The sequence below is a fragment of the Kribbella ginsengisoli genome, assembly GCF_039537185.1.
Classification (GTDB): Bacteria; Actinomycetota; Actinomycetes; order Propionibacteriales; family Kribbellaceae; genus Kribbella; species Kribbella koreensis.
The window spans coordinates 1-43,620 of record NZ_BAABAA010000025.1; the positions used below are offsets into that span (position 1 = coordinate 1).

Annotated in this window: 41 protein-coding genes; 16 read left to right on the plus strand and 25 right to left on the minus strand. The window is 67.7% G+C overall.

Annotated elements, in window-relative coordinates; genetic code table 11:
* Window positions 1-541: 541 nt before the first annotated feature.
* Together ABD768_RS41730 and ABD768_RS41735 are read right to left on the minus strand one after the other, a co-directional pair.
* Window positions 542-1,858, minus strand: coding sequence for a serine hydrolase domain-containing protein (locus tag ABD768_RS41730; protein ID WP_344850399.1), 1,317 nt, complete (start codon window positions 1,856-1,858; stop codon window positions 542-544).
* A 104-nt stretch (window positions 1,859-1,962) separates the two neighbouring features.
* Window positions 1,963-2,190, minus strand: a complete 228-nt coding sequence (locus tag ABD768_RS41735; RefSeq protein ID WP_343983874.1) for a hypothetical protein — start codon at window positions 2,188-2,190, stop codon at window positions 1,963-1,965.
* Between the two features lie 178 nt (window positions 2,191-2,368).
* On the opposite strand from ABD768_RS41735, the gene ABD768_RS41740 reads away from it, so the two are divergent.
* Window positions 2,369-2,692: a YciI family protein gene (locus tag ABD768_RS41740; RefSeq protein WP_343983877.1), complete on the plus strand. Its 324-nt coding sequence runs from the start codon at window positions 2,369-2,371 to the stop codon at window positions 2,690-2,692.
* A gap of 6 nt (window positions 2,693-2,698) precedes the next feature.
* Here ABD768_RS41740 and ABD768_RS41745 read toward each other — a convergent pair whose 3' ends face one another.
* Complete coding sequence (locus ABD768_RS41745; protein WP_343983880.1) at window positions 2,699-2,908, minus strand: KTSC domain-containing protein; 210 nt, start codon at window positions 2,906-2,908, stop codon at window positions 2,699-2,701.
* Window positions 2,905-3,255 (minus strand): helix-turn-helix domain-containing protein, encoded by a 351-nt coding sequence (locus ABD768_RS41750; protein WP_344850351.1) that lies wholly within the window; start codon window positions 3,253-3,255, stop codon window positions 2,905-2,907. Before ABD768_RS41750 ends, ABD768_RS41745 begins: the two co-directional genes overlap by 4 nt.
* 144 nt (window positions 3,256-3,399) lie before the next feature.
* On the opposite strand from ABD768_RS41750, the gene ABD768_RS41755 reads away from it, so the two are divergent.
* Window positions 3,400-3,696, plus strand: a complete 297-nt coding sequence (locus ABD768_RS41755) for a hypothetical protein (RefSeq protein ID WP_343983887.1) — start codon at window positions 3,400-3,402, stop codon at window positions 3,694-3,696.
* A 71-nt stretch (window positions 3,697-3,767) separates the two neighbouring features.
* Here the strand turns inward: ABD768_RS41755 and ABD768_RS41760 are convergent, their stop codons facing one another.
* Window positions 3,768-4,652 carry a hypothetical protein gene (locus ABD768_RS41760; protein WP_343983890.1) on the minus strand — a complete coding sequence of 295 codons (885 nt, stop codon included), beginning with the start codon at window positions 4,650-4,652 and terminating at the stop codon, window positions 3,768-3,770.
* Window positions 4,653-4,842: 190 nt separating this feature from the next.
* Window positions 4,843-5,472 (minus strand): hypothetical protein, encoded by a 630-nt coding sequence (locus ABD768_RS41765; protein WP_328326117.1) that lies wholly within the window; start codon window positions 5,470-5,472, stop codon window positions 4,843-4,845.
* A 189-nt stretch (window positions 5,473-5,661) separates the two neighbouring features.
* Here ABD768_RS41765 and ABD768_RS41770 point away from each other — a divergent pair, with 189 nt between their 5' ends.
* Window positions 5,662-6,492, plus strand: coding sequence for an aldo/keto reductase (locus ABD768_RS41770; protein WP_344850355.1), 831 nt, complete (start codon window positions 5,662-5,664; stop codon window positions 6,490-6,492).
* A gap of 36 nt (window positions 6,493-6,528) precedes the next feature.
* Here the strand turns inward: ABD768_RS41770 and ABD768_RS41775 are convergent, their stop codons facing one another.
* The 4 genes from ABD768_RS41775 to nrdR all read right to left on the minus strand — a co-directional run bounded on the left by ABD768_RS41775 (window position 6,529) and on the right by nrdR (window position 11,051).
* Window positions 6,529-6,954, minus strand: a complete 426-nt coding sequence (locus ABD768_RS41775) for a hypothetical protein (protein WP_343983896.1) — start codon at window positions 6,952-6,954, stop codon at window positions 6,529-6,531.
* A 204-nt stretch (window positions 6,955-7,158) separates the two neighbouring features.
* Window positions 7,159-7,539, minus strand: coding sequence for a DUF2188 domain-containing protein (locus ABD768_RS41780; RefSeq protein WP_343983898.1), 381 nt, complete (start codon window positions 7,537-7,539; stop codon window positions 7,159-7,161).
* A 3-nt stretch (window positions 7,540-7,542) separates the two neighbouring features.
* A complete protein-coding gene (locus ABD768_RS41785) occupies window positions 7,543-10,449 on the minus strand; it encodes a vitamin B12-dependent ribonucleotide reductase (protein ID WP_343983900.1) in 2,907 nt (968 codons plus the stop codon).
* Window positions 10,450-10,571: 122 nt separating this feature from the next.
* On the minus strand, window positions 10,572-11,051 hold the full coding sequence (nrdR, locus tag ABD768_RS41790; protein WP_328326125.1) for a transcriptional regulator NrdR: 480 nt from the start codon (window positions 11,049-11,051) through the stop codon (window positions 10,572-10,574).
* 326 nt (window positions 11,052-11,377) lie between these two features.
* Here nrdR and ABD768_RS41795 point away from each other — a divergent pair, with 326 nt between their 5' ends.
* The 3 genes from ABD768_RS41795 (at window position 11,378) to ABD768_RS41805 (ending at window position 15,012) form a co-directional block, all read left to right on the plus strand.
* A complete protein-coding gene (locus ABD768_RS41795) occupies window positions 11,378-12,328 on the plus strand; it encodes a nucleoside hydrolase (protein WP_344850359.1) in 951 nt (316 codons plus the stop codon).
* Between the two features lie 91 nt (window positions 12,329-12,419).
* Window positions 12,420-13,745: a Gfo/Idh/MocA family protein gene (locus ABD768_RS41800; RefSeq protein ID WP_344850361.1), complete on the plus strand. Its 1,326-nt coding sequence runs from the start codon at window positions 12,420-12,422 to the stop codon at window positions 13,743-13,745.
* 109 nt (window positions 13,746-13,854) lie between these two features.
* Window positions 13,855-15,012, plus strand: coding sequence for a serine hydrolase domain-containing protein (locus ABD768_RS41805; protein WP_344850363.1), 1,158 nt, complete (start codon window positions 13,855-13,857; stop codon window positions 15,010-15,012).
* Between the two features lie 12 nt (window positions 15,013-15,024).
* Here ABD768_RS41805 and ABD768_RS41810 read toward each other — a convergent pair whose 3' ends face one another.
* Together ABD768_RS41810 and ABD768_RS41815 are read right to left on the minus strand one after the other, a co-directional pair.
* Complete coding sequence (locus tag ABD768_RS41810) at window positions 15,025-15,480, minus strand: SMI1/KNR4 family protein (protein WP_344850365.1); 456 nt, start codon at window positions 15,478-15,480, stop codon at window positions 15,025-15,027.
* 73 nt (window positions 15,481-15,553) lie between these two features.
* On the minus strand, window positions 15,554-16,072 hold the full coding sequence (locus tag ABD768_RS41815; RefSeq protein WP_344850367.1) for a LysM peptidoglycan-binding domain-containing protein: 519 nt from the start codon (window positions 16,070-16,072) through the stop codon (window positions 15,554-15,556).
* Window positions 16,073-16,440: 368 nt separating this feature from the next.
* On the opposite strand from ABD768_RS41815, the gene lexA reads away from it, so the two are divergent.
* The 3 genes from lexA to ABD768_RS41830 all read left to right on the plus strand — a co-directional run bounded on the left by lexA (window position 16,441) and on the right by ABD768_RS41830 (window position 20,309).
* The gene (lexA, locus tag ABD768_RS41820) at window positions 16,441-17,214 is read left to right on the plus strand and encodes a transcriptional repressor LexA (RefSeq protein WP_343983910.1); all 774 of its coding nucleotides are present in this window, start codon (window positions 16,441-16,443) and stop codon (window positions 17,212-17,214) included.
* Between the two features lie 48 nt (window positions 17,215-17,262).
* Window positions 17,263-17,775 carry a glutathione peroxidase gene (locus ABD768_RS41825; RefSeq protein WP_343983912.1) on the plus strand — a complete coding sequence of 171 codons (513 nt, stop codon included), beginning with the start codon at window positions 17,263-17,265 and terminating at the stop codon, window positions 17,773-17,775.
* Between the two features lie 245 nt (window positions 17,776-18,020).
* Window positions 18,021-20,309 carry a hypothetical protein gene (locus ABD768_RS41830; protein WP_344850368.1) on the plus strand — a complete coding sequence of 763 codons (2,289 nt, stop codon included), beginning with the start codon at window positions 18,021-18,023 and terminating at the stop codon, window positions 20,307-20,309.
* Here the strand turns inward: ABD768_RS41830 and ligD are convergent.
* The 3 genes from ligD to secD form a co-directional block, all read right to left on the minus strand.
* Window positions 20,306-21,244: a non-homologous end-joining DNA ligase gene (gene ligD / locus ABD768_RS41835; protein WP_343983954.1), complete on the minus strand. Its 939-nt coding sequence runs from the start codon at window positions 21,242-21,244 to the stop codon at window positions 20,306-20,308. The genes ABD768_RS41830 and ligD overlap by 4 nt on opposite strands.
* Before the next feature lie 36 nt (window positions 21,245-21,280).
* Window positions 21,281-23,257: an ATP-dependent DNA helicase gene (locus ABD768_RS41840; RefSeq protein WP_343983956.1), complete on the minus strand. Its 1,977-nt coding sequence runs from the start codon at window positions 23,255-23,257 to the stop codon at window positions 21,281-21,283.
* A gap of 77 nt (window positions 23,258-23,334) precedes the next feature.
* Entirely contained in the window at window positions 23,335-25,632 is a 2,298-nt protein-coding gene (secD, locus tag ABD768_RS41845; RefSeq protein ID WP_343983916.1) for a protein translocase subunit SecD, read from the minus strand.
* A gap of 260 nt (window positions 25,633-25,892) precedes the next feature.
* Between secD and ABD768_RS41850 the strand changes: the two genes are divergently transcribed.
* Window positions 25,893-27,080, plus strand: coding sequence for a S8 family peptidase (locus tag ABD768_RS41850; RefSeq protein ID WP_344850371.1), 1,188 nt, complete (start codon window positions 25,893-25,895; stop codon window positions 27,078-27,080).
* Between the two features lie 49 nt (window positions 27,081-27,129).
* Here the strand turns inward: ABD768_RS41850 and ABD768_RS41855 are convergent, their stop codons facing one another.
* Entirely contained in the window at window positions 27,130-27,765 is a 636-nt protein-coding gene (locus tag ABD768_RS41855; protein ID WP_344850373.1) for a response regulator, read from the minus strand.
* Window positions 27,762-28,919, minus strand: a complete 1,158-nt coding sequence (gene macS, locus ABD768_RS41860) for a MacS family sensor histidine kinase (RefSeq protein WP_344850374.1) — start codon at window positions 28,917-28,919, stop codon at window positions 27,762-27,764. The genes ABD768_RS41855 and macS overlap by 4 nt, the downstream gene beginning before the upstream one ends.
* 237 nt (window positions 28,920-29,156) lie before the next feature.
* On the opposite strand from macS, the gene ABD768_RS41865 reads away from it, so the two are divergent.
* Window positions 29,157-31,550 (plus strand): immune inhibitor A domain-containing protein, encoded by a 2,394-nt coding sequence (locus ABD768_RS41865; protein WP_344850376.1) that lies wholly within the window; start codon window positions 29,157-29,159, stop codon window positions 31,548-31,550.
* A gap of 86 nt (window positions 31,551-31,636) precedes the next feature.
* On the opposite strand, the gene hflX is transcribed toward ABD768_RS41865, so the two are convergent.
* The 4 genes from hflX to ABD768_RS41885 form a co-directional block, all read right to left on the minus strand.
* On the minus strand, window positions 31,637-33,142 hold the full coding sequence (hflX, locus tag ABD768_RS41870; protein ID WP_343983926.1) for a GTPase HflX: 1,506 nt from the start codon (window positions 33,140-33,142) through the stop codon (window positions 31,637-31,639).
* Between the two features lie 82 nt (window positions 33,143-33,224).
* On the minus strand, window positions 33,225-34,067 hold the full coding sequence (gene dapF / locus ABD768_RS41875; RefSeq protein ID WP_344850379.1) for a diaminopimelate epimerase: 843 nt from the start codon (window positions 34,065-34,067) through the stop codon (window positions 33,225-33,227).
* A 19-nt stretch (window positions 34,068-34,086) separates the two neighbouring features.
* Window positions 34,087-34,863, minus strand: a complete 777-nt coding sequence (locus tag ABD768_RS41880) for a hypothetical protein (RefSeq protein WP_344850381.1) — start codon at window positions 34,861-34,863, stop codon at window positions 34,087-34,089.
* Window positions 34,860-35,375, minus strand: a complete 516-nt coding sequence (locus tag ABD768_RS41885) for a SigE family RNA polymerase sigma factor (protein WP_343983932.1) — start codon at window positions 35,373-35,375, stop codon at window positions 34,860-34,862. Before ABD768_RS41885 ends, ABD768_RS41880 begins: the two co-directional genes overlap by 4 nt.
* A gap of 87 nt (window positions 35,376-35,462) precedes the next feature.
* Here ABD768_RS41885 and ABD768_RS41890 point away from each other — a divergent pair, with 87 nt between their 5' ends.
* Window positions 35,463-35,741, plus strand: a complete 279-nt coding sequence (locus tag ABD768_RS41890) for a hypothetical protein (RefSeq protein WP_344850383.1) — start codon at window positions 35,463-35,465, stop codon at window positions 35,739-35,741.
* On the opposite strand, the gene ggt is transcribed toward ABD768_RS41890, so the two are convergent.
* From ggt to miaA, 4 genes are all read right to left on the minus strand, one after another.
* Window positions 35,738-37,624, minus strand: a complete 1,887-nt coding sequence (ggt, locus tag ABD768_RS41895) for a gamma-glutamyltransferase (protein WP_344850385.1) — start codon at window positions 37,622-37,624, stop codon at window positions 35,738-35,740. The two genes, ABD768_RS41890 and ggt, sit on opposite strands and share 4 nt — an antisense overlap.
* 86 nt (window positions 37,625-37,710) lie before the next feature.
* Window positions 37,711-38,418, minus strand: a complete 708-nt coding sequence (locus tag ABD768_RS41900; RefSeq protein WP_344850387.1) for a hypothetical protein — start codon at window positions 38,416-38,418, stop codon at window positions 37,711-37,713.
* Window positions 38,406-38,942, minus strand: coding sequence for a SigE family RNA polymerase sigma factor (locus ABD768_RS41905; RefSeq protein ID WP_343983940.1), 537 nt, complete (start codon window positions 38,940-38,942; stop codon window positions 38,406-38,408). Before ABD768_RS41905 ends, ABD768_RS41900 begins: the two co-directional genes overlap by 13 nt.
* Window positions 38,929-39,918, minus strand: a complete 990-nt coding sequence (gene miaA, locus ABD768_RS41910) for a tRNA (adenosine(37)-N6)-dimethylallyltransferase MiaA (RefSeq protein ID WP_344850390.1) — start codon at window positions 39,916-39,918, stop codon at window positions 38,929-38,931. The genes ABD768_RS41905 and miaA overlap by 14 nt, the downstream gene beginning before the upstream one ends.
* Window positions 39,919-40,107: 189 nt before the next feature.
* Between miaA and ABD768_RS41915 the strand changes: the two genes are divergently transcribed.
* The 4 genes from ABD768_RS41915 to ABD768_RS41930 all read left to right on the plus strand — a co-directional run bounded on the left by ABD768_RS41915 (window position 40,108) and on the right by ABD768_RS41930 (window position 43,133).
* A complete protein-coding gene (locus ABD768_RS41915) occupies window positions 40,108-40,332 on the plus strand; it encodes a hypothetical protein (protein WP_344850392.1) in 225 nt (74 codons plus the stop codon).
* Window positions 40,333-40,408: 76 nt separating this feature from the next.
* The gene (locus tag ABD768_RS41920; RefSeq protein WP_343983946.1) at window positions 40,409-40,657 is read left to right on the plus strand and encodes an antitoxin; all 249 of its coding nucleotides are present in this window, start codon (window positions 40,409-40,411) and stop codon (window positions 40,655-40,657) included.
* Between the two features lie 75 nt (window positions 40,658-40,732).
* The gene (locus tag ABD768_RS41925; protein ID WP_344850395.1) at window positions 40,733-41,185 is read left to right on the plus strand and encodes an NUDIX hydrolase; all 453 of its coding nucleotides are present in this window, start codon (window positions 40,733-40,735) and stop codon (window positions 41,183-41,185) included.
* A 97-nt stretch (window positions 41,186-41,282) separates the two neighbouring features.
* Window positions 41,283-43,133: a LamG-like jellyroll fold domain-containing protein gene (locus ABD768_RS41930; protein WP_344850397.1), complete on the plus strand. Its 1,851-nt coding sequence runs from the start codon at window positions 41,283-41,285 to the stop codon at window positions 43,131-43,133.
* Window positions 43,134-43,620: the final 487 nt, after the last annotated feature.

Consider the following 43,620-nt stretch of genomic DNA (forward strand, 5'->3'; position numbering starts at 1 on the left):
CGGGATAAAACAAATTCGGCATTGACTTTCGGCACGCTGTTGAGTTCTCAAGAATCGGACGCACACCGCGCTTCACTCTTCCAAGTTCAGCTCCGGGGCAACCCGCCAAACATTACTGTTTCGTCCGCGGCCGGTCAAATCGGCCTCTTTCGTCCCAGCCTCTCCGTGACTCAGCGACTGAAGACCCGCCAGAGGCGTGCTTCAGCTGCTAGGAAGTTCCGGGGAGTTCGGAGCGACCGGCCGCTTTCGCGTCCCGCACTCGCTCCAACAAGAAGAACATTACTGAGATTCACGGTGAAGATGCAAATCGGGGGCCGGTCCTTGGCCGAACCCTTGCAAACCATGATGCCGCAGCCGTTCAAGGCGGTGACAGCGAACGGTTGGGAGCCGGCGTACCGGCTCCCAACCGTCGAGTACTGCATCGTCCAGTAGACGCCTCTCGGCGAGTGGCCGCTCGAAGCGGCGAAGTGTGAGGCCCGGGGGTCTTGCACTGAACGACATCAGATGTAACCCACTCCCCCACGAACCTATTCCCGGGTCTTCACCCAACCCGCGAGCACTCGATCTCCGCGCCCTCCTGGACGAAGATCAGCCGGCCGTCAGTCAGCCGCAACTCGCTCGCGACCCAGCGTGCGGCGTACCGGCCGTCTCCCCTCGCGGCGAATCTCAGTGCCGGCTGTCGCCCGAACACGGCCTCGAGTCCACCGTCCGCCACGGTCACCTTCAACGACAGGCCGTCCCCCAAGCGATATGTCCCCGCGACTGATTGGAGCTCCTCGTCGCTGACCTCACTCCGGTCACTGACCTCGAGCGGGTAGTCCTCCCATCCGTACGACTCCGCGATCCGTGCGATCGCCCGGTCCACCAGGTAGCTCCCGTTGTCCCCATTGGTCATGACGGCAGCGCCTTGACCTGTATCCCGGTACGCGACCAGGTAGCACTTGAAGCCCTTGTTCGATCCCCCGTGCCCGAAGCGCCTGCCGCCATCGCCCAGGAACGCTCCGAGCCCCAGCGCCTCCATCGCGTCCCATGGGTCGGCGATGGTGATCTGCGGGGTGAGCATGTCCCGCGCCCGCTCCTGCGAGATGAGAGCGCCTGGTGCACCCAGATACGCGTCGCGTACCCCGTGCGCGAAGGCGGCGAGATCGTTCGAAGTGGTCCAGAGACCGGCGGCGGCCAGCTCGGGATACGAGTGCCATCGGCCAGGTACCGGACGTCCGAGCTCGTCATGCGCCGTCGCCGCGCGGTGGTGGAGCTCCTCGGGCAGTGGTTGCGCGTAGTCGCTACTCGACATGCCCAGCGGTTCCAGGACGAGTTCGCGCAGGAGCTGGCGGAACGGCGTACCGGTGACGTCTTCGAGGAGTTGCTGCAAGACGACGGTTCCGCCACCGGAGTACCGGAACTGGGTGCCGGGGACGAGGTCCACGTGGACGCCGAAGGTGTTCGACGGGCGTACCCCGTCGAGGATCTGTACCGGCGTCGGCAGCTCGGCGCCTTGGCGGTACCCCGGGAAACCGGGCACCGTCAGGCCGGCGCTGTGACTCGCCAGCTGCCGCAAGGTGACGATCGGCCGCCACTCGCCCGTCGACGGAATCTGCCAGGACGTGAGTCGCTGATTGACGTCCTCGTCGAGGTCGAGCAGACCTTGATCGACCAGCTGCAGCAGCGCGAAGACGGCGACGGGCTTGCTGATCGAGCACGCCTGGAACAACGTGTCGCCGGTGACAGGATCGTCACCGCCGGCCTCGATGACGCCCGCGCTGCCCTGGTCGACGATCTCGCCGTCGTCGATCACCGCCCAGCTGACGCCTGGAACCTTGAACTCTTCCAGGTCCTTCTCGATCTCAGCCCTCAGCACGTCCGCCAACGCCGTCGCCTCCCCAGTCGGTTGCTTCGGAGCCTAGCGGGGCGGCGTACACAGCGCGGCCGCGGATGCCGGAGCATCCGCAGCCGCGGCGTGGGTCAGCGGGACGGCTGTGGTGCGTCGCAATCGATCTTCGGATTGGCACCGATGTAGTTCAGCGGGCCGGCGAGGATCGTGACGACGATCGTGCCGACCTTCGCGCAGCTGGCGTTGTCGTTCTTGAAGTAACTTCGCTGGCCGGCCGCGGCCAGACCGATCAACAACCACACGATCACAACGATCGTGATGACGCGAGAACCAGTCGTAGAGGCTCTACGAGTGCGCATGTCCACCTCCTGGCAAGAGCACACCCCCGTGGATCCACCCTCTGGTGCCCTCCGGTGACACAGCGAAAACGTCGGCCGGCGCTGTCGATTCCGGCGCGGGCCGCTCGTCAGTCAGATACACGCTCACCACGGGCGTTCCGCCGGCACGGCAGTACCGGCCGGAGAGAAGGGAAGCACCATGAGCAAGTACCTGTACCTGTACCGCGGCCCGGCCACCCCGATGGAGGACTTCACCGCGGAGCAGGGCGAGGAGCAGATGAAGTTGTGGACCGAGTGGATGGGCAAGGCCGCTGGGGCGATCGTCGACCAGGGCAATCCACTGGCTCCCCGGGCTTCCGTGCGAGACGACGGCTCGGCCGCCGAACCGAGTGACCAGAACGGCTACACGATCGTCGAGGCCGACAGCTTGGAGGCCGCCCGGTCGCTGCTCGACGGGCACCCGTTCCTGACCGAGGGCAAGGGGCGGTTCGCGGTCGAGATCTTCGAGATCCTGCCGATGTAGCCGGGGTCAGACCTCGGCGAACTCGAAGTACGGCTTGATCTGGGTGTTGACGTAGTTGCCGATGCTGGGGGCGGCGAGCAGGCCGGCGTACGTCGGCTGCGGCACTTCGTAGTACTGGTAGATGCTGCCGTTCACATACTCCAGCTCGAGCGTGCCGCTGGACAGGTCGTACCCCACCGACTTCACGCTCGCCGAGGTCACCGCTCGACGCCTCATCCACTCTGCCCCTTCTCCGCTGTCTGCAGCGTCGCGAGGATCCGCGACAGCTTCCCCGCGACGGCGTGCAACTGGTCGACCATCGAGTCGTCCAGCGCAGCTTGCTCAGTCTGCGGTACGCCGACGCTCGCGGCGAATCTCGTCTGGGCCTCCGGTGAGGCGAGGCGCAGCGACGTGTCCAGCGCCTCCTGGAGTTGAGCGCTCGGGACGATGTCCGGACGCCTTCGCCATTTGGCCACTGTGCGTGGCGAGATGCCGAGGTGTTCGGCGAATGCCTCGCTGGTCAATCGCATCGCCGCCTGCAGGGCGCGTGCGTGCCGACCCGTCCACTGGTCGATGACTGTCATCGGCCCGCTCCTCCCAGCTTGTGTTCGATCACTCTGTGCAACCAGATTACGTCGATCGAGTGAGCTCGTGGGTGCACGTTCGGTGGCCTGTGGATACAGGTTCGGTTCATGGTGGGGCGCTGCCCGGAAGCGTTGACTGTCGCCATGGACGAGATCAGCGGCAGACCCGCGACGATGCTCCGGCCACCGCCGCCACGAAGGCACTTGAAGGTCGCGGCGGCGGGCGGGCCGCGACGATTCCACCTCTTCCGGCACCGCGATGTCTCAGGTGTGAGTGGCACCGGCGTCGTCGCCGAGGGTGTGGAGTGGTCCGACGGCACCGTCACCCTGCACTGGGGTGGTCGCTATCCGACCACCACCGTCTGGCAGGACGGAATCGACGCCCTGCTGACCATCCACGGGCACGACGGAGCGACGGAGATCCGATGGATGGACGACTGATGAGCTCGGTAGGGCCGGCGTCTCCCCTGTACTGGCGCCGGTCCTACCGACCAGACGGATCGGCCTCAGCCCTAGCCTTGGCCGGACGGCTGATCGCCTTGATCCTCAGCCTGCTCGGACGCCTTGTCGCTGAGCCCGGGCAGTTCCGGTACTACGAGCGCCAGCGGGCCGTGCTCGCTGTCCCAGCGGCGCTCGAGGGTCTCGATCGGGACGTCGTTGGCTGCCGCGGACAACCGGGTGAGTGTGCCCAGCAGGTCCACGCACTGAGCGACCTCGCCGGGATTGTTCGCCAGCCACCAGACGACGGCCGAGCCCGGCGTAGCCAGCACGTCGTCGCGCAGATAGGCGCGTTTGTCCTGCTCCAGTTGACGTTCCAGGAGCAGGGTCTGCGCTCGGCGCTGAAGGGCGGTGATGTTCTGGAGGTGCTTGAAGTCGGCGTCCGGCAGCTTGAGCCGGATCTCGGTGGCCCAGGTGCGGACCTGGCCTTTCTCGTCGATATCCGGTTCGCCGAGCAGCGATGCGAGACGGTGCTGGTTCAACGTCTCCTCGGACGGTTGCTGGGTTGCCGTCAACGCCTTCGCCCTACTGAGCAAGGCATCGACGGCGACACTGCCGAGATCCGCGTGCCGCAGTCCGGTGATCACCGGCGACCACTGGACGATCGCGGAGAACTGGAACTGGTAGTCAGGCGACGCCGACGGAAGCCGCACTCCGGCGATGGTGCGAGTGGGCGGCGAGGTGAAGACAGGTTCGCGATCCACCGGTTTCGGGGCGGGTGGAGCAGGAGCCGCCACCGGCGTCGGCTTCTTCTCTTTCCACACGACCGCCAGGCCGACCAGCACCACCGTAGAAACCGGCGCGTCCACCCAGGCCGGCAGATCCAGAATCATCGCAAGGAGGAAGGAAACAGCAACCACAGCAGCCGCTGTCAGCAGAGCACGCTGAGTAGACGTCATCGAGGATCGCCTTGTTTGAGCGGATTACCTTGACCGAACTGCCGCAGGTGCCCGATTCTCGCCACGGCTACGCGCCTTTCACCCCCGCGCTGATCACCTCACATCACCAGAGCCACAAAGAGTCTGCCACGCATCACACACCGTAGCCACGCAAAGCGTGTCGCCACCAAGGGCGGTATCGGTGGGTGGGTCAGCCGGCCAGGGAGCGGAGGGCTCGGCGGCTGGGGGTCAGGAGGACCGGTTTGTAGGGGCAGCGGGCGTCGGTGAGGGTTTCGTAGGCGCTGATGGCTCGGTTGGCGGCGTCCCAGCCTTGCTCGGCGGGGCTTTTGCCGAGGCCTCGGTTGCGGATCAGGGCGCCGTAGAAGGCGGAGCAGAAGACGGTGGCTTCGTACCAGCCGATGACCGTGCTGGTGCCGATGTAGGTGATGTCGTCCTGGAGGCAGTCGCGGATGGCGCGTTGCCACTTGCCGATACCGGTTTTGCAGCCGTCGGCGATGACGACGCCGCTGGCGATGCCCCAGGAGCGGTCCAGGAACCAGTCGGCCAGCGCGGTCAGGGAGACCTGGGTCTGGCCGTCGGTGGACAGGAACGACGGTTCGTCACTGTGGTCACCGTGTGCCATCACGTGCAGCACCGTCGACGGGGTGGTGAGCGCCGAGAAGGCGGTCTCGTGATCGCGGGTGCGGACGAAGTTCACGTCGATCACCGGACTGTTCCAGCCGGCGTTGATGTTGCTGGTGATGCCCTGGACGAACGTCATCGAGGCGTCGAAGGAGCTGTCCAGGCCGAGGTCCACCAGCGTGATCAGTCTGTTCTTCATCGCCCACCCCTCACATGCTTTCCGGTCCCGCCGAACCCCATGATGACCCAGCCCACCGACAATCCGCTGCCCGCGTCTCGGCTCTCAGTCGCGGCCGCCCGAACTGCCCGGATCCGGGCCTGGGAAAGGGGTTGCTGACGGCCTTGGATACGGTGTTCACGAGATAGCCGCGGCCTGTCAGGAGGATCGATGATCAGCGTTCCAACCGTCACTCTGAGCAACGGAGCGGTGCTGCCGCGGGTCGGGCTGGGGACCTCCCCGATGAACGACGCCGACGCGGAACGCGCCGTAGTACAGGCGCTCGAGGTCGGGTACCGGCTGATCGACACCGCGGAGAACTACCGCAACGAGGTCGGCGTCGGACGCGCGCTGAAGTCGTCCGGGGTGGCGCGGGAGGAACTCTTCGTCACCTCCAAGTTCAACAAGCGCTGGCACAGCGTGGAGGGTGCCCGGACCGCGTTCGAGGCGAGTGCGGACAAGCTCGGACTCGAGTACCTCGACCTGCTCCTGATCCACTGGCCGAACCCGGACCAGGACCAGTACGTCGACGCCTGGCGCGGCCTGATCGAGCTGCGTGAAGCCGGGCTGGTACGAGCCATCGGAACGTCGAACTTCAAGCCGGCCCACCTGCAGCGACTGATCGACGAGACCGGCGTTGCCCCCGAGGTCAACCAGATCCAGCTGAGCCCGATGTGGGCCAAGCAGGCTGAGCGGGAGTTCCACGCGACGCACAACATCGTCACCGAGGCCTGGAGCCCACTCGGCAAGGGCACCGACCTCCTGGACCACCCCGCCGTCACGGCAGCCGCCAAGGCCCACGACAAGACGCCCGGCCAGGTCGTACTCCGGTGGGAAACGCAGCAGAACGTAGTACCGATCCCTAAGTCGGCCAACCGCGAACGCCTCGAGCAAAACCTCGCCGTCTTCGACTTCGAACTCACCGACGCCGAACTGGCCGCCTTGGCAGCCCTGGACGGTACCGGCAGCACCGCGGCCGACAGCGACCGATTCGGCCACTGATCGGCTACGGCCTGCGCTACAGCCGGAAGAGCCGGCTCAGGTGGTGAAAGAGCCGGTGACGACCGGGTACGACTCGACGCCGTTCTTCGAAGACCAGAGCCGGATGCGGACCAGGGTGCCGTCGGGGACGGAGAAGTTGCAGAAGGACCAGCCCTGGTAGTCGGCGACCGAGGTGTCGTCGAAGCATTCGTGCGCGTCGTACCAGAAGCCGACCTGGCTCTGGTACAGCTGAATCGCCGCGCGGGCGCTGTAACCGTCGGCCTGATCGTCGTGCACGCCGAGCCACTCGCCGTCGGTGCAGTAGATCGCGCCGCTGAGCCGCGAGTTCACCAGCTCCTTGGACGGATGGGCGTAGCAGTTGGCCATGGTGTTGGCGTACGCCGGCGCAGCGGTGAGCGCTGCTGCGACCAGCACCCCAGCGGCGGCGAGCGCAGCCGACGTACGTCGAAGAGTTGTGGACATCGAGGCGGCTCCTGAGGACGACGGTCTGGATCGACCGCGATCCTAGGCACCAAACAGCCCCGAACAACCAGAATCCACTGGCCAGAACCGGAACCTGCCCACTACCTGCCACCGGACGCGCTGCGGCCCCCGGGGGAAGTGGGAAGTTCCCGGGGGCCGTGGCGCTCTCAACTGGGGGCAGCCCGCAGCGGCTGCAGCACCAAATCAGCCTTTGCTGCTCCTAGGGTCGTTACCTGGGTCGATCGTGTCTTGACGACGGATCTGACCGTTCCGTCCGCGAACCTGCATTTCGCCACCACCGTCGCCGGACAGAATCTCGCGAGCCCGATCGATCCCCTGCCCTTGAGTACTGGTCACCGCGCTAGCGCGGTCAGCGCCAGGCTTCCTAACCTCCCACTGCCCGTCAGGCCGTGGCTGCACAATCCGCTTGTTTGGCTTCGTCATTACCACTCCTTGTGCCAACCGGTCGCCCGGCACACCAACTCTGTATCCAGCTTCCGAGCCGTCCATCGAATGTTTCAGGCGTTCTTTTCGGTCTTCGATGGACGGCTGGCAAGCCTCAGAGCCGCCGACGAGGCGGCACATTGGTCAGCTGCAACCCGAGGTGGAGCCGCAGCCTTCGCAGACGTAGCAGGAGCCGGAGGGGCGCATCTTGGTGCCGCAGGTGAAGCACAGGGGTGCGTCCACCGAGGTGCCGGTGATCAGTTCGAACATCTCGGCGGTGGTGCGGACCTCGGCCGAGGCGGGCTTGGCTGCCGCGGCGTCGATCGAGGCGTCGTGGAGCTCGACCTTCTCGGTGGCGGCCTCGACCTCCGCGACCGGCTCGACGGACTTCAGCGACTCGGGCTCCGACACCTCGACCGGGGTCGGCTCGTAGGAGCCGGTGTCGAGCTGGCGGGAGCGCTCCTCGGCGGAGTAGATGCCGAGGGCCGAGCGCTCGTCGAAGGACAGGTGGTCCAGCGCCAGCCGGCGGAAGATGTAGTCCATGATCGACTGCGCCATCCGGACGTCCGGGTCGTCGGTCAGACCGGCCGGCTCGAACTTCAGGTTGGTGAACTTCTGGACGTACGTCTCCAGCGGCACCCCGTGCTGCAGGGCGATCGAGATCGCGATCGAGAAGGCGTCCATCACACCGGCAAGCGTCGAGCCCTGCTTGCCCATCTTCAGGAACACCTCGCCCAGACCGTCGTCGGGGTACGAGCCGGCCGTCATGTAGCCCTCGGCGCCGCCGACGCTGAAGGAGGTGGTGCGCGACGGACGCGACTTCGGCAGACGCTTGCGGATCGGCCGGTACTCGACGATCTTCTCGACGACAGGCTCGGCCGCGGCGGCGTCGGCGGTGGCCTTGGCGGACTTGGAGTCCGACAGCGGCTGGCCGACCTTGCAGTTGTCGCGGTAGACGGCCAGCGCCTTCAGGCCGAGCTTCCAGCCCTGGAAGTAGACGTCGGCGATCTCCTCGACCGTCGCGGTCTCCGGCAGGTTGACCGTCTTCGAGATCGCGCCGGACAGGAACGGCTGGGCCGCCGCCATCATCCGCACGTGGCCCATCGGCTTGATCGCGCGCTCGCCCATCGCGGTGTCGAAGATCGAGTAGTGCTCGGTCTTCAGGCCCGGCGCGTCGACGACGTGACCGTGCTCCGAGATGTACTCGACGATCGCCTCGATCGTCTCCTCGGTGTAGCCGTGCAGCCGCAGCGCCCGCGGCACCGTCTGGTTGACGATCTGCATCGAGCCGCCGCCGACCAGCTTCTTGAACTTGACCAGCGAGAAGTCCGGCTCGATGCCGGTCGTGTCGCAGTCCATCATGAAGCCGATCGTGCCGGTCGGCGCGAGCACCGAGGCCTGCGCGTTGCGCCAGCCGTTACGGGTGCCGACCTTCAGCACGCCCTCCCAGGCGGCCGTCGCGTGCTTGTGCACGTCGGCGTCGATCTCGTGCACGGTGCGGATCGCGTCGTTGGCCGCGGCGTGCTTGCGCATCACCCGGGTGTGCGCGTCCTTGTTCCGCTCGAAGCCGTCGTACGGGCCGACGATGCCGGCCAGCTCGGCGGAGCGCTTGTACGACGTACCGGTCATCAGCGAGGTGATAGCGCCCGCCAGTGCGCGACCACCGTCGGAGTCGTAGGCGTGCCCGGTCGCCATCAGCAGCGCGCCGAGGTTGGCGTAGCCGATGCCGAGCTGGCGGTAGGCGCGGGTGGTGTCGCCGATCGCCTCGGTCGGGAAGTCGGCGAAGCAGATCGAGATGTCCATCGCGGTGATGATCAGCTCGACGGCCTTGACGAAGTTGGCCGAGTCGAAGGTGTCGTCGTCCTTGAGGAACTTCATCAGGTTCAGCGACGCCAGGTTGCAGGACGAGTTGTCCAGGTGCATGTACTCCGAGCAGGGGTTGGACGCGGTGATCCGGCCCGTCTCGGGAGTGGTGTGCCAGTCGTTGATGGTGTCGTCGTACTGGATGCCCGGGTCGGCGCAGGCCCACGCGGCGTGGCTGATCTTGTCGAACAGCTCACGCGCGTCGACGGTCTCGATGATCGAGTTGTCGATCCGCGCCCGCAGCCCGAACTCGCCCTTCTCCTCGACCGCGCGCATGAACTCGTCCGTCACCCGGACCGAGTTGTTCGCGTTCTGGTACTGCACCGAGGTGATGTCGCGGCCGCCGAGGTCCATGTCGTAGCCGGCGTCGCGGAGGACGCGGATCTTGTCCTCCTCGCGCATCTTGGTCTCGACGAACTCCTCGATGTCGGGGTGGTCGACATCGAGCACGACCATCTTGGCCGCGCGGCGGGTGGCGCCACCGGACTTGATCGTGCCTGCCGACGCGTCCGCGCCGCGCATGAAGCTGACCGGGCCGGAGGCGGTCCCGCCGGAGGACTGCAGCAGCTCCTTCGACGAGCGGATCCGGGACAGGTTCAGGCCGGCGCCGGAGCCGCCCTTGAAGATCAGGCCCTCTTCCTTGTACCAGTTCAGGATCGAGTCCATCGAGTCGTCGACGGCGAGGATGAAGCAGGCCGACACCTGCTGCGGGGAGGTGGTCCCGACGTTGAACCAGACCGGCGAGTTGAAGCTGAAGTACTGGTGCAGCAGCATCCAGGTGAGCTCGTGCTCGAACACCTCGGCGTCGGCCGGGGTGGCGAAGTAGCCGTGGTCCTCACCGGCCTTGCGGTAGGTCTTCACGACCCGGTCGAGCAGCTGCTTGAGGCTCCACTCCCGGTTGTCGTGGCCGACGGCGCCACGGAAGTACTTGGTGGTGACGATGGTGGAGGCGTTCACGCTCCAGTAGTCGGGGAACTCGACCCCGCGCTGCTCGAAGACGGTCTCGCCGGTCTTCCAGTTCTGCTGTACGACGTCGCGGCGCTCCCACGTCACGTCGTCGTACGGGTGCACACCCTCGGTGGTGAAGATGCGATCGATGGTGAGTCCCGCGGGCGCGTTCTTGGCCCTGCGGAACCCGGCCGTCGACCTCTTGGTCGACCCCGAATGGCCGGTCACCGTCTCTGTCATGTTGGCTCCTCGCCTGTCAATGTCGCGGTCTGTCGGGACCGCCCCGTTGATACCGCTTCGTGCTGCTGTGTACTTCGGTGTCGCTGTACTGCGGGTGCCGCTGGTACTGCTGATTCCCCGATTTATGTCTGTATCGACGGCTCGGTGCCCTCGGGCTCCTTCTCGGCCCTCAGCAACGCGATCTCCGTCTCGAAGTCGTCGGCGGACTCGAACTGCCGGTAGACGCTGGCGAAGCGCAGGTACGCGACCTCGTCCAGCTCTCGCAGCGGCCCGAGGATGGCCAGCCCGACCTCGTTGGCCGGCACCTCCGGCGAGCCACTGCCCTTCAACGTGTCCTCGACCTGCTGGCCCAGCCGGGCCAGGGCGTCCACGGTGACGGGCCGGCCCTTGCAGGCCTTGCCGACTCCTCTGATCACTTTCTCCCGGCTGAACGGTTCGGTGGCGCCGGAGCGCTTCACGACCGTGAGCTGCATCTGCTCGACGGTGGTGAACCGCTTCTCGCAGACCGGGCACTGCCGCCGGCGGCGGATCGCTCCGCCGTCCTCGGCGACCCGGCTGTCGACCACCCGGGAGTCCACGTGCCGGCAGTAGGGACAATGCATGGCGAACCACTCCTCCCGTGAGCGTTCACCCCCTGCCTGGGGATGAAACTGTGGATCAGCTGGGGACAACTTGTGTACGACCTGTGGGTAACCAACCACTACCTGTGGATGACTTACAGGGGTGTAACTACTACATCTAGGGATGCTACGTCCGGCCTCCGACAGTTTGCAAGAACGTCCGGATCTCGCGCGCGTCTCCTTGTTCCAACACCCGCACGGGCCCGTGTACTCCCGCGTGGCGCCGCCGTGAAGACCCTTTCGAGGAGCAAAATGCGCCGCCCGGACCGGCTGCGATCCGGCCGGCGGGATGGGTGAGGATGGAGCGCATGAGACCCGTCATCCTCGATGTCGACACCGGACTGGACGACGCCTGCGCGCTCCTCCTCGCCGCCCGCCACCCGGAGCTCGACCTCAAAGCGGTGACCTGCGTCGGCGGCAACGTCGGGCTCGACCAGGTCGTCGTCAACACGCTGACGGTGCTCGACGCGGCGGGCCGCCCGGACGTACCGGTCGGTCGCGGGGCCGCGCTCCCCCTGTTGCAACCGGTCCGGACCGCACCGCATGTCCATGGCGCCGACGGGCTCGGCGACCTCGACTGGCCTCGATCGGTCCGTACTCCGGACGCGCGGCACGCTGTGGAGCTTCTTCGCGACGCGCTGCTGGAGGGCGCCCGGACGGGCGAGTTGGTGACTTTGATTCCGCTGGCGCCGATGACGAACATCGCCTTGCTGCTGCGGACCTATCCGGAAGCGGCCGCGGGATTGCGCGAGATCGTGTTCATGGGTGGCGCCGCGGGGATCGGTAATGCGACCGCGTCGGCGGAGTTCAACATCTGGACCGACCCCGAGGCCGCGGCGATCACACTGGCCGCGGCCGGCGAGCTGGGCATTCCGCTGACCATGTACGGGCTGGACGTCTTTTACGACGTGGTGATCGCGTTGGACGAGGCGAAAGCGCTGGGTGGGTCGCAATCGGCCGAGTTGGCGCGGCGGCTGATCGAGAAGCGGAGTGAGTTGTACAAGTCGGACGGCGCGAGCATTGGCGACGGCGGTGCGGTTTGTGCGGTGATCGATCCTGAGGGGCTCACGACTCAGGCATTTCCGGTGCGGGTCGAGCTATCCGGTAGTTGGTCCCGGGGGCGCACGGTCGTCGATACGCGGGATTGGTCGGGTGATTTGACCATCGACCCGTTCGGGGCGGCGCCACCGGTGGTACAGGTTGCCACTGCGGTGGATGGCCGGCGGTATGCCGACCTGTGGCTGGCGACGGTGCGTTAGCCGTCCGGTTTCGGACAGCAGGTTGTACTGACAAAGCGGCCGTGATTGCATGGCAAGCGTTTGCCAGCGCCGATCTCACGAGGAGTCTTTCGTGTCCGCAGCCGCTCAGGAACGTCGCCGGTACGCCGTGGTCGGATTGGGGGCCCGGGCGCAGACCTTCGTGAACGCGCTGGCCGGGCCGTACGCCGACCGCGCTCAATTGGTCGGATTCTGTGACGTGAACCAGACCCGGATGGCGGTGCACAACCGGTGGCTGGCGGAGAAGTTCGGGGCGGCGGCGGTTCCGCAGTACGAGGCCGGTGATTTCGCGCGGATGCTGACCGAGCAGCGGGTCGGCACCGTTGTGGTGACGTCGATGGATCGGACTCACGACGACTACATCGTGACCGCCCTCGAGGCGGGGTTGGATGTGATCACCGAGAAGCCGATGACGATGGATCCGGAGCGTTGCCGGCGGATTCTCGCGGCCGCGGAGATTGCGCCGGGATCCGTCCGGGTGGCGTTCAACTATCGCTACAACCCGGTGCACGAGAAGGTCCGCGAGGTGCTCGCGTCGGGGGCGATCGGCGAGATCGGGTCGGTCCATTTCGAATGGTTGCTGGATGTTCGGCACGGGGCCGACTACTTCCGGCGCTGGCATCGCGACAAGGCGAACGCCGGTGGATTGATGGTGCACAAGGCGACGCATCACTTCGACCTGGTGAACTGGTGGATCGGCGCGGAACCGGTGACGGTGTTCGCGGACGGGAAGCTGTTCTTCTACGGGGACGTGAACGGGAAGAAGCGTGGGCTGGCGCGGGATTACGAGCGGGCCGCTGGGGCGGCGGCTGCGGCGGACGATCCGTTTGCGATCAAGCTCGCTGATTCGGCGCAGTTGCGGGAGCTTTATCTGGAGGCCGAGCATGAGGACGGCTATCACCGGGATCAGAACGTTTTCGCGCCCGGGATCACGATCGAGGACGACATGGCGGTGCTGGTCAGGTACTCGACCGGTGCTTCTTTGAGCTATCACCTGACGGCTTATTCGCCGTGGGAGGGTTACCGGATCGGGTTCAACGGGAGCGCCGGGCGGTTGGAGTTGCTGGTCCGGGAGAACACGTTTGCGACTCCGCCGGAGGGGCAGCAGTACGCGACTGCCGTACAGCACGGCGACGCGAAGCCTGGCGAGACCGAGGCGCTGTTGACGCTCCATCCTTTGTGGGAGCCACCGCAGACCTTGCTGCACGGCGAGCTTGGCCAAGGGCACGGCGGTGGCGACGCCCGACTCCTCGAATCGCTCTTCGGCGACCCGGTTGAGGATCCGCTCGGCCGCGGCGCGGACCACCACGACGGCGCCCGGTCGCTGCTCGTCGGCCTGGCCGCCAACCGATCTTTTGAAACCGGCCAGGTAGTACAGGTGTCGTCGCTGCTGGGCTGATTGGTACCGCCTGCTCTACCTGTGAACGTGCAGGCTGCGGGATCGTTCGAGCCGGTCACACTGACCAAGCTGTTGGGGCACGCAATTCGGCCCAACAGAAAGTGACGCTATGTCTTTCTCTCGCACTACGCTCGCCGCCACGGTCACAGTCAGCCTGCTGACGGCCGCCGTCGTCACCGCCTCACCGCCGGCCGTTGCCGATAGCAACCTTGTCGCGTCGAGGTCCGGTGATGTCGTGCAGCAGGGGCTGAACCGGTTGGTCAAGGACGACAAGTTCCCCGGTGTGCTGGCCGCCGTACGGGATCGTGATGGCCGGAGCCGCAATTACACGGCGGGTGTCGCGGATCTGAAGACCCAGGCGAAGATGCCTGTCGATGGTCAGGTCAGGATTGCCAGCAACACCAAGACCTTCGTCGCCACCGTTGTGCTGCAGCTGGTCGGCGAAGGCGAGGTCGAGCTCGATCAGCCGATCGAGAAGTACCTGCCCGGCCTGGTTCGCGGCAAGGGGATCGATGGTCACAACATCACCGTGCGCCAGTTGCTGCAGCACACCAGCGGTCTCCCCGACTACGACCAGGATGTCGCCGCCGACTATCTGCCGGTCCAGCACACGTACTTCGAGCCGCGGCAACTCCTCGATCTGGCGCTGGCCCATGGAGCTGCCTCCGCACCCGGCACCGAGTGGAGTTACAGCAACACCAACTACATCATCTTGGGCCTGATGGTGCAGAAGGTCACCGGACGGCCGCTCGGCGAGGAGATCACCAAGCGGGTGATCGACCGGATCGGTCTCAAGCACACGTACTGGCCGGCCACCGGCGATCAGACGATCCGCGAACGCCACCCCAAGGGCTACTGGCTGACCGCGCCCGGCAGACCTCTCGTCGACGTCACGGAACAAGAGCCGTCGATGGCGTGGGCCGCCGGCGCGCTGATCTCCACCCCGAGCGACCTGAACCGCTTCTTCGCCGCCCTCATCGGCGGCAAGCTCCTCCCGCCCGCACAACTCGACCAGATGCTCACCACGGTCGAGGCCCCCGACGCCGGCCCTCGCGGCGCTTCCCGCTACGGCCTGGGAATCCAGACCTTCACACTCTCCTGCGGCGGCTTCGCCTGGAGCCACGGCGGCGACGCCCCCGGCTACGAAACCCGCAACGCCATCACCCCCGACGGCCGCCAGGCAACCATCGCAGTAACCACCCTCCCCACCACCCTGCAAACAGCCACCCACGTAGAAGACGCAGTAGACACCGCCCTCTGCCAGTAGCGGATCGCAGTTCTACGAGTTCCACGACAGTAGGTATTGGCGCAGGAAGGTTGGCAGGTCCGAGGCGACTGCGTGGTCGAGGGCGTCGTAGTCGGACTGATCGACGAAGAAGATGACATCGCCGGGGAAATGTGAGCGGCTGGCGTCGAGGATGTAGTAGTCGCCGCAGCCGTCTCCTGCTACCGGGATCCAGCGGTGGTGGCGCCAACTGGGTCTCAGGGCGACATACGAGGAGATATCGAGGAATTCCCGGGGGCCGGCGAGGTTGGCGCCGAACAGGCCGCCCTGGCCGGCGAAGCTGCCGTTGCAGGTGGAGAGCCAGCGAGTGAGGGACTCGGGGAGGTCGAAACCGAGGTCGTCGCGGAGGTGCCGCAAGTCGGTGGGCGTGGCTCCGGTGGGCGGTCGGCCGTCGTCCAGCGGAGGATCTTGCTCGGCGATGAGCCGCAGGACCTCGTCGAATTCGCTCACCCCAAGAGCGTCGCCGATGGCCGGGTCAAACGGTGGCGCTAGCCGGCCACCGCCGTCGTGGCGGTGGGCGAGGTCAGCGGACCGGGATCTGCAGGGTTTGGCCGGGGATTACGTCGGCGGCGTTGTTCAAGTTGTTGAGGTCGGCGATCTTTTCGACCATCAGGGCCGGGTCTTCGGTGGGGTTGGTTTCTTGGGCTATGGACCAGAGGGACTGGCCGGCGCCTACCTGGACCTGGATGGTGTGGTCGAAAGTCGGGTGGGGGTCCAGGACGCCGGCTACGCGGAGGCCCAGGACTGCTACTGCGGCGCCGAAGATCAGGACCGAGAGCGTGGTCAGGAGGAGTCTGCCTCGGCGGGTCAGTTGCAGGGCCGAGGGCTCGATGTCTTCTGACCAGGTGGTGCGGCGCGTGGTGCGGGCGGCCGGGCGGGGCTCGCGGAGGAGGTCGGGGCCGGAGCAGGCTCGGACGGGCAGGGGCTCGGTGGTGGTGCCGGGGATCCGGCGGCGCCTGCGGGGTTCGCCGGGCGCCTGGGTCACCTCAGGCGTCGTCACCTCTGTTGTCAGGGCTCCTGACGCCAGTGCCGCAGTGCTCATCGGATCCTCCAGACCCTCGTTCAGACCTCGTGTCCTGCTGTCGATCTCTGTCTACCGGCCACCGCCGACAGTTTTCGCCGGGCGGTCCGCCGGACCGCCCCGTTCGATCAACCCGAACACCTGTTCGATCGAACGCCTGTACGAATGATTAACCGAACCACCCGGGGTTCGCAACTATTTCCAACCAGGACACGCCGGAGAAATTCCCGCCCCGGCAGGCCCTATAACCTGACACGCGAACAAACGTGCGAACCGACACGCCTTCGAACAGATGTTTGAAGAATCTCAGGATTCGGTCTACGGTCTTCTCAATCGACAAAGCCTGGCCGGTGCCCGACCGCCGGCCCGACCCGAGGAGAAGCCTGACCATGGCCAGGACGCCGAGCGGTTCCAGCAAGGACGATCGACCTGTCGCGGGAGCAGCCGCCAAGACGGTCTCCGAGCTGCCCGACGGCCCCGCCGACTCCACCGGTCTGACCCCGCGCCAACGCCGGGTGCTGGACGTGATCCGCGATTCGGTCGACAGCCGTGGTTACCCGCCGTCGATGCGCGAGATCGGCGAGAAGGTCGGCCTGACCAGTTCGTCGTCGGTCTCCCACCAGCTGAAGGTGCTCGAGCAGAAGGGCCTGCTGCGCCGCGACCCGAACCGGCCGCGCGCGATCGAGGTCCGCTACCCCAACGAGGTCGCCGACGTGGCCCGCCGCGGCTCGGTCGGTGCCGTCCGGCAGACGTCGTACGACGAGACCGGGGCCGGCGACGCGCACCCGGACGCGGTCTACGTCCCGGTGGTCGGCCAGATCGCCGCCGGTAACCCGATCCTCGCCGAGCAGGACATCGAGGAGGTCTTCCCGTTGCCCAGGGCAATGGTTGGCGAGGGCACCTTGTTCATGCTGAAGGTCAAGGGTGAGTCGATGATCGACGCGGCCATCTGCGACGGCGACTGGGTCGTCGTCCGGCAGGAGCAGACCGCGGAGAACGGTGACATCGTCGCCGCGATGATCGACGGTGAGGCGACCGTGAAGACGTTCAAGAAGACCGCGACCGAGATCCTGCTGCTGCCGCACAACCCGGCCTTCGAGCCGATCGACGGCAAGGACGCGGTCATCCTCGGAAAGGTCGTAACAGTTCTGCGGCGTGTCTGACATCTCAGACGGCGCGCGGAGTCGCGCGTGTCGTGTCAGGATTGAGTTATGACGACTGTCTATGACTTCAGCGCCACCCGGATCGAAGGCAATGAACAGTCTCTTTCCGACTTCCGCGACCAGGTGCTCCTGGTGGTGAACACGGCCTCGCAATGCAGTCAGACGCCGCAGTACACCGGTCTCCAGAAGCTCTACAAGACCTACCGCAGACAAGGGTTCTCGGTGCTGGGATTCCCCTGTGACCAGTTCGGTCACCAAGAACCCGGTGACGAGAACGAGATCGCGAACTTCTGTTCGACGATCTACCACGTCACCTTCCCGATGTTCGCCAAGATCGACGTGAACGGTTCCAAGACGCTTGAGCTGTACAACTGGCTGAAGCGTGAGCAGGGCGGCCTGCTCGGGGGCCGGATCAAGTGGAACTTCACCAAGTTCCTGATCGGCCGCGACGGTGGAGTGATCGCGCGCTACGCGCCGACCGCCACGCCGGAGAAGCTGGCCGACAAGATCGAGGCCGCGCTCGCGGTGCCGGCTCCGAGCCGGCGCGAATCAGGCGACTGATTCACCGGCGGTAGCTGGCATCGATTCCGGACCACGTCTGGAATCGATGCCGTTCTTTTGTCTGCGACAGTGAGTCATTCCCCGTCGCACTGCAAACCAAAAGCTGACACACAACAGCTGGCGGCGGGGCCCGGCTGACCCTTCGGGCAACCTTACGGTCATGTCCGAAATAGGTGGCTGCAGCCTGTAGACGTTCCGGTCAAGACCGCTTTATGGTCGATGGAACCGTCGCAGGGAGAACCGCCATGATTCCGCGCCGCCGCCCCCTTCAGCGCGCCCTCGAACTGTTCGCAACACTGGCCATCCTCAGCACCGCCGCCGCCATCCCCCTCACTGCGCGGGCGGCGCCGACCGATCCCGTCAAGAACCTCGGCGCCCCGCTCAGCTCGCTGACCGTGATGGAGGGCGCGTTCGGCCACGAACCCGACGGCCGCGACGTCGTGTACGCCGTACCGGCCGGTGAGAACGCGGCCCTCAACGTCGTCGACATCCACAGCCGCGAACTGCTCCGGGCCATCCCGCTACCTGGCGCGGCCGGCGCGTGGGCGATCACCGTCGCGACCGACGGCAGCGTGTACGTCGGCAGCTACACCAACGCGCACCTCTACCGGTACCGCCCCGACACGCACACCGTCACCGATCTCGGCCAGCCGATCCGCGGCGAGACGTTCATCTACGGCCTCACCTCGGGTCGCGACGGCGCGGTCTACGCCGGGACGTTCCCGAACGCCCACGCCTTCAAGTACGACCCGGCGACCAACCGGTTCACCGACTACGGCTCGCTCGACCCGGTGCAGCAGTACGTCCGGGCCGCCGTCTACGACCCGGACCACAACGCCCTGTACGCCGGCCTGATGACCCCGGTCGCCAAGCTGATCCGCATCGACCTCACCACCGGCGCCAAGCAGGACGTCACTCCCCCGGACCTGGTGGCGAAGGACTTCCAGGACCTCGACTACGTGGACGGCAAGGTCTTCGGCAACGCCAGCAATCGCTTGATCGTCATCGACGCGGCGACCCAGCAGCGGATCACCTTCACCGACGCCGCGACCGGCAGCCAAGTCACCGACTACCCGCTCAGCGCTCGCGGCGTCTCCAACGTCGGCCCGGGTGGCGTCTACTTCACCAACAACATGGCGCTCATCCGCTACGACACGGCGACCAACACGGTCGGGCCTGTCCCGTCCGGTGTCCGGCTGGCTCGCGGTGCCGCGATCGGCTACGGCTGGTTCACCGACAACGGCAAGCCGATGCTCTACGGCTTGGGCGGCAACTACTCCGGCGGGACCTGGCGGTACGACCCGCAGACCGGAGTACTGGATCAGTGGACGTCGCCGTTCCAGTACGTCGGCGCGCCGCTGATGCACACGATCGCGGACCCGGTCACCGGCAAGATCCTGGTCAACGCGTTCCTCAACGGCTCCACGACCAGCTACGACCCGAAGACCGGGCGGGCGACGCTGACCGCACGGCAGGGACAGGTCGAGGGGTGGAACTGGCATTCGACCAAGAACCTGTACGTCGGTGTCTATCCCTACGGCCAGTTGTCGGCCTGGAATCCGAACGCCCCAGAGAGCCCGACCAATCCACGCATCCTCTTCCAACTGGTCGACAGTGATCTGCAGAACCGTCCCGTAGCAGTCGTTCCGCAAGGCGATCGCGTCTACCTCGGCACCACTCCCGGGTACGGCGAGTACGGCGGCGCGCTGTCCGTCTACACCATCTCGACCGGCCACCTGTCCGTCTTCCGCAACGTCGTCCACGACGAGACGATCGCTTCGGTACTGCCGCTCGGCTCAATCGTCTGGGCCGGCTCAAGCATCGACAGCGGGCAAGGCACGGACCCGCGAACCACCGAGGCGCACCTGGTCAAGGTCGACCCGACGAGCGGTGCGGTGAGCGTGGACGTCGTACCGGTCGCGGGCGCGGCCAGCATCACCGAGCTGAGCATCGGGCCTGACGGCAACATCTGGGGTCTGGCCGATGGCACGGTCTTCGTCGCAGATCCGACGACAGGTGTGGTCATCCGCCGGATCCCCGTCTTCAACGGCAGCACCGGATCCGCGGATGGCGCGATGTCCTGGCGGGACGGCTACCTGTACGCCGTAACGGGAAGCCGACTCTTCATGATCGACAGCCTGAGCGGCACCGCGACAGTCATCCGCGATCGTGGCCTGTACCGGCTGACCCAGGCGCCGACCGGCATCTACTACATGCTGCTCCGACCGGACGGCTACACGAACCAGACCAACCTGGCGTCCTACACGCCGCCGGCAGATCCCTGTCCCCATTCGGATCTGAGGCCGACCGTGTGGACCGGCAACGTCGACAGTGGAGTCGTCAACCGCAACCTGCGCTACGGCTGCACCCTCATCGACGACCTACCCGATGCCGAGGCCGACTGGCCGACCCACAAGGCGTATGTCACCGCAGTCGGCAGCAAGGCAAGCCAGCTGGTGGAAGCAGGCTCAATCACCTACGGCGAGGGCTACGACATACTCACAGCCGCCAACCGCTCGGACGTCGGGCGCTAACGAACGACGGAGTCCGGGTCGATGTCGAGGCGGAGGCCTCGCCAGACCGGGTGGCGGAGGCGGCCGTCGGCGGCCCAGCCGGAGTAGGTGACCTCGGCGACCAGGAGCGGGTCGAGCCAGTGCGCGGCCCGCCGGTCGCCGGCCGGGATGGTGGAGGTGTCAAAGGGCGGGGTGTCGATCTCGAGGGCGGCGAGTTCGGCACCCAGCACCTCCAGCATCGCGAAGTCGAGGCCGGAGCCGACCTTGCCGATCAGCACGAGCTCCCCACCCGGCGCGTCGTAGGCGCCGCAGTACAGGGATCCGATCTTGCCCTCGCGGTTGCCTTCGCCGGGATGCCAACCGCAGAGAATGACGTCGCGGGTGTGCACGGGCTTGATCTTGATCCAGTCGGAGCTGCGTTTGCCGGGCAGGTACCGCGACTTGCGCCGCTTGGCCACGACTCCCTCGAGCCCTTGCGAGGCCGACAGGTCCAGCGCCTGCTCCGGATCGTCGTACGCCGGCGGGATCTCCCAGAACGGGTCGCCGAGGTCGAGCGAGTCGAGCAGCCCGCGCCGCTCGTCATACGTTGCCTCCAGCAACGACTCGCCCGCATAGCGCAGCACGTCGAAGACCCGGACCGACACCGGCACCTGATTGATCAGCTGAGCCAGCTGACGCGGATCGCGCACATGCATCCGCCGCTGCAGCAACCCGAACGACGGCGCCCCCGACTCGTCGAGGGTGACGATCTCACCGTCCAGTACCGCGGGCAGCTCCAACCCCGGCGCCTGCGCCAGCCCGAGCAGTTCCGGGTACCCCGCCGACACGTCGCGGCTGTTGCGCGACCACAACCGGCAGCCGGTCTCGTCGACCTCGGCGATCACCCGGATGCCATCCCACTTCATCTCGTACGACCAGCCCGCCCCGGACGGCATCGTCCCCAGCGCCGCCATCATCGGCAGCACAGGGGGAACCGTCCCGGCCATACGGCCTCAGTCCTGGAGTCTCTTCAAGGCGCCGAGCACCTTCTCACGATCGGCGGTCGGCCACATCGGGGGCAAGGAGGCGCGCAGATAGCCACCGTATCGAGCGGTAACGATGCGCGGATCGAGAATCGCGACCACCCCTCGGTCAGAAGTACGCCGGATCAGCCGGCCGGTCCCCTGCGCGAGCAACAAGGCGGCATGCGTCGCCGCGACTGCCATGAAGCCGTTGCCACCCGCCTCGTCGACAGCGCGTTGCCGCGCCGCCATCAGCGGCTCGTCGGGTCGCGGGAAGGGCACCCGGTCGATGATCACCAGGTTGCAGGTCGATCCCGGCACGTCGATCCCCTGCCACAGCGACAGCGTGCCGAACAGCGACGTCTCCGGGTCGTCCACGAACTCCCGCGACAACTCCCCCAGCTGCGCGTCGCCCTGGCAGAGCACCTTCAGATCGGTCGCCTCGCGCACCGCGGCCGTCGCCGCCTCGGCCGCGCGACGGGAGGAGAACAGCCCGAGCGTCCGTCCGCCCGCGGCGGTGATCAGGTCGATGATCTCCTCGAACTGCTTCTTGCCCAGCCCGTCGCGATGCGGCGGCGGCAGGTGCTTGGCGACGTACAGAATGCCTTGTTTCTCGTACTCGAAGGGCGAGCCGACGTCGAGCCCGCGCCACGGCAGCGGCCCGGTCTCCGAGTCCGTGTCCACCGACGGCATCTCGTCATCGTCGGCGAGCTTGTCCGAAGGCCGCAGCCCCACCTGCCGGGCGATCGCGTCGAAGTCGCCGCCGAGGGTGAGCGTCGCCGACGTCAGCACGACGGTCCGGTCCTTCAGCACCAGCTCACGCAACAGACCCGCCACGGTGAGCGGGGCGATCTGCAGCTGGCGGCCGAATCGTTCCCGATCGACCATCCAGACGACGTCCATGTCGCTCAACGCCGCGACCCGCTCGGCGACGTCGAAGATCTCCTTGACCGCGCCCTTGGACTGCCGCTTCGCGCCGTCGGGGTCGTCGTCCTTGTCGTCGGACTTCTTGTTCAGATCGGAGTACACCGACCGGGCGGCATCGCGGACCAGCGCTGCCGCCTCCAGTACTACGCCGTTGGCCGCCTCGATCCGGCCCTCGCGGGTCTCGTCGAGCGCCGCCCGCAGAGCATCGGAGGCGTCGATCAGGTCGTCGGCCTTGTCGTCGTCGATGAACCGGCGGGCGCGCTTGGCGGCCCGCTCGACCATCTGTGGCGAGAGCTCGTCCCCGGCCGCGCCGGTGACCCGGGCCGGCAGCTCGTGTGCCTCGTCGACGATCACCACGTCGTGCTCGGGCAGCACCGTGCGGTTCTCGAACGCGTCGATCGAGAGCAGTGCATGGTTGGTGATCACGATGTCGGCCTTGCGCGCCTGCTCCTTGGCCTTCTCGGCGAAGCACTCCTCGCCGTACGGGCACTTCTGCGCGCCGAGGCACTCGCGGGCGGCGATCGCGACCTGCTGCCAGGCCTGGTACTGATGCGAGGGCGCGTGGTCGCGGTCGCCGGCCTCGCCGTCGATCAGCTGCTGCTCGGCCCAGTCGCGCAGCTCGAGCACCTGCTGGCCGACCGGTCCCGCGGGCGGCAGATCGATCAGCATGCCGTCGTCGTCGGGGGCGCCTTCGCGGATCCGGTGCAGGCAGGCGTAGTTGTTGCGGCCCTTCTGGATCGCGTACGACGGCCTGCGCGGGAGCAGCTTCTCGGTGGCGTCGAGCAAAGCCGGCACGTCCCGGTCGACCAGCTGCGACTGCAGCGTCAGCGTCGCCGTCGAGACGACCACCCGCCGGTCCTCCACCGCGTGGATCAGGGCCGGCACCAGATAGCCGAGCGACTTGCCCGTCCCGGTCCCGGCCTGGACGAGCAGATGCGATCCGTCGTGCATCGATCCGTTCACCGCTTCGGCCATCTCGACCTGGCCCGGGCGCGTCTGCCCGCCGATCGCGGAGACCGCAGCCTCCAGTAGTTCCCGCACATCTACACCCACCGCATCACCCTAGCCGCACGCCCGGACAATCTCCGAAGTGCGACCAGGGTGGCTGTGGACAACTGTCAGACGACGGCGCCGCGGTCCGGTTCGGCGTCGCGGTCGCGTTGCTTGACCTTCGGGCGCGGCGGCGGCGCCGGGTAGCGCTTCTCCAGCTCGACCAGCAGCGGTGCCGCGGTCAGGTTGGAGGAGTACGTGCCGACCAGGATGCCGAGCAGCAGCGCGAGCGCGAAGTCGCCGAGCGAGTCGCCACCGAGGAAGAGCAACGCGGTGAGGATGAACAGCGTGCTGATCCCGGTGTTGATCGTTCGCGGCAGCACGTTGATGATCGCGGTGTCGACCACCGGGCCGAGATTCTCGGTCGAGCGCGCGTTGCGCGTCTCCCGGATCCGGTCGAAGACGACGACCGAGTCGTTGACCGTGTAGCCGATGATCGTCAGCATCGCGGCCAGGAAGATCCCGTCGACCGGTTTGCCGGTCCAGGCGAAGACGCCGACGACGACCGCCACGTTCTGCAGCAACGCCAGCACCGCGCCCGCGCCGTACGTCCAGCGGAAGCGGATGGCGAGGTACGCGAGCTGGGCCAGCAACGCGACCCCGAGCGCGATCAGCGCCTTGTCGCGCAGTTCGCTGCCCAGCGACGGGCCGATGCTCTCGTTGCGGATCAGGGTCGTGCCGCCGCCGATCTCGGAGATCGCGCCGCGGATCTTCTCGGCCTCGTCATCGCTGATCGTGCCCGTACGAACGGTGATGTCGTCCGTCCCCGAGGACTGGATGATCGCGTTCGGGTAACCCGCCTCGGCCACCGCGACCCGGGCCTGGTCCGGGCTGATCTGCTGGGCCGTGCTGACCTCGAGCAACCGGCCGCCGGTGAACTCGATCCCGAGGTTCAGCCCGCGGATGCCGACGCCGGCCACGCTGACGATGATCGCGATCGCGGTGATCACCAGCCAGCGCCTGCTGTGCTTCATCAGCGGCGGCTTCTTCTCCTCCAGCCAGGTCCGCACCCGGCCGTGTCCGGCGATGCCGCTGACGGCCGGCCGGTCCAGGATGAACTTGCGGGAGACGACGAACTCGGCCAGCACCCGGGTGATGACGAGCGCGGACAGCATGGACGCGATCACACCGATGCTCAAGGTGACGCCGAAGCCGCGGACCGGGCCGGCGGCCAGGAAGAACAGCAGCCCGGCCGCGAGCAGGGTGGTGACGTTGGAATCGGCGATCGCGGACAGCGCGTTGTCGAAGCCGCTGCGCAGAGATCTCCTCAGGCCATCGGTCCGGCCTCCGATGTAGTCCTCGCGCGCTCGCTCGAAGACGAGCACGTTGGCGTCGACCGCCATGCCGATCGCGAGCACGAAGCCCGCGAGGCCGGGCAGGGTCAGAGTCGCGCCCATCAGCGTCAGCGCGGAGTACGAGAGGCCGGCGTACGCGATCAGGCCGAAGACGGCCATCAGGCCGACCAGCCGGTAGACGACGGTGATGAACAAAGCGGTCAGCGCGACCCCGATCAGGCCGGCCAGGGCGCTGGCCTGGATCGCGTCCTTGCCGAGCGACGGGCCGACGACGCGCTGATCGATCACCTTGACCGGGACCGGCAGCGAGCCGCCCTCGATCAGCGCTGCCAGGTCCTTGGCCTCTTCCTCGGTGAAGCTGCCGGTGATCGTGCTGGTACCACCGCCGATGCCGATGTTGCAGAGCTGGCTGCCGCCGCTCGGGTCGACCTGCGGCGCGCTGATCACCTCGTTGTCGAGGACGATCGCGACCTGGCGCTTCGGGGTGTTGACCGGCTCGCAGGCCGCCTTGCCGGTGATGTTCGCCCAGATCTTGCCGCCGTCGTCCTTGAAGTTCATCTGGACGAACCAGCCCTGCGCCACCTGCTGCGGATCGAGCAGGCCGTCCGCGCCACTGATCTTCTCGCCGGTCATCGCGGGCTTGGCCAGCCGGAGGAACCCGGGGCCGTTGTCGCTGGGCAGGTACACCTCCCCCGCGGCGGGCTTGGCCGGCTTGGTCTCGACGATGTCGAGCACCTCGTGGAAGGTCAGCTGGGCGGTCTTGCCGATCACCTTGGCCGCCTCGCGCGGGTCCTGCACGCCGGGCAGTTCGACGATGATCCGCTTCTCGCCCTGCCGGCTCACGCTCGGCTCACTCACGCCGAGCGCGTCGATCCGGCGCCGCAGCACCTCGAGCGACTTGTCGGTGGTCTCCTTGTTCGCCTTCACCGTCGGCGAGTCGCTCGCCTCCAGCACGATCTGCGTTCCTCCCCGCAGGTCGAGGCCCAGTTCGGGCTTGGCCGTCAGCACGACGTAGGTCGACGCCGCGAGAACGAGGAACGCGAACAATGCGCGAACCAGGGACGACTTCACTTGGAGCCTCCGCAGAGTGTTGGCACCTCTGAGTGCAGGTGTCGTGACACAGAGCTGACCACTGGGGTGTGGAAGGCACAGTGTACGAACGCACACAAGGCTGACACCGCAGTGCCGTGGCAGTAGTGCGCTGGCGAATTCATTGACGCGTCAGGTGAGGAAGCCCTAACTTCACTCGCACTCACTCCGTAGTCCCTCGTGGACCGAGTGTGATCACCCCTCCGCCCCGGTGGGTGATGTGAGTTCCCAAGGAGGAACCCGTGCGTCGAAGCATCCGTCTGACCCTGGCCGCCGCCATCGTGCCGGCCATCGCCGTGACCACCGCTCTGAGCAGCGCCAGTGCCGCTCCCGCGCCCGACCCCAGCGGCCGGATCATCCTGATCCAGCCGGCGTCCGCCGACCCCGGGGTCACCCCGGTCAAGGACACGTACATCGTCGAACTCAAGCAGGGCAGCCGGCTCGCCAAGATGAAGCTCGGCTTCACCCCGCAGCGCCAGTTCAGCACCGCGGTGAACGGCTTCAGCGCCAAGCTGACCGCTGCCCAGCTGGCCGCTCTGCAGAAGAGCCCGGACGTCGTCGCCATCTCGCAGGACGTTTCCTACCAGGCGATCGACACCACCCAGACCAACCCGCCGTCGTGGGGTATCGACCGGATCGACCAGCGCAACCTGCCGCTGTCGAACTCGTTCACCTACACCCGCACCGGCAGCGGCGTGAACGCCTACATCATCGACTCCGGGATCGACGCGAGCCACCCGAACTTCGGCGGCCGCGCGACCTTCGACTTCAACGCGATCGACACCAACAACACCGACTGCCTCGGCCACGGCACGCACGTCGCCGGCACGATCGGCTCCACCTCGTACGGCGTCGCCAAGGCGGTCCGCCTGCACGGCGTGAAGTGGCTGAACTGCTCCGGCAGCGGTACGGCGTCCGGCGCCATCGCCGCCGTCGACTGGGTCACCGCCCACGCCGTGAAGCCGGCCGTGGCCAACACGTCGTGGAACTTCCCGGCCAACACGACGCTGGAGACCTCGCTGCGCAACATGATCCGGTCCGGCGTCTTCCTGGCCACCTCGGCCGGCAACACCGGCGCCAACTCCTGCAACCTGCTCCCCCGCAAGATCGAGACCGCACTGGTCACCGCGGCGTCGACCCGCACGGATGCCCGCGCGTCGTACTCCAGCACCGGCTCCTGCGTGGACGTCTACGCGCCCGGCTCGGACATCGTCTCCACCCTGCCCGGTAACACCACCGGCTCGTACAACGGCACCTCGATGGCCACGCCGCACGTCGCCGGCGTCGCCGCGCTCTACCTGCAGACCAGCCCGTCGGCCACTCCGGCCACGGTCAAGTCCTACATCGAGACCAACGCCACCCCGAACGTCGTCTCCGGCGGCACGACCGGTGGCACCGTGAACCGTCTGCTCTACAGCAACGGTCTCTAGACCCCTGCCGAGTACGCCGTACCGGTTCCGCCCCAACCGGTACGGCGTACTACTCGGCCTGGTCGATCCCGTTCTCTATCGCGTAGCGGACGAGCTCCGCGCGGTTGTGGAGCTGCAGCTTCCGCAAGGTGTTCTGTACGTGGTTCTCGACCGTCCGGTGCGACAACACCAGGCGAGTAGCGATCTGCCGGGCGGTCAGCCCGCGCGCCACCAGCCGCAGTACCTCTGTCTCTCGGTCGGTCAGCTGCGGCACCTCCGGCCCGGCACCGAGCCGCCGGTACTCCCCCAGCAGCAACCCAGCCAGTCCCGCACTGAAGACAGCATCGCCGTCGGCAGTACGCCGTACCGCGTCGTCGAACTCGTCCAGCGACGCCGACTTGACCAGATACCCCGAGGCACCGTTCTTCACAGCGGCCAGTACGTCGGCCTGCTCCGCGCTGGCCGACAGGACGAGCACCCTGGTGTCCGGGAGCGCCGCAGTGATCTCCCGGGTCGCATCGACGCCAGAGCCGTCGCCCAGCTGCAGATCCATCACCACGACGTCGGGCCTCGTCGCCAGGGCGATCTTGACCGCCCCCGTCACGTCCGAAGCCGTCGCGCACACGTCGTACCCACGACTGCCCAGATCCCGCGCGACGCCTTCACGCCACATGGGGTGATCGTCGACGATCATCACCCGCGTCATGTCTTGCTCACCTTCATCTCCCACTCGGTGCCTTCGCCCGGGGCCGTCCGGACCGTGACCTTGCCGCCCAGATCGGCGATCCGGCCGCGGATCGACTGACTCACCCCGAGGTGCCCGCGGGCATCGAGCTGGTCCGGCGTCGTCCCGACCCCATCGTCGCGGATCGACAACAACACCTCGGTACCCAGGTCTTCGACCACCACCCATGCCGAAGCCCCCGGGCCGGCGTGTTTGCTGACGTTGCTCAACGCCTCCTTGACGACGGCCACCAGCTCGGTCGCCCGCGCGGTCGCCACCAGCACCTGACCCGCCGGTACGACGACGTCCACCCGCGGCGTCGCCAGCGGCAACAGCAGCATGCACAGATCGATCCGGCCGCGATCACCGGTGGCGGCCCGGGTCGCCATCAGAGTCCGTAGCGCGACCTCCTGCTCCGCGGCGAGAGCAGCCAGCTCGACCGCCTCGCCACCGATCGCATTGCCCCGGCGCTGCACCTGGGCGAGCACCTGGAGTACGCCGTCGTGGATCGACCGGCTGAGCCGGAGCCGCTCGGCGGTCGCGCTCTCGGTGGCGATCGCGTCGCGCAGTCTGGTGGTGGCCCGGCGCATCGTGCTGGCGGCGTACCCGACGACCAGGCCGGCGACGAGCAGCAGCTGGACGTTACTGAGGATCCTGGACGCGTTGTCGACCCCGCGCAGCGAGAGCAGCGCCAGGCTGACCGTCGCGGCGCCGAGCAGCCCACCGTCGCGACCGCGGGAGATGGCCAGCGCGAGCACCGGACCGGCCACCCAGACCGAGGTGAGGACCGACGCGCCGCCGCGGATGTCGATCAGCGGCTGGGCCAGCAGGGTCAGGTACATACAGCCGACCGAGACGATCAGATCGGCGAATGCCAGTCGCGTATTGCGACGGCCCCAATGCCGACTGTAACCAATTGACGCAATCACCGTCCAAAGGCCCATCACGGCCAGTTGAATCACCGCGCCGGACGGCCGGGCAATTCCGTCCCAGCGGCTCCAGACGCCGAAACAGGCGAATCCCCAGGTGATCACCCGGAAGACCACCAGCGCCCGCCACAGCGGCAGCATCAGGTCGACCACCTCGCCGTCCGAGCGGGTGGCGTCGGCACGCAGGCCGCCCAGGGACACATCCATAGCGCACAGTGTGCCAATCGGCCCGGCCGCGACGCTGCGTTGCCCTACTCCAGTGTGTTGAGTGGTCTTACTCATTGCGTGCGTGCATGATTCCCCGCTGTTGCGTGGAAAATTCTGCGAAACCACTTCAGCAACGCCGATTTTCCCCGTACTGTCGCGCAGAAGTACACGCTCGGGGGAGCCATGAACACGTTGCGTCACAAGCGCGGCGTGCTTTTTCTGTACAGGGAGGGAATCGTGCGCAAAGTATCTGCCGGGCTGTTCAGCCTGGCTCTGGCGACGACGTTCGGCTTGAGTATGGCCTCAGCCGGCAACGCCGCCCAGCTGCCGGCCGGGCCTGCCGCCGCACCGGCGGTGAGCGAGCCCCAAGCCACCTCGGACGAGCTGCCGAACCCGGCCGAGGACAAGCGCCGGGAACTGCGTGAGGAAGCCCTCACGAAGGTCCTGAACGGGACCGCCAAGGCCGAGAAGCGCGGCGCCAGCACGGTCGTCAAGCTCGGCAAGAAGGACAAGGGCGTCAAGGGCAGCCTGACCGCCGGCAAGACCGCCTCGGCGGCCAAGGCCAAGGTCGACGAGTACGTCGAGCTGAGCCGCGAGAAGACCGACAAGATCTTCGTCGTCCTCGCCGAGTTCGGCAACGAGCGGCACCCGAACTACCCGGACAAGGACCAGGCGCCGGCCATCCCCGGTCCGGCCACCTTCGAGGGACCGCTGCACAACGCGATCCCGGCGCCCGACCGGTCGGTGGACAACTCCACCGTCTGGCAGGCCAACTATGACCAGGCGCACTACCAGCAGCTGTACTTCGGCGACGGCAACTCCGTCAAGAAGTACTACGAGAAGCAGTCGTCCGGCCGGTACAGCGTCGACGGCGAGGTCACCAACTGGGTCAAGGTCAAGTACAACGAGGCCCGCTACGGCCGGTCCAACGGCTTCCCGTGCGCCGGCAACGTCTGCAACAACACCTGGGCGCTGGTCGCCGACGCGGTGAACCAGTGGGTCGCCGACCAGAAGGCCGCCGGCCGCACCACGGCCGAGATCAAGGCCGACCTGGCGACGTTCGACCAGTGGGACCGTTACGACTACGACGGTGACGGCAACTTCAACGAGCCCGACGGTTACATCGACCACTTCCAGATCGTCCACTCCGGTGGCGACCAGGCCGATGGCGACCCGCAGCAGGGTGAAGACGCCATCTGGTCGCACCGCTGGTACGTCGGTGTCGCGGGCGGCCCGGCCAACAACCCGGCCGGCGGCGCACAGATCGGTGACACCGGCCTGTGGGTCGGCGACTACACGATCCAGCCGGAGAACGGCGGGATCAGCGTCTTCGCGCACGAGTTCGGCCACGACCTCGGTCTGCCGGACCTCTACGACACCTCCGGTGCCGCGGTCGAGAACGGCGTCAACTGGTGGTCGATCATGGCGCAGAGCCGGGTCAGCAAGCCCACCGACGGCGGCATCGGCGAGCAGGCGGCCGACTTCGGCGCCTGGGAGAAGCTGCAGCTGGGCTGGCTGGACTACGAGATCGTCGCGGCCGGCCAGGAGCGCAAGCTCGAGCTCGGCCCGCACGAGTACAACTCGACCAACCCGCAGGCGGTCGTGGTCACGCTGCCGAAGAAGCTGGTGACGTCGCCGCTGCAGCCGCCGGCTGTCGGCGCGAAGTCGTGGTGGAGCGGTCGCGGTGACAACTTCACCCACACGATGAACCGTCAGGTCGCGATCCCGGCCGGCACCACGTCGCTGACGTTCCAGGCCAACTGGTCCATCGAGGACTGTGGCCCGGACACCGCCTGTGACTACGCCTACGTCGAGGTCAACGACGGCTCCGGCTACAAGCCGATCGCCGGCGACATCACCCACCCGGGTGAAGGCAACGGCATCGACGGTGACAGCAACGGCTGGAAGCCAGCCACGTTCGACCTGTCCGCCTACGCGGGCAAGACGGTCGGCCTGCAGTTCCGCTACACCACCGACCCGAACACCGGTGGCTTCGGCATCCACGTCGACGACATCAAGGTGACCAACGGCGCCACCACCGTGCTGAGTTCGGGTGCGGAGGCGACGCCGGAGGGCTGGACGCTGAACGGCTTCAGCTCGGTCGGCGCGACGCTGACCACGCCGTACGACAACTACTACATCGCGTCGCACCGCAACTACGTCTCCTACGACGAGAACCTGAAGACCGGCCCGTACAACTTCGGTTGGGCCAACTCCCTGCCGGACAAGGTGGAGCACTTCCCGATGCAGGAGGGTCTGCTGATCTCCTACTGGGACACCTCGATGGGCGACAACAACGTCAACGTCCACCCCGGTTCGGGCGAAATCCTCCCGATCGACTCGCACCCGACCCCGATCAACCGTCTCGACGGTGGCATCTGGCGTCCGCGGGTCAGCGGCTACGACGCGCCGTTCGGACTGACGAAGGCCGACTCGTTCACGCTGCACCTGAACGGCCAGGCCAGCTACATCCGCGGCCAGGCAGCTCAGCCGCTGTTCAACGACAGCCTGTCCTACTGGGACGCCACGCAGCCGCAGAACAGCGTCAAGGTGCCGAACAACGGCGTCAACATCCGGGTCACCTCGCGCGACAACACCTCGCTCAAGGTTCGCATCTCCTCCCGGAACTGATCACCTGATCAGAGCACCACAAGCCAGCGGCCCCCGGGATCTCTCCCGGGGGCCGCTGGTCTTCGTAGTACCGAGTGGGCTGCAGGTCAGACGACGAACGCGTACTTCGCGAGGTCGCCGGCCAGGTCGGCGTGGACCCGGGCCGTCACCCGGGTGCCGTCGCCGGTGTGCTCGAGCTGGTCGACCGCACCCTCGGAGTGGATCCGCGAGACCAGGTCGCCGCGGTCGTACGGGAGCAGCAGGTCGACGGCCACGTCCGGGCTCGGCAGGGCCGCCTCGACCAGGGTGCGGAGCTTGTCGATGCCCTCGCCGGTGTGCGCGGACACGACGATCGCGCCGGTCTCCCGGTGCAGGATCGGCGCGAGCGCCATCGGGTCGGCCACGTCGCCCTTGTTGATGACGATGATCTCCTGCACGTCGCCGGCACCGATCTCGGCCAGCACCTCACGGACCGCGTTGATCTGCGCGATCGGGTCCGGGTGCGAGCCGTCCACCACGTGCAGCAGCAGGTCCGCGTCGGCGACCTCCTCCAGCGTCGAGCGGAACGCCTCGACGATGTCGTGCGGCAGGTGCCGGACGAACCCGACGGTGTCGGTGAAGGTGTAGACCCGGCCGTCCGAGGTCGTCGTACGACGGGTCGTCGGGTCCAGGGTCGCGAACAGCGCGTTCTCGACCAGTACGCCGGCGTTCGTCATGCTGTTCAGCAGCGACGACTTGCCCGCGTTCGTGTACCCGGCGATCGCGACCGACGGGATCGAGTGCCGGCGACGCTCCTGGCGCATCGTCGAACGGGTGCTCTTCAGGTCCTTCAGCTCACGCCGCAGCTTGGCGATCTTGGTGTTGATCCGGCGCCGGTCGGTCTCGATCTTGGTTTCACCAGGACCACGACCACCGATACCGCCACCAGCCGCACCCACCCGGCCACCGGCCTGGCGGGACAGGTTTCCACCCCAACCACGCAGCCGCTGCTTCATGTACTGCAGCTGGGCCAGCTCGACCTGGGCCTTGCCTTCCTTGCTCTTCGCGTGCTGGGCGAAGATGTCGAGGATCAGCGCGGTCCGGTCGACCACCTTGACCTTCAGCTTGTCTTCCAGGTTGCGCAGCTGGGCGGGCGCCAGCTCGCCGTCCGCGATCACCGTGTCTGCGCCGAGCGCGGCAACCAGGTTGCGCAGGTCTGCCACCTTGCCGCTACCGATGTAGGTGGCCGGGTCGGGCTTCTTGCGCCGCTGGATCACGCCGTCGAGCACCTCGGAACCGGCCGTCTCGGCGAGCAGCTTCAGCTCGGCGAGCGAGTTCTCGGCGTCCTCGGCGCTGCCGTCGGTCCACACGCCGACCAGCAGCACGCGCTCCAGCAGCAGCTTGCGGTACTCGACCTCGCTGATGTCCGTCAGCTCGGTCGACATCCCCACCACGCGCCGCAGCGCCTGGCGTTCCTCCAGCTCTAGGCCTTCGGTGTTCTCCTCGGCGGAGTAGTCATGGTCTCGTTGGTAACCCGACGACGAGTCGCTGTCCTCGTCGTCGAGCACGTCGTCCTGGAGCAGGTCGAGGTCGGCGTCGGTGGTCTCGTCGTATGCGTTCGATTGGGTCGTCATATACCTTCCATCGTGGCACGGCTCACCCACACAGGCGACCCGATTTCACTTCCAACGACCCAGCGGCGCGCCGAATTCCCGTTCAGGCGGGCAGCCAGGAGCGGTCGAAGTCGCCGCGGGCGTGGATCACGGCCGGGCCGGTGAGCTCCAGGTGGTTGTCTTCGCGCCAGTTCACGGTCACAGAACCACCCGGTACTACGACGCTGTACGTGACCGGTGGGGCCTGGTGGGCCGCCCGGGTGGCGGCGACTGCCACGGCACAGGTGCCCGTTCCGCAGGAGCGGGTCTCCCCCGAGCCTCGTTCGTGGACCCGCATGGCGACCTCGTTCGGGCCTTTGCGGACTACGAACTCGATGTTGACGCCGTGCGGGAACGCGTTTGCCGGGGACCAGCTGGGCTGGTCGCAGAGGTTGCCCGGCTCATCGAGCGAGTCGACGAAGGCCACGGCGTGCGGGTTGCCCATGTCGACGTGGAGGGCGGGCCATTGGTGGCCGTTCGCCTCCACGACGATGCCAGCCGGTCCGGGGAGGGCCGGTGCGCCCATGTCGACGGTGATGGTGCCGTCGTCGTTGAGCACGACCTCCTTCACCCCGGCGCGAGTCCCCACCCGGACGGGCTTGTCGCCCACCAGACCGGCCTCGGCCAGGTACCGGACGAAGACCCGGACGCCGTTGCCGCACATCTCCGCGATCGAGCCGTCGGCGTTGCGGTAGTCCATGAACCAGTCGCCGCCGTCCTCGACGTACGCCTGCTTCGACCCCTCGATCACCCGCAGCACGCCGTCGGCGCCAAGCCCCGCATGCCGGTCGCACAGGAACCGGACGACACTCGCGTCCAGCTCACCGTGCACGGAGCCGTCGGGATCGGGCAACAGCACGAAGTCGTTCTCCGTGCCGTGCCCTTTGAGCCAGGGGAAAGTACTCACGCGGTCAAGCCTACGGCCGCTACTTCGCGAAGCTGCAGGAGGCCGTGAACCGGAGCAGGGTCGGCAGGTCCCAGCCGAGGGCCCGGGGTCCTGTGGTCTGGAGCAGCTGGGTGGGACCCATCCGCATGTGCACGTCCCGCGAGGTGATCGCCTTCGGCAGGTCGGACAAGGTCGCGACGGCCTGCCGCGAGCCCGCCATCACGTGCGGCAGACTTTCCCAGGTCTGGCCGTACTTCTCGACGAGCAGCTGCCCGTTCTCGTTCCAGATCTTGGCGTGCCGGACCGTGAGCCGGGTGCTGGACTCGTCGTATTTGGTGGGGTCCAGCTCCGGGTTCTGGAAGACCAGGCTCGAGGACGCGATCTTCGAGGACTTGTAGACGACCGGCTCCCAGCCCTCGGGCTTCAGGCCGCAGACGAGGTCGGTGCCCGGCCGGACGACGCCGTCGGGGACGAGTTTGACGGGCGTGGCCGGTGCCGGGGCCTGGACCGGCGGGTGCGTGCGGTCCGGCGGCCCGGACTTGGCTGTCGTAGGCACCGACGACGGCAGGACAGCGTTGGCGGGTGGGGCGGGCTGCCCCGCCGGCCCGGAGCCGAGGCCGGTGTCGTGAGCTCCGGGGAGCACCGCCCAGGCCCCCACGGCCATCACGGCGAGCACGGTGGCGCCCCCGCCCACCCCCGCCAACTGCCGGCGGCGAGCCGAGCGCTTGCCCCGGCGAAGGTCGCCCAGCAGGTCGTCGTCGGTGAGGATCGGGTCGGGTCCGGCGGCTTGGTCGAGCAAGGTCTTCAGATCGGTCATGGCACGCGCTCCAAGGTTTCCAGGGGGTTGTCGATGAGATCGCGCAGCTTCTCCAGGCCGCGGGCCGTCTGACTCTTCACGGTGCCCTGGCTGCAGCCCATCAGTTCGGCCACGGTGGCGGTGTCGAGGTCGCGGAAGTACCGCAGGACCACCGCCACCCGCTGGCGTTTGGGCAACTGGGCCAGGGCGTCCAGGACGGTCAGCCGGTCGGCCTGGTCCGGCCCGGGGGTGGGCGCGGCGTCGAGCATCTCCGCCGTCGCCGTCTCGCGGTGGCGCCACAACCGGCGCCGCTCGTCGATGAAGGCGTTCACCAGGATCCGGTCCGCGTACGACGCGGCGCCCTCCTCGTGCCGGACCTTGCTCCAGTGCACGTACAGCTTGGTCAACGCGACCTGGACCAGGTCCTCGGCCCAGTGCGTGTCGCCCAGGGTGAGCAGCCTCGCGGTCCTGAGCATTCGCCCGCGATGCGCGGCGACGTACTCCAGATACTCCTTGTCCTGCGGCCCAGCCATCGGCCCTCCAGTGCTCGGTGCGATCTCCACCCTGAACTACAGGTCGGGTCGTCGATCGGTTGCACGGATTCGTCGTACGGTTTGCGCATGGGTGAGCAGGTGGTCGCGTACTTCTGGGAGCGGGAGGACGCGGAGCAGGTGGCCGGTCAGCTCGACGCTGTCGTGCGGCGGGACCGGTTTCAGGGGGAAGACGACGACGAGGACCATCCGTGGATGGTCCTCGTGCCGGGTGGTGTCGATTTGGCTGTGGTCGAGCCGTTGGTCACGCAGTACGACGGCTGGCTCGACGCCGGTGATGCCGGAGCACCGCCGTCTGTCGAGCCGCCGCCGTTGCCTACTGCTCCTAAGAGGTTGAAGAAGGGTTAGTTCGGCCAGAGCTGGTCGACCGTGCCGGCCGCGCCGCCACCGCGACGCTTCGGTTCGGCCGCGGCGAGATAACCGCCGTGGGGCAGCACTTCGAGCGCGGCGACCGCACCGATCTCGGCAGCCGACGTGAGGGCGTCACCCGCCGGTACCAGCGTGTGGCCGTACGGCTTGAGCGCCGTCCCATAGGCGTCGATGAACGGCGGCTCGGCCGTGACGTTGGCCGTGTTGCGCTGGGACGCCCGCGGCGCGGCGATCGCGTCGGGCAGGGTCATCCCCCGGTCCAGCCGGTTGGTCAGCGTCTGCAGCACGGTGGTGATGATGGTGGAGCCACCCGGCGAACCGAGCGCGAGGAACGGCTTGCCGTTCTTCAGCACGATCGTCGGCGACATCGAGGACCGCGGCCGCTTGTTCGGCTGGATCCGGTTCGGGTCGGCCGGGTCGGGGATCGCGGTGAAGTCGGTCAGCTCGTTGTTCAGCAGGAAGCCACGGCCGGGGACGAGGATGCCGGAGCCGCCGGTCTGCTCGATCGTCAGCGTGTACGAGACGATGTTGCCCCACTTGTCGGCGGCAACGAGGTGCGTCGTCGACAGGCCTTCGGTGTCGGCCTTGTCCTCGTGCGCGATACCGGCCGGGCAACCGGAGTACGAGCCGTCCGGCGAACCGGGCTGCAGCGGCTTGACCGCCGCCTTGGCCGGGTCGATCAGGCAGGACCGCTCGGCGCCGAATCCCTTGGACAGCAGCTCCTTCTGCGGTACGTCGACGAACGCCGGGTCGCCGACGTACTTGCCGCGATCGGCGAACGCGAGCGCCGACGCCTCGAGGTAGGAGTGCAACGCCTGCGGAGTCGACTGGGTCGACAACTTCAACGGGGCAAGGATGTTGAGCGCCTCGCCGACCGTCGTCCCACCGGACGAGGACGGCGCCATCCCGTAGACGTCCAGACCGTCGTAGGAGACCTTCGTCGGTGCCTGCTTGATCACCTTGTACTTCGCCAGGTCGGCCGTGGTGAGGTGGCCGGGCATCACCGGCAGCGTCGCGCCCGGGGCCTTCGGCGGCGTCTGCACGACCGTCGCGATCTCCTGCGCCAACGGCCCGGTGTAGAAGGCGGACGGGCCCTTCTTGCCGAGCAGCTCGTACGTCTTGGCGAGGTCCTTGTTCTTGAACACCGACCCGACGACGGGCGCGTCCCCGTTCGGCAGGTAGAGCGCGGCCGTCGGCGTGATCGCCGAGAACCGGGCCTTGTTGTCGAGCGTCTGGTTGCGGAAGGTCTGGTCGATCACGAACCCGCGATCGGCCAGGTCCGCGGCCGGCTTGAGCGCCTTGCCCAGCGACAGCGAGCCCCACGAGTGCAAGGCGGCGTCCCAGGTCGCGAGCGTGCCGGGGATGCCGACCGAGACGCCGGACGTCACCAGGTCGGGGAAGAACGTGTACGGCTTGCCGGGCGTCGCCGGGTTGAGGAAGGCGTCCTCGGGCATCGTCGCGGGCGCGGTCTCGCGGCCGTCGATCGTGTAGACCTTGCGGTCCTTCGCGCTGTAGTAGACGAAGTAGCCGCCCCCACCGACGCCGGCGGAGTACGGCTCGGTGACGCCGAGCGCTGCGGCGGTCGCGACGGCCGCGTCGACGGCGTTGCCGCCACGGCGCAGGACGGAGACGCCGATGTTGGTCGCGTCGGCGTCCACGGAGGCGACGGCGCCGCCGAAGCCGACCGCGGTGGCGTACTTCTTGGTGGGCTGCGCGGTGTGGTCGTCGGTCTGCGCGGCAAGCTGGCGAGGCGGCTCGGCGGTGCGCTGGGCAATGGCCGCGGTGCTCGCGGTCAGGCCGGCCAGGCCGGCCAGGACGAGCGTTCCCGCTGTCAGGGTGGCGGCCAGGCGGGTGGGGGTCACGGGTCCTCCGCGGGTTCGGCGTACAGGGACAGGCCCTTGCCTACCCGCTCCGGAGCCAGTACGCCACTCTTAGCGAGTCCGTATCGTCAGTTGACCGTGCAGGAGGCCATGAAGCGGCGGAGCAGATCGTCGTTCCAGTCCTTGTTGCCGGCCGGGAGCTGGACCAGCAGCCAGCGGTCGCCGAGCAGCACCTGGCCGGACTCGCGGCCTTCGCTGGTACCGAGGTGGAAGACCTTGCCCGCGGACTCGGACACCCGGATGCCCTGCAGGCTCCGGGCCGCGTCGATCGCCTGGACGTCGAGTCCACCGTCGGCGCCGAGATCAGCGGTCCGCATGGTCGGCGGAGCGAGCTGGATGTGGTTGGCGTCGAGCGGCGCTCTCAGCGCCCAGCCCTCCGGCGCCAGCGAGCAGCTGATGTTGTTCCAGGCTGTCCGGTTGGCGATCAGCGTGACGGCGGCGCCGAAGGTCGACATCGTGCTCTCGTCGGCCCCTGCGCTCGGCTCGGCCGACTTCGCCATCGGGCTGCCTGCCTCGGCGCCCGCGGCGGAAGCAGCATCTTCAGGGCCCCCCGCGACCTCCGACTGGCCCGCGCCCCACCACTTGACCTGGTTCCCGACGGCGAGCACCGCGGTCGTCGCCGCGGCGATGCACAGTACGCCGGTGACGCGGCGGCGCGCCCTGATCCGGCGCAGCGCACGGCGGCCACGCGCCACGTCCGCGTCCACGTCAGCTGCCGGCAGTCCGTCGACCGCATGGTCGGCGAACCCCTGGAGCAGCTTCTTCACGTCGTCCACTTGTCGGTACTCCCCGTCGCGGGATCCGTGGCCGGGTCGTCGGCCATCAGGTCCTTCAGTCGTTTCAAAGCTTTCGCGGTCTGGCTCTTCACGGTGCCTTCGGTGCATTCCAGGATCCGGGCGCAGCTGGAGACGTCGAGATCCTCGAAGTACCTGAGCACCAGGACCGCCCGTTGCCTGGGCGCCAGGTCCAGCAGCGCCTTGCGGACGGCCAGGGTGTCCACCGGATCCGTCTGCTCCGACAGCCTCGGCTCGAACGTCTCGGCGGTCACCACCTCGGGGTGGCGGCCGGCCCGGCGGCGCTCGTCCAGGAAGGCGTTGACCAGGATGCGGTGCGCATACGGCCCGGCGCCTTCGTGCCGGATCCGGTGCCAGTGCACATACACCCGCGTGCAGGCGGTCTGGACCAGATCCTCGGCGGTGTGCACATCCCCCGCGGTGAGCAACATCGCCGTTCTCATCAGTCTGCTGCGGTCCGCGACGACGTACTCGCGGAACTCGGCCTCACGGTCACCCCCTCGCATCGACAGCCCCCAGGCCCTCTTCCACCTCAACTACGCCGGTGGGGCTCAGATGGTTGCCTCGGATCACTCGCAATGCTTGGTCTACTAGGTCGGGCGCATCCCAAGGCAGCCAGGTGATCCGGGGGTCCTTGCGGAACCAGGAGTCCTGCCGGCGGGCGAAGCGCCGGGTCGCCTGGGCGGTCCGTTGCCGGGCCTCGGTCTCGGACAGTTCGCCGCGCAGCAACGCGATCACCTGCGAGTAGCCGAGCGCGCGGTTCGCGGTACGGCCGTCCAGCAAGCCCTTGCCCAGCAGGTCTTCCACCTCGTCGACGAAACCGTTGTCGAACATCCGGTCCACCCGCCGATCGATCCGCTCGTCCAGGACCGGCCGCGGGACGTCGAGACCGAGCTGGACGGCGCCCGGGTAGACATACGTGTGCTCAGGCAGCGTGGCGACGTACGGGCCGCCGGTGATCTCGATGACCTCGAGGGCGCGGACGATGCGGCGGCCGTTGCTCGGCAGGATCTGCGCGGCGGCCGCCGGGTCGACCTCGGCCAGTCGCTGGTGCAGAGCGCCGGAGCCGTGCTCCTCCAGCTCGGCCTCGAGGCGCTCGCGGAGTACAGGATCGGTACCGGGGAACTCGAAGTCGTCGAGGATCGCCCTGACATAAAGCGCGGACCCACCGGCCAGCACCGGAACCACCTGACGCCGCAGGCAGTCGTCGATCGCGCTCCGGGCCAGCTGCTGGAACTCGGCCACCGTCGCGGTCTGGGTGACGTCGAGGATGTCGAGCAGATGATGCGGTACGCCGGACCGCTCGGCCACCGTGATCTTCGCCGTCCCGACGTCCATCCCGCGGTAGACCTGCATGGCGTCGGCGTTCACCACCTCGCCGGTGCCCGACTCGTCCGGCAACTGCTTGCAGAGGGCAACCGACAGGTCGGATTTTCCGGCCGCCGTGGGGCCGACGACGGCGACGACGAGTGACTCGACCATCCTCTTAGTGTGACAGTGCCGGTCGCCGGGCCCGGTGACCGGCGTGAACTCTGGGACAAGGAACCGTCATCGGGGTTGTGGTGACCCCCTGAGTTCGATAGGAACGTGGCAAGGAGTTACGGTCCGGACCGCATCGGCGATTCGGGGGGCCGAAACACATCGCAGCACCTTGACTCGGGAGGAACATTCGTGACGAATCAGTTCGAAGAAGAAGCCGCGGCGGCCGGCGAAGAAGGCATCGACGAGGTCAGTGAGCTGAAGCAGAGCGGCGGCGACGTCGAGCTGAAGGCCAGTGGCGGCGATGTCGAGTTCAGCGGCGGCGACGTCGAGTTCGGCGACCTCGACGGTGACGGCGACGAGGAGGGCACGGACTCCGGCGGCGACGTCGAATCCGGACCCCGCGATCTCGCCTGACCCACCTCCCACACCTGGGGCCCTGTTGGTGGGAAGATCACCGCTAGCTGTCTGTAAGTAGTTCACTACGCTAGGAATGGGAGCCCCCGAGATGGGCATCTTCGACAAGTTCAAGGGCAAGGCCGAGGACCTCAAGGAAAAGGCCGGCGACCTGGTCGACCAGCACGGCGACAAGGTCGGCGAGGGTCTCGACAAGGCCGGCGACTTCGTTGACGAGAAGACCGGCGGCAAGTACGGCGACAAGATCGACCAGGGCGTCGACAAGGCCAAGGACGGCCTCGACGGGCTGGACGGCCAGAACGACGACATCGCCGACAAGGCCTGAGCTTCTCAGTCGAGGGCCGCAAGGGGATCCCCCCTTGCGGCCCTCGCTCATGTCCGGGACCTAGGGTTGGGGCGCATGGATCGGTTTCGGGTGATTCCCGCGGCGTACGTGGCACTGCGGCGAGGCGACGAGGTGTTGTTGTTGCTGAGGGCCAACACCGGGTACATGGACGGCTTCTGGGCGATGGCGGCCGGGCATGTCGAGCAGGGCGAGTCCGTACTGGCGGCGGCGATCCGCGAAGTCCGCGAGGAGGTCGGGGTGGAGATCGATCCGGCCGACCTGGTGCCGGTCACGGCGATGCACCGGACCGGCGGCAACGGGCTGCCGATCGACGAGCGGGTCGACTTCTTCTTCACCACCACCCGCTGGACCGGCGAGCCCCGGCTGATGGAGCCGGGCAAGGCGGCCGGCCTCGAGTGGTTCTCCCTCGACAAGCTGCCGGATCCGGTCGTACCGCACGAGGCGCGCGTTCTGGCCGGGCTGCGTTCGGGTGGTCTGCCTGCGGTGATCGCGCAGGGTTTCGAGTAGTTCTTTTGGCGTTCATGTTGGTTAGGACAAAGGCGTTCTAGAGTGCCAGGCGATGCGCCGGGGCGTGAGGCACCCGGCTTCTAGGCCGGAGGCACCGATGGGCGAGCAGGCTGCGGGACAGACAGAGGGCGGGACGAGTCGGCGGCGGCTCCTCCAGGCGGGAGCGCTGGGTGCGGGCGCGGCGGTCGTCGGAGGTGCGGTGAGCGGAGTACCGGCATCGGCGGCCGGGCTGTCGGCGAGCAGCGTTTCGTCGGGCCGGCCCGATGTGGAGGACCCGCGGTTCACACTGGCGGTCGTACCGGACACGCAGTATATGTTCGACGAGGACCGGGGCGACCCGGCGCCGCTGACCGCGACCTTCGAGTACCTGATCGACCAGCGCGGCGTCGACAACATCGTCTTCACCGCGCATCTCGGCGACGTCACGCAGAACGCGCAGGCCCGTGAGTTCGCCCAGGCCGACCCGGTGTTCGCGGTGATGGACCGGGCGCGGATGCCGTACAGCGTGCTCGCGGGCAACCACGACATCGACGGCAGCAAGGACGACCAGCGCGGCGATTCGCCGTACCTGCAGGTGTTCGGGCCGCAGCGGTTCAAGCGGATGAGCACCTACGGCGGCTCGACGCCGGACGGCTACAACTCGTACCACGTCTTCCGCGCGGGCGGCCGGCAATGGTTGCTGCTGGCAATGGACTGGCGGCCCTCCGACGCGGGCTTCGCCTGGGCCCGCAAGGTGATCGCCGAGCACCCGACGCTGCCGGTGATCCTGACGACGCACGAGCTCGTGTACGCCAACGACGACGGTGGCGTCGCGTACCTCTCCGACCACGGCAACCGGGTCTGGGAGCAGCTGGTCGACGGCAATGATCAGATCTTCCTGACCCTGAACGGCCACTACTGGCCGCCCGGCCGGACGGTCCGCAAGAACGCCGCCGGGCACGACGTCCACCTGCACATCACCAACTACCAGGACCGGTACTACGGCGGCGGCGCGATGATCCGCCTCTACCACTTCGACCTGGTCCGGAACACGATCGATGTCGAGACGATCAACCCGTGGATCCTCGCGCAGAAACCGGGTAGCCGGTCGCTGCTGGCCGAGCAGGAGGTCGAGCTGACCAGCGACGTCAACCGCTTCAGCCTGCCGATCGACTTCGCTGCTCGCTTTGCCGGGTTCGCTCCTGAGCCGGTACGGCCTGCGCGGCCGGCTGCTGAGCTGGTGATCCCGGGGACGGTTGCGTACTGGCGGCTCGATGGGCCGGTCGGGTCGCGGGTGGTGGATCACTCGGGTCGGGGCAACGATCTGACGCCGGTGTTGTTGCCGGGCAGCCCTGCGGACAGCTTGAAGACGTCCGCCGAGTTCCACCCGGATCAGCCGGGGCATGCGAGCTGGGTGTTCGGTGGCGGTAAGAACCCGGGACGAGGTGGGTATTTGCGGACGGCCGACAACGCGCCGCTGAACCGGATGACGTTCAAGGGCGGGTACACGATCGAGGCGTTCGTGAAGCTCTCCGATGATGGCGCCGATCATTCGTGGGAAGGGCTGCTGAGCCGGCTTGGTACAGGTACTGACGCCGGCAAGACCGGCAGTGACCCGTCGGAGCCGGTGGTCAACCTCGCCTTCTCGGGTGGGCGGGAGCTGCAATGGGCGGTCTATCCGCTGGACAAGAACGACACGTTCACGAACTGGGGGCACGAGGAGGTCGCCGGCCGTTGGTTCCACCTCGCGGTGGTCAACGACGGACGCCACACCACGCTCTACATCGACTCCTCAGAGCTGCTGCGCAATCCGTCCACCCGCTCCAACGGGCTGGCGACCGCAGGCAAGGCATGGCTGCTGGGAGCGAACCACTACGCGAACAACATCGAGCAAGCCTTCGCAGGCCACATCGGCGAACTACGGATCGTGGACCGCGCGCTGACGCTGAAGGAATTCCTCAACGCCTAAGCACCCCGCCCTGCCGCCAGCCCGGCGTTGCTACGCGGCACCCACGGCGAAGGACCGCGATTCGCGGCTCCCGGGGCCGCATGGATCCCCGGGGTCGCGCGGCTCCCGGGGTCGCATGGATCCCCGGGGTCGCGCGGCTCCCGGCGTCGCACGGGCCCCGGTTCGCGCGGGTCCCGGGGTTGCGCGGGTCGCGGGGTCGCGGGGGTCCGGGGGTCGCGGGGTCGCGGGGTCGCGGGGTCGCGGGGGGGGTCACGGGGGTCGCGGGGTCGCGGGGTCTTGGGGGTCGCGGGGGTCCCCGGGGCGCGCGGGTTCCGCGGAGGTTGCCGGCGGCAACGGCCGGAGCGGGGTGCACGCCCAACTCGGTGGGCAACCGCTTACCTCGGCGTGTTGGAGCTGTTCGCGAGGGTTGTGCGTGCATGGCGGCCCGGGCCTGGCGCTTCATCTCAGCCGGACAGGTCTGCCAGTGGAGTTCGGCGTCGCGCGGCGA

Bases quoted from the DNA above. Each gene is read 5' to 3' on its own strand.
- ABD768_RS41735 (WP_343983874.1), bottom strand. From the start codon at position 2,190: ATGCGCACTCGTAGAGCCTCTACGACTGGTTCTCGCGTCATCACGATC.
- ABD768_RS41740 (WP_343983877.1), top strand. From the start codon at position 2,369: ATGAGCAAGTACCTGTACCTGTACCGCGGCCCGGCCACCCCGATGGAG.
- ABD768_RS41745 (WP_343983880.1), bottom strand. From the start codon at position 2,908: ATGAGGCGTCGAGCGGTGACCTCGGCGAGCGTGAAGTCGGTGGGGTAC.
- ABD768_RS41750 (WP_344850351.1), bottom strand. From the start codon at position 3,255: ATGACAGTCATCGACCAGTGGACGGGTCGGCACGCACGCGCCCTGCAG.
- ABD768_RS41755 (WP_343983887.1), top strand. From the start codon at position 3,400: ATGGACGAGATCAGCGGCAGACCCGCGACGATGCTCCGGCCACCGCCG.
- ABD768_RS41760 (WP_343983890.1), bottom strand. From the start codon at position 4,652: ATGACGTCTACTCAGCGTGCTCTGCTGACAGCGGCTGCTGTGGTTGCT.
- ABD768_RS41765 (WP_328326117.1), bottom strand. From the start codon at position 5,472: ATGAAGAACAGACTGATCACGCTGGTGGACCTCGGCCTGGACAGCTCC.
- ABD768_RS41770 (WP_344850355.1), top strand. From the start codon at position 5,662: ATGATCAGCGTTCCAACCGTCACTCTGAGCAACGGAGCGGTGCTGCCG.
- ABD768_RS41775 (WP_343983896.1), bottom strand. From the start codon at position 6,954: ATGTCCACAACTCTTCGACGTACGTCGGCTGCGCTCGCCGCCGCTGGG.
- ABD768_RS41780 (WP_343983898.1), bottom strand. From the start codon at position 7,539: ATGTGCCGCCTCGTCGGCGGCTCTGAGGCTTGCCAGCCGTCCATCGAA.
- ABD768_RS41785 (WP_343983900.1), bottom strand. From the start codon at position 10,449: ATGACAGAGACGGTGACCGGCCATTCGGGGTCGACCAAGAGGTCGACG.
- nrdR (WP_328326125.1), bottom strand. From the start codon at position 11,051: ATGCATTGTCCCTACTGCCGGCACGTGGACTCCCGGGTGGTCGACAGC.
- ABD768_RS41795 (WP_344850359.1), top strand. From the start codon at position 11,378: ATGAGACCCGTCATCCTCGATGTCGACACCGGACTGGACGACGCCTGC.
- ABD768_RS41805 (WP_344850363.1), top strand. From the start codon at position 13,855: ATGTCTTTCTCTCGCACTACGCTCGCCGCCACGGTCACAGTCAGCCTG.
- ABD768_RS41815 (WP_344850367.1), bottom strand. From the start codon at position 16,072: ATGAGCACTGCGGCACTGGCGTCAGGAGCCCTGACAACAGAGGTGACG.
- lexA (WP_343983910.1), top strand. From the start codon at position 16,441: ATGGCCAGGACGCCGAGCGGTTCCAGCAAGGACGATCGACCTGTCGCG.
- ABD768_RS41825 (WP_343983912.1), top strand. From the start codon at position 17,263: ATGACGACTGTCTATGACTTCAGCGCCACCCGGATCGAAGGCAATGAA.
- ABD768_RS41830 (WP_344850368.1), top strand. From the start codon at position 18,021: ATGATTCCGCGCCGCCGCCCCCTTCAGCGCGCCCTCGAACTGTTCGCA.
- ligD (WP_343983954.1), bottom strand. From the start codon at position 21,244: ATGATGGCGGCGCTGGGGACGATGCCGTCCGGGGCGGGCTGGTCGTAC.
- ABD768_RS41855 (WP_344850373.1), bottom strand. From the start codon at position 27,765: ATGACGCGGGTGATGATCGTCGACGATCACCCCATGTGGCGTGAAGGC.
- macS (WP_344850374.1), bottom strand. From the start codon at position 28,919: ATGGATGTGTCCCTGGGCGGCCTGCGTGCCGACGCCACCCGCTCGGAC.
- hflX (WP_343983926.1), bottom strand. From the start codon at position 33,142: ATGACGACCCAATCGAACGCATACGACGAGACCACCGACGCCGACCTC.
- ABD768_RS41880 (WP_344850381.1), bottom strand. From the start codon at position 34,863: ATGACCGATCTGAAGACCTTGCTCGACCAAGCCGCCGGACCCGACCCG.
- ABD768_RS41885 (WP_343983932.1), bottom strand. From the start codon at position 35,375: ATGGCTGGGCCGCAGGACAAGGAGTATCTGGAGTACGTCGCCGCGCAT.
- ABD768_RS41890 (WP_344850383.1), top strand. From the start codon at position 35,463: ATGGGTGAGCAGGTGGTCGCGTACTTCTGGGAGCGGGAGGACGCGGAG.
- ABD768_RS41905 (WP_343983940.1), bottom strand. From the start codon at position 38,942: ATGCGAGGGGGTGACCGTGAGGCCGAGTTCCGCGAGTACGTCGTCGCG.
- miaA (WP_344850390.1), bottom strand. From the start codon at position 39,918: ATGGTCGAGTCACTCGTCGTCGCCGTCGTCGGCCCCACGGCGGCCGGA.
- ABD768_RS41920 (WP_343983946.1), top strand. From the start codon at position 40,409: ATGGGAGCCCCCGAGATGGGCATCTTCGACAAGTTCAAGGGCAAGGCC.
- ABD768_RS41925 (WP_344850395.1), top strand. From the start codon at position 40,733: ATGGATCGGTTTCGGGTGATTCCCGCGGCGTACGTGGCACTGCGGCGA.
- ABD768_RS41930 (WP_344850397.1), top strand. From the start codon at position 41,283: ATGGGCGAGCAGGCTGCGGGACAGACAGAGGGCGGGACGAGTCGGCGG.